This window comes from Amycolatopsis panacis (assembly GCF_003600245.1).
Lineage (GTDB): Bacteria > Actinomycetota > Actinomycetes > Mycobacteriales > Pseudonocardiaceae > Amycolatopsis > Amycolatopsis sulphurea.
This window is the reverse complement of the sequence record NZ_QZFV01000089.1, coordinates 1-56,410: the sequence shown is the minus strand read 5'-3', so window position 1 is coordinate 56,410 and position 56,410 is coordinate 1. Positions and strand designations below refer to the sequence as shown.

General features: G+C 69.5%; 61 protein-coding genes and 1 pseudogene (1 of these 62 cut by a window edge). 18 read left to right on the top strand and 44 right to left on the bottom strand.

Translation table 11 applies throughout. The features are described from left to right. Positions 1-191: the start of a glycosyltransferase family 4 protein gene (locus D5S19_RS18310; RefSeq protein WP_199730554.1), read on the bottom strand. It extends 928 nt beyond the left edge of the window; 191 of the gene's 1,119 nt are visible here — the first part of the coding sequence; its start codon is at positions 189-191; its stop codon lies off the left edge, out of view. 176 nt (positions 192-367) lie between these two features. Here D5S19_RS18310 and D5S19_RS18305 point away from each other — a divergent pair, with 176 nt between their 5' ends. Continuing rightward, positions 368-1,207 (top strand): inositol monophosphatase family protein, encoded by an 840-nt coding sequence (locus D5S19_RS18305; RefSeq protein WP_120024551.1) that lies wholly within the window; start codon positions 368-370, stop codon positions 1,205-1,207. A 17-nt stretch (positions 1,208-1,224) separates the two neighbouring features. Here D5S19_RS18305 and D5S19_RS18300 read toward each other — a convergent pair whose 3' ends face one another. The 3 genes from D5S19_RS18300 to menD form a co-directional block, all read right to left on the bottom strand. Further along, positions 1,225-1,698 carry a DUF3592 domain-containing protein gene (locus tag D5S19_RS18300; protein WP_120024550.1) on the bottom strand — a complete coding sequence of 158 codons (474 nt, stop codon included), beginning with the start codon at positions 1,696-1,698 and terminating at the stop codon, positions 1,225-1,227. A 22-nt stretch (positions 1,699-1,720) separates the two neighbouring features. After that, positions 1,721-3,250: a M1 family metallopeptidase gene (locus D5S19_RS18295; protein ID WP_120024549.1), complete on the bottom strand. Its 1,530-nt coding sequence runs from the start codon at positions 3,248-3,250 to the stop codon at positions 1,721-1,723. Between the two features lie 124 nt (positions 3,251-3,374). Then, a complete protein-coding gene (gene menD, locus D5S19_RS18290) occupies positions 3,375-5,051 on the bottom strand; it encodes a 2-succinyl-5-enolpyruvyl-6-hydroxy-3-cyclohexene-1-carboxylic-acid synthase (protein WP_120024548.1) in 1,677 nt (558 codons plus the stop codon). Between the two features lie 57 nt (positions 5,052-5,108). Between menD and D5S19_RS18285 the strand changes: the two are divergent. The 4 genes and pseudogenes from D5S19_RS18285 to D5S19_RS18270 form a co-directional block, all read left to right on the top strand. Then, positions 5,109-5,304: pseudogene (locus D5S19_RS18285) on the top strand (hypothetical protein); the annotation flags it as partial. 322 nt (positions 5,305-5,626) lie between these two features. After that, complete coding sequence (locus D5S19_RS18280) at positions 5,627-6,550, top strand: 1,4-dihydroxy-2-naphthoyl-CoA synthase (protein WP_120024565.1); 924 nt, start codon at positions 5,627-5,629, stop codon at positions 6,548-6,550. 18 nt (positions 6,551-6,568) lie between these two features. After that, entirely contained in the window at positions 6,569-7,714 is a 1,146-nt protein-coding gene (menE, locus tag D5S19_RS18275; RefSeq protein ID WP_120024547.1) for an o-succinylbenzoate--CoA ligase, read from the top strand. 108 nt (positions 7,715-7,822) lie between these two features. Continuing rightward, a complete protein-coding gene (locus tag D5S19_RS18270) occupies positions 7,823-8,692 on the top strand; it encodes a 1,4-dihydroxy-2-naphthoate polyprenyltransferase (RefSeq protein ID WP_120024546.1) in 870 nt (289 codons plus the stop codon). A gap of 269 nt (positions 8,693-8,961) precedes the next feature. Here the strand turns inward: D5S19_RS18270 and cds1 are convergent, their stop codons facing one another. From cds1 to D5S19_RS18255, 3 genes are read right to left on the bottom strand one after another with little or no spacing between them, the layout of a single operon-like run. Next, a complete protein-coding gene (cds1, locus tag D5S19_RS18265) occupies positions 8,962-10,038 on the bottom strand; it encodes an L-cysteine desulfhydrase Cds1 (RefSeq protein WP_120024545.1) in 1,077 nt (358 codons plus the stop codon). Then, positions 10,035-10,328, bottom strand: coding sequence for a DUF4229 domain-containing protein (locus D5S19_RS18260; RefSeq protein WP_120024544.1), 294 nt, complete (start codon positions 10,326-10,328; stop codon positions 10,035-10,037). Before D5S19_RS18260 ends, cds1 begins: the two co-directional genes overlap by 4 nt. 11 nt (positions 10,329-10,339) lie before the next feature. Further along, positions 10,340-10,813, bottom strand: a complete 474-nt coding sequence (locus D5S19_RS18255; RefSeq protein ID WP_170069730.1) for an Lrp/AsnC family transcriptional regulator — start codon at positions 10,811-10,813, stop codon at positions 10,340-10,342. Positions 10,814-11,170: 357 nt separating this feature from the next. Between D5S19_RS18255 and D5S19_RS18250 the strand changes: the two genes are divergently transcribed. Together D5S19_RS18250 and D5S19_RS18245 are read left to right on the top strand one after the other, a co-directional pair. Further along, positions 11,171-11,383: a BldC family transcriptional regulator gene (locus D5S19_RS18250; protein ID WP_098511771.1), complete on the top strand. Its 213-nt coding sequence runs from the start codon at positions 11,171-11,173 to the stop codon at positions 11,381-11,383. A 149-nt stretch (positions 11,384-11,532) separates the two neighbouring features. Next, positions 11,533-11,715 carry a hypothetical protein gene (locus D5S19_RS18245; RefSeq protein ID WP_098511772.1) on the top strand — a complete coding sequence of 61 codons (183 nt, stop codon included), beginning with the start codon at positions 11,533-11,535 and terminating at the stop codon, positions 11,713-11,715. 13 nt (positions 11,716-11,728) lie between these two features. Here D5S19_RS18245 and D5S19_RS18240 read toward each other — a convergent pair whose 3' ends face one another. From D5S19_RS18240 to hemL, 9 genes are all read right to left on the bottom strand, one after another. Next, positions 11,729-12,364, bottom strand: coding sequence for a DUF3558 domain-containing protein (locus D5S19_RS18240; RefSeq protein ID WP_120024543.1), 636 nt, complete (start codon positions 12,362-12,364; stop codon positions 11,729-11,731). Further along, positions 12,336-12,833 (bottom strand): hypothetical protein, encoded by a 498-nt coding sequence (locus D5S19_RS18235; protein WP_120024542.1) that lies wholly within the window; start codon positions 12,831-12,833, stop codon positions 12,336-12,338. The genes D5S19_RS18240 and D5S19_RS18235 overlap by 29 nt, the downstream gene beginning before the upstream one ends. A 107-nt stretch (positions 12,834-12,940) precedes the next feature. After that, positions 12,941-14,221, bottom strand: a complete 1,281-nt coding sequence (locus D5S19_RS18230) for a MinD/ParA family ATP-binding protein (protein ID WP_120024541.1) — start codon at positions 14,219-14,221, stop codon at positions 12,941-12,943. An 88-nt stretch (positions 14,222-14,309) separates the two neighbouring features. Then, a complete protein-coding gene (gene ccsB / locus D5S19_RS18225) occupies positions 14,310-15,293 on the bottom strand; it encodes a c-type cytochrome biogenesis protein CcsB (protein ID WP_120024540.1) in 984 nt (327 codons plus the stop codon). Continuing rightward, positions 15,293-16,900: a cytochrome c biogenesis protein ResB gene (resB, locus tag D5S19_RS18220; RefSeq protein ID WP_120024539.1), complete on the bottom strand. Its 1,608-nt coding sequence runs from the start codon at positions 16,898-16,900 to the stop codon at positions 15,293-15,295. Before resB ends, ccsB begins: the two co-directional genes overlap by 1 nt. Then, positions 16,897-17,670, bottom strand: coding sequence for a cytochrome c biogenesis CcdA family protein (locus D5S19_RS18215; RefSeq protein WP_098511778.1), 774 nt, complete (start codon positions 17,668-17,670; stop codon positions 16,897-16,899). The genes resB and D5S19_RS18215 overlap by 4 nt, the downstream gene beginning before the upstream one ends. Before the next feature lie 118 nt (positions 17,671-17,788). After that, a complete protein-coding gene (locus tag D5S19_RS18210) occupies positions 17,789-18,370 on the bottom strand; it encodes a TlpA disulfide reductase family protein (protein ID WP_233574018.1) in 582 nt (193 codons plus the stop codon). Continuing rightward, a complete protein-coding gene (locus D5S19_RS33195) occupies positions 18,367-18,993 on the bottom strand; it encodes a histidine phosphatase family protein (protein WP_120024538.1) in 627 nt (208 codons plus the stop codon). Before D5S19_RS33195 ends, D5S19_RS18210 begins: the two co-directional genes overlap by 4 nt. Beyond that, positions 18,990-20,294, bottom strand: coding sequence for a glutamate-1-semialdehyde 2,1-aminomutase (hemL, locus tag D5S19_RS18200; RefSeq protein WP_120024537.1), 1,305 nt, complete (start codon positions 20,292-20,294; stop codon positions 18,990-18,992). The genes D5S19_RS33195 and hemL overlap by 4 nt, the downstream gene beginning before the upstream one ends. A gap of 114 nt (positions 20,295-20,408) precedes the next feature. On the opposite strand from hemL, the gene D5S19_RS18195 reads away from it, so the two are divergent. After that, complete coding sequence (locus tag D5S19_RS18195; RefSeq protein WP_233574017.1) at positions 20,409-20,894, top strand: TspO/MBR family protein; 486 nt, start codon at positions 20,409-20,411, stop codon at positions 20,892-20,894. Positions 20,895-21,049: 155 nt separating this feature from the next. Here the strand turns inward: D5S19_RS18195 and D5S19_RS18190 are convergent, their stop codons facing one another. From D5S19_RS18190 to D5S19_RS18130, 13 genes are all read right to left on the bottom strand, one after another. Beyond that, a complete protein-coding gene (locus D5S19_RS18190) occupies positions 21,050-21,604 on the bottom strand; it encodes a DUF5666 domain-containing protein (protein ID WP_120024536.1) in 555 nt (184 codons plus the stop codon). Positions 21,605-21,616: 12 nt separating this feature from the next. After that, complete coding sequence (locus D5S19_RS18185) at positions 21,617-22,819, bottom strand: ABC transporter permease (protein ID WP_120024535.1); 1,203 nt, start codon at positions 22,817-22,819, stop codon at positions 21,617-21,619. Next, on the bottom strand, positions 22,816-23,520 hold the full coding sequence (locus D5S19_RS18180) for an ABC transporter ATP-binding protein (protein WP_120024534.1): 705 nt from the start codon (positions 23,518-23,520) through the stop codon (positions 22,816-22,818). Before D5S19_RS18180 ends, D5S19_RS18185 begins: the two co-directional genes overlap by 4 nt. Then, positions 23,517-24,770, bottom strand: coding sequence for an efflux RND transporter periplasmic adaptor subunit (locus D5S19_RS18175; protein ID WP_120024533.1), 1,254 nt, complete (start codon positions 24,768-24,770; stop codon positions 23,517-23,519). The genes D5S19_RS18180 and D5S19_RS18175 overlap by 4 nt, the downstream gene beginning before the upstream one ends. An 86-nt stretch (positions 24,771-24,856) precedes the next feature. Then, a complete protein-coding gene (locus D5S19_RS18170; protein WP_199730553.1) occupies positions 24,857-25,195 on the bottom strand; it encodes a hypothetical protein in 339 nt (112 codons plus the stop codon). A gap of 49 nt (positions 25,196-25,244) precedes the next feature. Further along, the gene (locus D5S19_RS18165) at positions 25,245-25,718 is read right to left on the bottom strand and encodes a hypothetical protein (RefSeq protein WP_120024531.1); all 474 of its coding nucleotides are present in this window, start codon (positions 25,716-25,718) and stop codon (positions 25,245-25,247) included. After that, a complete protein-coding gene (locus D5S19_RS18160) occupies positions 25,718-26,290 on the bottom strand; it encodes a hypothetical protein (RefSeq protein ID WP_233574016.1) in 573 nt (190 codons plus the stop codon). Before D5S19_RS18160 ends, D5S19_RS18165 begins: the two co-directional genes overlap by 1 nt. A gap of 20 nt (positions 26,291-26,310) precedes the next feature. Beyond that, positions 26,311-27,282, bottom strand: a complete 972-nt coding sequence (hemB, locus tag D5S19_RS18155) for a porphobilinogen synthase (protein WP_120024561.1) — start codon at positions 27,280-27,282, stop codon at positions 26,311-26,313. 127 nt (positions 27,283-27,409) lie between these two features. Continuing rightward, positions 27,410-27,658, bottom strand: a complete 249-nt coding sequence (locus D5S19_RS18150; protein ID WP_120024530.1) for a type II toxin-antitoxin system CcdA family antitoxin — start codon at positions 27,656-27,658, stop codon at positions 27,410-27,412. A gap of 57 nt (positions 27,659-27,715) precedes the next feature. After that, a complete protein-coding gene (locus tag D5S19_RS18145; protein ID WP_120024529.1) occupies positions 27,716-29,248 on the bottom strand; it encodes a bifunctional uroporphyrinogen-III C-methyltransferase/uroporphyrinogen-III synthase in 1,533 nt (510 codons plus the stop codon). An 82-nt stretch (positions 29,249-29,330) separates the two neighbouring features. Beyond that, a complete protein-coding gene (gene hemC / locus D5S19_RS18140) occupies positions 29,331-30,278 on the bottom strand; it encodes a hydroxymethylbilane synthase (protein WP_170069731.1) in 948 nt (315 codons plus the stop codon). Next, complete coding sequence (locus D5S19_RS18135; protein WP_120024528.1) at positions 30,279-31,610, bottom strand: glutamyl-tRNA reductase; 1,332 nt, start codon at positions 31,608-31,610, stop codon at positions 30,279-30,281. It lies immediately after the preceding gene. Then, a complete protein-coding gene (locus D5S19_RS18130; RefSeq protein ID WP_233574020.1) occupies positions 31,611-32,408 on the bottom strand; it encodes a redox-sensing transcriptional repressor Rex in 798 nt (265 codons plus the stop codon). 1,162 nt (positions 32,409-33,570) lie between these two features. Here D5S19_RS18130 and D5S19_RS31740 point away from each other — a divergent pair. The 5 genes from D5S19_RS31740 (at position 33,571) to D5S19_RS18110 (ending at position 36,458) form a co-directional block, all read left to right on the top strand. Further along, positions 33,571-33,915, top strand: coding sequence for a hypothetical protein (locus tag D5S19_RS31740; protein ID WP_158605559.1), 345 nt, complete (start codon positions 33,571-33,573; stop codon positions 33,913-33,915). Continuing rightward, positions 33,896-34,759 carry a hypothetical protein gene (locus D5S19_RS31735; protein WP_147397439.1) on the top strand — a complete coding sequence of 288 codons (864 nt, stop codon included), beginning with the start codon at positions 33,896-33,898 and terminating at the stop codon, positions 34,757-34,759. The genes D5S19_RS31740 and D5S19_RS31735 overlap by 20 nt, the downstream gene beginning before the upstream one ends. 54 nt (positions 34,760-34,813) lie before the next feature. Next, positions 34,814-35,263 carry a hypothetical protein gene (locus D5S19_RS18120; protein ID WP_120024525.1) on the top strand — a complete coding sequence of 150 codons (450 nt, stop codon included), beginning with the start codon at positions 34,814-34,816 and terminating at the stop codon, positions 35,261-35,263. A gap of 71 nt (positions 35,264-35,334) precedes the next feature. Continuing rightward, positions 35,335-35,778 (top strand): DUF3558 domain-containing protein, encoded by a 444-nt coding sequence (locus D5S19_RS31730; RefSeq protein WP_147397438.1) that lies wholly within the window; start codon positions 35,335-35,337, stop codon positions 35,776-35,778. 35 nt (positions 35,779-35,813) lie between these two features. Then, positions 35,814-36,458: a hypothetical protein gene (locus D5S19_RS18110; RefSeq protein ID WP_120024523.1), complete on the top strand. Its 645-nt coding sequence runs from the start codon at positions 35,814-35,816 to the stop codon at positions 36,456-36,458. A 42-nt stretch (positions 36,459-36,500) separates the two neighbouring features. Here the strand turns inward: D5S19_RS18110 and D5S19_RS18105 are convergent, their stop codons facing one another. The 3 genes from D5S19_RS18105 to D5S19_RS18095 form a co-directional block, all read right to left on the bottom strand. Next, entirely contained in the window at positions 36,501-38,003 is a 1,503-nt protein-coding gene (locus D5S19_RS18105; protein ID WP_456061912.1) for a molybdopterin-dependent oxidoreductase, read from the bottom strand. A 112-nt stretch (positions 38,004-38,115) separates the two neighbouring features. Next, positions 38,116-38,352 carry a glutaredoxin family protein gene (locus D5S19_RS18100; protein WP_120024521.1) on the bottom strand — a complete coding sequence of 79 codons (237 nt, stop codon included), beginning with the start codon at positions 38,350-38,352 and terminating at the stop codon, positions 38,116-38,118. Between the two features lie 13 nt (positions 38,353-38,365). Beyond that, positions 38,366-39,868 (bottom strand): AMP-binding protein, encoded by a 1,503-nt coding sequence (locus D5S19_RS18095; protein ID WP_120024520.1) that lies wholly within the window; start codon positions 39,866-39,868, stop codon positions 38,366-38,368. Between the two features lie 286 nt (positions 39,869-40,154). On the opposite strand from D5S19_RS18095, the gene D5S19_RS18090 reads away from it, so the two are divergent. The 3 genes from D5S19_RS18090 to D5S19_RS18080 all read left to right on the top strand — a co-directional run bounded on the left by D5S19_RS18090 (position 40,155) and on the right by D5S19_RS18080 (position 43,058). Then, positions 40,155-40,850, top strand: coding sequence for a sigma-70 family RNA polymerase sigma factor (locus tag D5S19_RS18090; protein ID WP_120024519.1), 696 nt, complete (start codon positions 40,155-40,157; stop codon positions 40,848-40,850). A 104-nt stretch (positions 40,851-40,954) separates the two neighbouring features. After that, a complete protein-coding gene (locus tag D5S19_RS18085) occupies positions 40,955-42,043 on the top strand; it encodes a DUF5667 domain-containing protein (RefSeq protein ID WP_120024518.1) in 1,089 nt (362 codons plus the stop codon). A gap of 112 nt (positions 42,044-42,155) precedes the next feature. Next, positions 42,156-43,058, top strand: coding sequence for an HAD family hydrolase (locus D5S19_RS18080; RefSeq protein ID WP_199730552.1), 903 nt, complete (start codon positions 42,156-42,158; stop codon positions 43,056-43,058). Positions 43,059-43,156: 98 nt separating this feature from the next. Here D5S19_RS18080 and D5S19_RS18075 read toward each other — a convergent pair whose 3' ends face one another. Then, positions 43,157-43,564, bottom strand: a complete 408-nt coding sequence (locus D5S19_RS18075; RefSeq protein ID WP_120024517.1) for a RidA family protein — start codon at positions 43,562-43,564, stop codon at positions 43,157-43,159. Positions 43,565-43,634: 70 nt separating this feature from the next. Here D5S19_RS18075 and D5S19_RS18070 point away from each other — a divergent pair, with 70 nt between their 5' ends. Then, entirely contained in the window at positions 43,635-44,246 is a 612-nt protein-coding gene (locus D5S19_RS18070; RefSeq protein WP_120024516.1) for a TetR/AcrR family transcriptional regulator, read from the top strand. A gap of 9 nt (positions 44,247-44,255) precedes the next feature. Here D5S19_RS18070 and D5S19_RS18065 read toward each other — a convergent pair whose 3' ends face one another. The 11 genes from D5S19_RS18065 to D5S19_RS18015 form a co-directional block, all read right to left on the bottom strand. Further along, entirely contained in the window at positions 44,256-45,278 is a 1,023-nt protein-coding gene (locus D5S19_RS18065; RefSeq protein ID WP_120024515.1) for a lysophospholipid acyltransferase family protein, read from the bottom strand. Continuing rightward, positions 45,275-46,321, bottom strand: coding sequence for an NAD-dependent epimerase/dehydratase family protein (locus tag D5S19_RS18060; protein ID WP_120024514.1), 1,047 nt, complete (start codon positions 46,319-46,321; stop codon positions 45,275-45,277). Before D5S19_RS18060 ends, D5S19_RS18065 begins: the two co-directional genes overlap by 4 nt. Before the next feature lie 284 nt (positions 46,322-46,605). Then, entirely contained in the window at positions 46,606-46,707 is a 102-nt protein-coding gene (locus tag D5S19_RS18055) for a 30S ribosomal protein bS22 (RefSeq protein ID WP_007030867.1), read from the bottom strand. Between the two features lie 199 nt (positions 46,708-46,906). Continuing rightward, positions 46,907-47,122, bottom strand: a complete 216-nt coding sequence (locus tag D5S19_RS18050; protein WP_098514882.1) for a helix-turn-helix domain-containing protein — start codon at positions 47,120-47,122, stop codon at positions 46,907-46,909. Between the two features lie 187 nt (positions 47,123-47,309). Continuing rightward, positions 47,310-48,122: a pyrroline-5-carboxylate reductase gene (gene proC / locus D5S19_RS18045; RefSeq protein WP_120024513.1), complete on the bottom strand. Its 813-nt coding sequence runs from the start codon at positions 48,120-48,122 to the stop codon at positions 47,310-47,312. Between the two features lie 23 nt (positions 48,123-48,145). Continuing rightward, a complete protein-coding gene (locus tag D5S19_RS18040; protein WP_120024512.1) occupies positions 48,146-48,976 on the bottom strand; it encodes a thioesterase family protein in 831 nt (276 codons plus the stop codon). Between the two features lie 163 nt (positions 48,977-49,139). Then, positions 49,140-49,946, bottom strand: a complete 807-nt coding sequence (locus D5S19_RS18035; protein ID WP_267901130.1) for a sugar phosphate isomerase/epimerase family protein — start codon at positions 49,944-49,946, stop codon at positions 49,140-49,142. Between the two features lie 34 nt (positions 49,947-49,980). Beyond that, complete coding sequence (locus tag D5S19_RS18030) at positions 49,981-51,642, bottom strand: hypothetical protein (RefSeq protein WP_199730551.1); 1,662 nt, start codon at positions 51,640-51,642, stop codon at positions 49,981-49,983. 148 nt (positions 51,643-51,790) lie between these two features. Then, positions 51,791-52,774, bottom strand: coding sequence for a Ppx/GppA phosphatase family protein (locus tag D5S19_RS18025; protein ID WP_120024557.1), 984 nt, complete (start codon positions 52,772-52,774; stop codon positions 51,791-51,793). A gap of 247 nt (positions 52,775-53,021) precedes the next feature. After that, positions 53,022-53,711, bottom strand: coding sequence for a response regulator transcription factor (locus tag D5S19_RS18020; RefSeq protein WP_098511814.1), 690 nt, complete (start codon positions 53,709-53,711; stop codon positions 53,022-53,024). Beyond that, positions 53,708-54,958, bottom strand: a complete 1,251-nt coding sequence (locus D5S19_RS18015; protein WP_120024511.1) for a sensor histidine kinase — start codon at positions 54,956-54,958, stop codon at positions 53,708-53,710. The genes D5S19_RS18020 and D5S19_RS18015 overlap by 4 nt, the downstream gene beginning before the upstream one ends. Before the next feature lie 379 nt (positions 54,959-55,337). Here D5S19_RS18015 and D5S19_RS18010 point away from each other — a divergent pair, with 379 nt between their 5' ends. Beyond that, a complete protein-coding gene (locus tag D5S19_RS18010) occupies positions 55,338-56,249 on the top strand; it encodes a hypothetical protein (RefSeq protein WP_233574015.1) in 912 nt (303 codons plus the stop codon). Positions 56,250-56,410: the final 161 nt, after the last annotated feature.

Here is a 56,410-nt window from a genome sequence, read left to right as displayed (position 1 = left end):
TGCACCCCCGGCACGTCGAACGCGGGGATGCGGACCACCGGTGCGCCGCGGTAGCGCTCCGGGCCCGGCCCGGGTGCCACCACCAGTACCTCGTGCGCGGCCTCCACCAGGTGCTCGACGACCCGCAGCACGGAGTTCGTCACGCCGTTCACCTGGGGCAGGAAACTTTCGGTGACTATGGCGACTCGCACCGGGCCACTGTCGCACCGGTCCGCGCGGGGTGGACCAATCCCGTGTGACCGCCCGGCCAACGGTCGGCCAACACTGCGCAGCGTCCGCCACCGGACACGGAACGTCGAAGAATTCGCCATCACATGTCATCTCAAGGTCGCGTCCCGGACACCAGGGCGGCCCAGACTAAGCAGGCATGACCCTCTTGTCCTCTAGGCCGTCCCGGCCGGTGGAGCCGGGCCTGCTCTCGAGGGCACTCGAGGTGGCGGGCAGGCTGGCGAACGACGCGACCGACGTGATCACCGCGACCGCGGGCCGCGGCGCCCACCCGGCGACGCTCGAATCGCCCTTCGATTGGGTCACCGACACCGACCGGATCCTGGAACGGCACACCCGGCGCGTGCTGACCGCTGAATTCCCCGGCATCCCGGTGGTAGGCCACGAATTCGGTGCGGACCACGGCGCGGACATCGCCGAGTACCGCTGGGTGGTGGACTCCGTGGACGGCACCGCCAACTACGTCGCCGGAGTGCCTTGGTGCGCCTACAGCCTGGCGCTGGTGGACGCGTCCGGTCCGGTGGTCGGCGTGGTGGCCGATCCGTACCGCGCACAGATCTACGCCGCCGCCCGCGGCCGCGGCGCCCGCGCCAACGGCACCCCGATCCGGCTGGTGGACCGCCCCGGCACAGCGGGCGCGATCGTCTGCACGGAGCTGGCCCGCAAGGGTCCGTGGCCCGGCATGGGCGGGTTCATCGAACGCGCCGCCGCGGCGCACGCCGGGGTGCGGGTACTCGGCTCGGCCGCGCTGTCCATCGCGCAGGTCGCGCTGGGCCACGCTGCGGCGGCAGTGCTGCACAGCTACCACGAATGGGACGTCGCCGGTTCCGTCGCGATGGCGATCGAAGCGGGGGCCGTGGTGCTCGACAAACACGGCGAGGACACCGCTCTGCCCACCGACGGCCTGTTGGTCGCCGCCCCCGGCGTGGCCGACGAAGTGCTGCGCTGGTGGCAGGAAACGGCGACGGTAGGCAGCTGAGCAGACCGGGTTTCCCGCTACGACTCGGCGGGGCCACCGCCTGCCGTGGCTCGGGCGGCGACCGCCTGGTCGCGCTTGGCGAGCCGGCGCAGCCACCACAGCACCGGACCGGCGATCAACCAGACCACCAGCACCGTGACCCCGAGCGGCACCAGGGCGTGGGTGGCCGAGCGGCCGGCCACCCTGGCCAGGTCGGGGTTCGTGGTGTCGTACTCGATCAGCACCAGCTGGCCCGCGGCCAGCCCGGACGGGTAGAGCACCCCGGTGGCCGGGCTGTGCAGGACCCCGTCCGGGGTCTGGTATTGGACGATCGCGCGGTCGAAGGACACCGATTCCACGGTCGCGGTCGCGGTACCCGGATGCGAGCCGATCGCGTTGTCGTCGCGGATCGCGCCGAAGAGCAAGGCCACGCACATCACGGTGAGGAGCGAGGCGACACCGAGCACGGCCACCCGGCCGATGCGCCTCGCCCGCTCACTCCTCCTGCTCACGCCGCGAGCGTAGCGGTACCGGTCAGTGCCCGTGCTCCGTGGCGAGCAACCGGTGGTTGGCCTCGATCTGGTCGTAGGACTTCGGCTTGGCCACGGTGAACCTCGACTGGGCCGCGGCCGGTGCCTTCGCGCCCGCCGCACCGTTCGGGCCGTTCGCCGGCTTGCCCGCGGTGTAGAGCCAGGTCTGGAACAGCTCGTGCAGCGGTTTGCCGGAGACCTTCTCCGCCAGCGCGATGAATTCCGGGATCCGGGCGTCCTTTCCGGACTTAGCCGCCTGCCAGTCCTTGAGGATCTTGAAGAACGCCTCGTCGCCGACAGCGGTACGCAACGCCTGCAGAGTCAGCGCGCCGCGGCTGTACACCGCGTCGTCGAACTGGTGGTCCTTGCCCGGGTCAGCGGGTACCGCCTTCCACAGGTCGGCGTCGGCCGCGTGGGAGTCGTACGTGTACTGCGCGAGTTCGGCGACCGTGCCCTCGCCTTCGTGCTCGGACCACAGCCACTCGGCGTACGACGCGAAGCCCTCGTTCAGCCAGATGTCGCTCCAGCGGCCGAGCGATACGTTGTCACCGAACCACTGGTGGGCGTTCTCGTGCGCGATCAGCGTGGTGTTGGCGCCGCCGGCGAAGTTCTTCAGTCCGTAGACCGGCCGGGTCTGGTTTTCCAGCGAGAACCCGATGCCGCTGGTCACCACGCCGCCCTCGGCCTCGAACGGATAAGGCCCGAACCGCGTCGCCAGGAACGCGTTGATCTCCGGGGTGCGCTCGACGCTGGCCTCCGCCGCCGCACGGGAATTGCCGAGGTCGCTGCCGTAGGCGGTGATGAACGGCTTGCCGTCCGGGGTCTTCGACTCGCGCACGTCGTACTTGCCGACGACGAACGGAGTCAGGTAGGTCGCCTGCGGCTGCGTGCTGCGCCAGTTCCAGCGCGTCCAGCCCGCCCGGCTCTTGCGCTTGCTCACCAGCGAGCCGCTGGTGAGCGCGGCGAGCCCGTCCGGCGCCTCGATCGAGACGTCGTAGGTGGCCTTGTCGGTGGGGTGATCGTTGGACGGGAACCACCACTGCGCGCTCTGCGGCTCGTCCACGCCGAGTGCCCCGAACACACCGTGCTTCCAGCCGTTGATCCCGTCGACCTTCGCCTTGGACGGGGTGTCCGCGTACTGCACCACGACTGTCGCGGTCTGCCCCTTGGCCAGCGCCTCGGCCGGGGTGATCACCAGTTCGCCGTCGCCGGTGGAGCTGGTGAACTTCGCGGGCCGGTTGTTCACCAGCACACTCGACGCCTTGAGCGCGAAGTCGAGGTTGAACCGCGACAGGTCCTGGGTGGCGGTGAGCAGCAGGGTCGTGGTGCCCGAGAGCAGGTCGGTGTCCGGCTGGTAACTCAGCCGGATGTTGTAGTGCTGCACGTCGGTGCCGCCGTTGCCGGCGTTCGGGTAGTAGGGGTCGCCTACGCCGGGCGCACCCGGCCCGGGAGCGGCCGACGCCGTGGTGGCGAGCAGCACGGACACGACCCCGGCCGCCAGCGCCCCGGCAGCGGCACGAGTTCTCGATCGCATGGTTGGTTCCTCTCAGAAGATCAACAACGCGCTCGAACGTAGCCACCATCATGAGGACCAGGTACGCCCAAAGGATGGTTCTCAGCGGCTGGGAAGCCGGACACCACGCCGCTTGACACGCCGCTCAGACCCGAGCGACCGCCTCCGCGACCGCGATGCGCAAGCGGCCGTGCAGATCCCGGTGGCGGGTCCGGTCGACCCGGACCTCCACCACCCGCAGCCCGGGCGCGGGACGCAGCGCGGCCCGGAACTCCGGCAACGTCTCGGCCAGCACATACGGCACGCGGTACCCCGCGCACAGCGCACCGAGGTCGGCGCCGTGCGGAGTACCGAACACGCGCTCGAAGCTGTCCGCGTGTTCCGGGGCGCCCTGTTCCAGCAGCGAGAAGATGCCGCCACCATCGTCGTTCAGCACCACGATGGTCAGATCCGGGCGCTGCTCGGCTGGACCGGTCAGCAGCCCGGACGCGTCGTGCAGGAAGGTCAGGTCGCCCAGCAGGGCGTACGAAGGCGCGCGGTGCACGGTGGCGGCCCCGATCGCGGTGGACACCATGCCGTCGATCCCGGCCACGCCCCGGTTGCGATGCACCAGCACGTCCGGCCGCAGCCGCCCGGCCAGCGCCACGTCCCGGGTCGGATTGGACGAACCGACCACCAGCAGCGCCCCCTCGGGCAGGGCGTCCACCAGCTCGGCGGCCATCCGCAGCCCGCTCGGCCACGGCTCGCCGGACAGGGTCTGCGACACCGCCCGCGACGCGGCCGCGTCGGCCCGCTGCCAGCTCGCCAGCCATTCCGGATCGGCCGGTTTCGTCGGCTCGGCGAACCACTGCCCGACCTGCCGCACGTTGTGCGCCGGGGCGGGCCAGTCCGAATCCGGCCGGACCAGCAGGACCTCCACGGCCGGGTCGGAGATGATCTTCTGCACCTGCCGGAACACCGTCGGCCTGCCGAGGCACAGCACCTGTTCCGGACGGTGCCGGGAGATGAACTCCTCGACTCCCAGCAGCCAGGCACCCGAGGAGACGGCGGTCTCCCCGGACAGGCCGAGCCCGCCGGTCTCGGACACCACCGGCCAGCCGTGCTGATCGGCCCATTCGCTGGCCGCCTGCGCCCCGGTGTCACAGGCGATCACCAGGCCATGCCGTGCGGAGGGGACCACGAACGAGGGCAGCGCACCGAAGTCGGGCAGCTCGGTCCAGCGGGCGCCACCCGGGCGCCCTTCCAGCGACTCGAACCACTCGCCGTCCTCGTCGAGATCGGGCACCAGCGGCTCGCGGAACGGGATGTTGAGGTGCACCGGCCCACAGCGCCATTCGCCGTATGCGGCGTTCCAGGCCCGGCAGATCTGGCTGCGCCAGTAGGAGTTCTGGCCCGCACGGCGCTCACCGACGGCCAGCTCGTCGAAGTACCGCACAGCGTCGCCGTAGAGCTGGTACTGGTCGATCACCTGGCTCGCCCCCGCCGCGCGCAGCTCCGGCGGCCGGTCCGCGGTGAGCACGATCAGCGGCACCCCGGCCCGGTCGGCTTCCAGCACAGCCGGGTGGAAGTTCGCCGCCGCCGTGCCAGAGGTGCAGACCACTGCGGCCGGACGGCCGGTGCGCGCAGCGATCCCGAGCGCGAGGAAGGCCGCGCCGCGCTCGTCGATACGCACGTGCAGCTTGACCCGGCCGGCGGCGGCCGCGTCGTACAGCGCGATGGACAGCGGGGCGTTACGGGAACCCGGGCAGAGCACCACGTGCGAAACCGTGTTGCGGACGAGTTCGTCGACGATGACCCTTGCCTGCGCCGTGGAAGGGTTCACCAGCGGATCCCCGGTGCATCGCGATCGACTGAGTCCACAGGTCCTATTCTCCCAAACGTGGCTGACACCCGAGTTTCCGAGTTGTTCGACCCGGCCACGTGGACCGCGATCGAGGACTTCGGCTTCACCTGCCACCGCCACCGCCGCTCCGGCAAGCGAGTCGTGCGCATCCGTCGATGACCAGCGTATTCGCGGACGCTCCGGGGATCAGCACGCGAGCGGGGAGACCTCCGACACGGTGCACCCGGCGCGAGGGTGACCTGCGGTTTCACCGGTGGGCAGCGGCAGCCGTGATGTCCGGCCCGCGGGCGTGGGAATCGTGACATACAGCCGGTCGATCCGCGGACACGACCGGAAGTGAGCCGGGGAACGTGCCCGATGGAATCGGGACCCCCGGCTTTGCGCTATCTGGGGTCCACGGCTTTCACCTCGATGAAGTGGGCTCTGTGTGGAAGTGGAGTGCCTCGGCGGGGTCGAGCTGCAACGCGGTGAGCGCCTTGATGAGCGAAGGCTGTCCGGCGTGGGTGCGGGCACCGGATCGGGGTGGCCGGCGGCGTCCAACTAGGGTCGGTTTGGTGGCTGACACCCGAGTTTCCGAGTTGTTCGACCCGGCCGCGTGGACCGCGATCGAGGGTTTCGACTTCACCGACATCACCTACCACCGCTCTCGCGACAGCCGCTCCGGCAAACGAGTCGTGCGGATCGCCTTCGACCGGCCGGAGGTCCGCAACGCCTTCCGGCCGCACACCGTGGACGAGCTCTACCGCGCGCTCGACCACGCCCGGATGAGCTCGGACGTCGGCTGCGTCCTGCTCACCGGCAACGGTCCTTCGCCGAAGGACGGTGGCTGGGCCTTCTGCTCCGGCGGTGACCAGCGCATTCGCGGGCGCTCCGGGTATCAGTACGCGAGCGGGGAGACCTCCGACACCGTGGACCCGGCGCGAGCGGGCCGGCTGCACATCCTGGAGGTGCAGCGGCTCATCCGGTTCATGCCGAAACCCGTGGTCGCGGTAGTGCCGGGCTGGGCCGCGGGCGGCGGGCACTCCCTGCACGTGGTCTGCGATCTCACCCTCGCCTCCGCCGAGCACGCGCGGTTCAAGCAGACCGACGCCGACGTCGGCTCGTTCGACGCGGGCTACGGCTCGGCCGGGCTGGCCCGCCAGGTCGGGCAGAAGTTCGCCCGGGAGATCTTCTTCCTCGGCCGCGAGTACACCGCCGAGCAGATGCAGCGGATGGGAGCGGTGAACGAGGTCGTCCCGCACGCATCGCTGGAGAAGGTCGCGCTGGACTGGGCGTGGACCATCGTCGGCAAGTCGCCGACCGCGCAGCGGATGCTGAAGTACGCCTTCAACGCGATCGACGACGGGCTCGTCGGGCAGCAGCTCTTCGCCGGCGAGACCACCCGGCTGGCATACATGCAGGACGAGGCCGTGGAGGGCCGGGATTCCTTCCTGGAGAAGCGGGATCCCGACTGGTCCGAATACCCGTACTACTACTGACCGAGGGAGGAGGCCGTCGTGCGGGTGGTGTGGCTGGACGGGAGCGCCGCGGCGATCGCTGCGCTCGCCGAAGCGGTGGCTGCTGCCGTCGAAGGCGGCGAAACGGTGCTGCCGCTGAACGCTGCGGACCCGTCTGCGCAGTCACTGCTCGAAGCGATGTCGCCGGAGCAGCCGGTCGAACCCGACACCGCGGTGATCATCGCCACCTCCGGGTCCACCGGAGCCCCGAAGGGCGTGCTGCTCTCAGCTCGCGCGCTCACCGCGTCGGCCACTTCAACGCACGTACGGCTCGGTGGCCCCGGGAGCTGGCTGCTTGCCACGCCCGCGCACTACATCGGCGGCCTCCAGGTGTTGGTCCGCGCCCGGCTCGCCGGTATGAAGCCGGCGTTCCTGACCGGCGAAGGCTTCCGTACGGACGCCTTCGCCGCGGCTGCCGCACCGGTGCTGGCCGCGGAAGGACCGCGATACACCGCATTGGTGCCGACGCAGCTCGTACGGCTTCTCGACGACGGAGGTGCCGGCCTCGCCGCAGCGAGGGCATTCGACGCGATCGTGCTGGGCGCCGCAGCGACGTCACCGAAGCTGCGTACGCGCGCTGAGGAAGCCGGAGTGCGGATCGTGCCCGCGTACGGCATGAGCGAGACCGCGAGCGGCTGCGTGTACGACGGAGTCCCCCTCGACGGCGTACGCGTAGAGCAGGACGCCGACGAACGGCTGTGCATCTCCGGCGACGTACTCGCCCACGGCTACCGGCTCGCACCGGAACTGAGCGCGGAGTCGTTCCACGGCGGCTGGTTCCGTACGTCCGACCGCGGCCGGCTACTGCCCGACGGCCGGGTGGAGGTGCTCGGCCGTGCGGACGACGTAATCAACACCGGCGGCGTGAAGGTCTCTGCCGCATCTGTAGAGCGGGTACTGGGCAGCTGCCCCGGCGTACGCGAAGCTTGCGTCGTCGGCCTGCCCGACGCTGAATGGGGCGAAGCCGTCGTCGCGCTCGTCGTGGCGGAGCAGACGGTCGACGCGAACGCCCTGCGTGCCGCCGTCCGTACCGAACTCGGCGCCGCGGCCACGCCGAAACGCCTGGAATTCGCCACCGAACTACCACTGCGGGGACCTGGAAAGGTCGACCGGACGGCGGTCCGTGCCCGGTTCGTCGCGCCCTGACCCGGCGTCGACAGACCGCCGCCTTCGATCCTGCCGAAGCCCCGACCAGGGGCGGCAGACCACAGGCTCGCCGATCGGGTGAAGCGCGGATGGCGTTGAATGACGAGTATGGCGACAGTCAGTGAATGGATTGAAGGTGCCCGGCCGCGCACCCTGCCCAACGCGATCGCTCCGGTCGTGGCCGGGGTGGGCGCGGCCATCGCGCTCGACGCGTTCTCCTGGTGGCGTTCAGCCCTCGCCCTGCTCGTCTCACTGTCGCTGATCATCGGCGTGAACTTCGCCAACGACTACTCCGACGGCGTCCGCGGCACCGACGAGCACCGCGTCGGCCCACTGCGCCTGGTCGGCTCGGGCACCGCCGCGCCGAAAGCCGTACTCGCCGCCGCACTCGCCTGCCTCGGCCTCGCCGGAGTACTGGGCCTCCTGCTCGTCGCGGTGAGCGGGTACTGGTGGCTGCTCGCCATGGGCGGCCTGTGCATCCTCGGCGCGTGGTTCTACACCGGCGGCAGCAAACCGTACGGCTATTACGGCTTCGGCGAGCTGGCGGTGTTCGTCTTCTTCGGCCTGGCCGGCGTGTTGGGCACGGTCTACGTGCAAGCCGGCAAGGTGAGCTGGGCCGGGCTGGCCTGCGCCGTGGCCGTCGGCAGCTTCTCGATGGCCGTGCTCACCGCGAACAACCTGCGCGACATCCCGACCGACGTCGAGTCCGGCAAACGCACCCTCGCCACTCGCCTCGGCGACCGCGGCACCCGCCGGATGTACGTGACGCTGGTGTCCGTGCCGTACCTGCTCACCGTGGTCCTCGGGATCTGGCACCCGCTGGTCCTGATCTCCCTGATCACCGCCCCGCTGCTGCTCAAGTCATTGCGCGCGGTCGGCGGCGGGCAGCAGGGCAGGGCGCTGATCCCGGCCCTGCGCGATACCGGCCTGGCCATGCTCGGCTGGGCCCTGCTGAGCGCGGTGGCCCTGGCGTTCTAGATCGCCAGGGCCGGGAGTGAAGGGCACCTTCACGGACTCTGACGCCAGGGTGTCGGCAAAGTTGGTCGAGGACCCGTGATCAGCAGAGAGAGCCGTGGCTGCCCGACCGGTTTCGGGTCCGTGAGGGTGCCCCTGACGGACTCCGAGTCCGTGAAGGGGCCCTTCACAGCCCTCCGCAGCTGCGCAGGGCCCTCCACACCGACTTTGCCGACGCCCTGGACTCTGAGGCTGTGCAGGGACCCTTCACAGATTCCGCCCGTGCGAGGGGGTCAACCCTCGAAGTGGGCGGTCACCAGGAACTCGTCGAACTTCGCGCGGTAGGGCGTGGGATCGATGCCCTGCTCGGCCAGCCACTCGTCGGAGTAGTAGGTGTTCGTATACCGCTCACCGCCGTCGCACAGCAAGGTCACCACCGAGCCTGCCCGGCCCTCGGCGACCATCCGGGAGATCAGCCGGAACGCGCCGTACAGGTTGGTGCCGGTGGAGCCGCCCGCCCAGTGCCCGGTGCGCTCGCGCAGCAGCCGGATCGCCGCGAGCGAGGCCGCGTCCGGCACCTTGATCATCTCGTCGATCACGCCGGGCACGAACGAAGGTTCGCACCGCGGCCTGCCGATCCCCTCGATCCGCGAGGGCATCCCGGTCGCGTAGCCGGGGTCGCCGGCCTCCCAAGCCCCGTAGAACGACGAATTCTCCGGGTCCACCACACAGACCCGGGTGGTGTGCCGCTTGTAGCGGACGTAGCGGCCGAAGGTCGCGCTCGTCCCGCCGGTGCCCGCGCCGACCACGATCCAGCTGGGCACCGGGTGGCGCTCCGCGCGCAGCTGCGCGAACACCGATTCGGCGATGTTGTTGTTGCCACGCCAGTCCGTCGCGCGCTCGGCGTAGGTGAACTGATCGAGGTAGTGCCCACCGGTCTCCTCGGCCAGCCGTTCGGCCTCCGAGTACATCGCCGACGCCTCGTCCACGAAATGGCATTCGCCGCCGTAGAACTCGATGAGCGCGATTTTCTCCTTGCTGGTGCGTCGCGGCACCACCGTGACGAAGCGCAGCCCCAGCATCCGGGCGAAGTAGGCCTCCGACACCGCGGTCGACCCGCTGGAGGCCTCGATCAGCACGGTGTCCGGGCCGATCTGGCCATTGACCAGCCCGTATAGGAAGAGCGAGCGGGCCAGGCGGTGTTTGAGCGAACCGGTGGGGTGCACCGATTCGTCCTTCAGGTACAGGTCGACGCCCCACTCCGCGGGCAGCGGGAATACGTGCAGGTGGGTGTCCGCGCTGCGGTTGGCGTCGGCCTCGATGATCCGGACCGCTTCCCGCACCCAGGCGCGGCTGTGCGTGCGGGTCATGCGGCGCCCTCGTCGTTGCCCGCGAGGTCGCCCCGCAGCTGAGCCCGCAGCTGCGCACGGGCACGGGCACGGTTCTCGTTGCGCTTGGCGAGCCCGGCGGTCACCCGCTGGTTGAGCCGGCGGAAGAGCAGCAGGCCAAGCGGAAGGCCCACGACCAGGCCGATCAGCAGGGCGACCAGCACCGGCACCCCGGCCAGCGACAGCACCCCGGCGACCACCGCCACGAGCGCGAACCGCGCGATCAGGTACAGCGTCAGGTCGCGGGGCAGGTGGTCCGGCGTATCACTCACATCGAAGCAGGCTACGCCCCGCCGGTGAGATCCTCGTGCAGCCCCGCGTTGTTCGGGCGGCTCTCGAACCGGGTGGAAAGCACCACCGTGGTGTTGGTCCGGCCGACTCCCGGGATCCGCCGCAGCCTGCCGAGGCTCAGTTCCAGGTCGTCGACGGTGGCCACCCGCACCTTGACCACGAACGCCTCGTCGCCGGCGACCGCGTAGCAGCTCTCCACCTCCGGCAGCTCGCCGAGCGCGGCGGCCACGTCGTCCTCGGTCGCGGTGTCCGTGGGGTGGATGCCGACCAGCGCGGTGACACCGAGCCCGACCGCGTTGGGATCGACCGTCGCGTGGTAGCCGGTGATCACCCCCGCGGCCTCCAGCTTGCCGACGCGCTCGTGCACGGACGAGGCGGAAAGCCCCACGGACCGGCCGAGGTCGGCGTACGTGGCCCGCCCGTTGACCCGCAGCGCCGCGATGATTTTCCGGTCCAGCTGATCCACCGGATCATTATGCGCACCGCCGCCGGCACCCTTCCGGGGCGGTCCGGATGTCTCCTGCGTCACAGCTTTGCGTAAAGCCCGTGTGGGCTCACACCGGCCTTGGCGACCCCTCATACCCCACCGAACCGGAAGCGACACGGAAAACACCTGGTCAGCCGGGCTGCTGTCCGGACGGCACGAGCCGCCGACCGGGTCGAGGTTATGTCCCTTTTGCACTTTAAGGGCTCTTTACTCAAGGACAACCGTTCGAGTACCCGACGGGTGAAGTGCCACGATTGCCGAGTTGACATCCCGGCGCGACGGGCGAAACCGCCCGCTGCCTCCGGTATAGCAGGTAGGTCGTTAAGGAGGCGGAAAATGACCGCGACCATGAGCGGACGGCTGCTCACCCCGGGCGAGGTGGCCGCACTGTTCCGGGTGGACCCGAAGACAGTCACCCGGTGGGCCACCGCGGGCCGCATCGGCTCGATCCGGACCCCGGGCGGGCACCGCCGGTTCCGCGAGTCCGAGGTGAACGAACTGCTCGCCGAACTCACCACGGACGCGAGCGAACCGGCCCGCAAGATCTGATCCAGGTCCGCGGCGAAGGGTCGTGACTGCCAAGGGGCGCCCCCGGCACCGCTTGCCGGCCACGACCCTTCGCTCGTCTCCGGGCCGTAACGGCACCACCGGGGTTTTGGAGCTAACCTGGGGTGCCGGCACGACGGAAGGACCCGGGCATGATTGCACTCCTCGCAGCCGTGGGCGCGATCACCATCGTCGTTCTGCTGTGGCGGGTGCTGGGCGCCGAGCGCATCCGGGTACCCCAGCGCCGCCCCCCACTGGCCCCGGACGACGACCCGGACTTCCTGCGCAAGCTCTCCGAACAGCAACGCGACCGGGGGCCGGACGAGGAATCCTGACGGCCCGGGTTGTTCAGGCGCCGGCTTTGAGTGTGGTCACCGCGGCTTCGGCGACCTTGGTGACCAGCGCGCAGGGATCGTTGTAGTGCGGCGAACTCTGGCGGAGAAGTGACGAAACCGTGAAGACCTCGTCATTCGTGACACCGACGGCGATCTGACATCCGCCGGTCTTGCGGTCGTCATGGACAGCGGAAAATGCGGCCGGGTAACCGGCAACCTCGGGCGCTGCCTCAAAGTAGCCAGCACCGGCATTGACGCTGTTCTCGTAGGTAGTTGCCAGTCCTCCTTGCCTGGGCAGGAAGCCGACACTAATACCACTGTTATCCCTGTCGTTCCATGTGCACAGGGGTGCGACAGTGCCACCGGCTTCCCTCTTGCGCACGGCTCCGAACACCCCGCCGGCCTGCGCTTCCGTGAGGACGGAGCAGGGATCTTGTTCATACTTGGTGGCATCTAGCGGGTTGGACACCTGCGGAACCTTGGGTCCGGTACTGGAGGGCGACGCCGGTGCACCCCCCGAACTCGCCGGACCAGGCGATCCAGGAGAGACGGAGCATGCCGTTGCGACGAGTAACAAGAGGCCCGTAGTCGCCGTCCGTATGGTGCTTTTGGTCACAGAGTCATCCTTGCCTGCCCAGCCTGCCGACATTCATCTGATCCTGCTGTTCGTATTTGGCAATAGCCTGTTTCAGCCGATCCGCGTAACCCTGCGCATATGCCTGTTGCTGAGTAAGACTGCCAATGTAGGCGTCGGCATGGCGGTCAGCAGCCTGCTTCTGAATCGTACTTCCCGGATCTGCGGCCGGCTGCGAAATATTCCGCATTTGCTGCGCAGTAGGGATCATATCGGCCAGCTTGTCCGCGATCCCCTGCCAGTCCGGCAACAGTGATTTCATCGCGTCGACGTCCATCACGAACCGGCCGCCCGCCGCGGCGGCATTGACCTTCGCGTCCTCGGCAGCGCGCTCTTGATAAATGCGCGCGCCGGTCGAGTTCATCGCCTCGTTGTACTGCTTGTCCTGCCGGTCTCGCTCGGCCTGCTCTTCCGGGCCGAGGTACCCGGCACGTCCGTTGGCCCGCTGATCCCCCGACGAGTGGCCCGACTGATCGTTGCCCACAATAACGCTCCCCTTCGCTTCGTGTTGCCGGCAGCGTTGTCTGCACCTGCCGACGTTCCGAGCGAGGGTAGCCGACCAAGATCCACAACGTGGGCGAATCACGGAACTCAGCGGTACTGCTGCCCGCCGAACCCGTCCGCGACCGTGGCGGCCAGTTCCAGCAGGGCCAGCCGGGTGACCGGGGCCAGCCGTTCCAGTTCGATCTCCGCGCCTTCCTCCAGGTGCGGGTCGAACGGGATGCGGCAGACCGCGCGCACCTTGGCCCCGAAGTGTGCGGACAGCTTGTCCAGGTCGACCGAGCTCCCCTTCGGGCGCACCGAGTTGATCACGACCACGGAGCGCTTCACCAGGTCGCCGTAGCCGTGCGCTTCCAGCCAGTCCAGCGTGGCCGAGGCGCTGCGGGCGCCGTCGACCGAGCCGGAGGAGACGACCACGAGCGAATCGGCGACGTCGAGGACGCCCTTCATCGCCGAGTGCATCAAGCCGGTGCCGCAGTCGGTGAGCACGATGTTGTAGAAGTGCTCCAGCAGGTTCACCGTGCGCCGGTAGTCGGTCTCCGAGAACGCCTCGGACACCGCGGGATCCTGTTCGCTGGCGAGGATTTCCAACCGGCTCGCGCCTTGCGAGGTGTACGAGCGCACGTCGCTGTAGCGCGTGATCTTGTCCGCGTCGCGCAGCAGGTGCCGCACGGTCGCGGTGGTCTCGATGGCGATCTTCTGCGAAAGGGTGCCGCGGTCCGGGTTCGCGTCCACGGCCACCACTCGATCACCACGCAGCGAGGCGAACGTGGAACCGAGCGTGGTCGTGGTGGTGGTCTTGCCCACGCCGCCCTTCAGCGACAGCATCGCGATCTTGTAGCACCCGCGCAAGGGCTGGTTGACCCGCGCGATCAGCTCCCTGCGACGGGTGTCCGCCGGGCTTTCGCCGGGGTTGACCAGCTTGCCCGAGCCCCGGTACACCGCCTTGCGCCAGCCGGACTGCGGTGCGCGCTTCTGCTGCTTGACCAGGTGCGCGGTGGACAGCTCGTCCGGCCCGGACGAGCCCGGCTGCGGCAACCCCTGCAGCGGGTTCGGCGCGGTCCCGGGCGGCGACTGCTGGTAGCCCGGCGGATAGCCCGGCTCCGGCTGCAACGGCGGCAGGTTCTGGTCGTAGCCCTGCGGCGGATACCCGCCCGGCTGGGGATAGCCGTGCGGCTGTGGCAGGGCAGGCTGACCCGGCGGCGCGGCGTACGGATCCGGCTGGACGACCTGTGTCGGCTGCGCGTCGTACGGGCCGGTGCCCGGGTGTGGTGCGGAGTCGGTGCGTTCTTCGGAGAACAGCTCGGCTGCCGGTACCTGGGCCGGTTCGGGCTGCGGTCCCCCGGCAGCCTCTTCACTGGGTCCGGTCACCGTGTCAACCTCCCGTGTCCTTCGCTGTCGAGTACCCCTGCCGACGAAGGTAGTCGCAAATGCCGGGCAGGATCCTGCGGACCCTCCGCTAATTCACTCCGGCATAGGAGTGCAGGCCTGCAGTAACCAGGTTGACGAAGAACAGGTTGAAGATCGTCACCGCGAAACCGACGACGTTGATCACCGCCGCACGGGTGCCACGCCAGCCCGCTGTGGCACGAGAGTGCAGGTAGGCGGCGTAGACCACCCACGCGATGAAGGCCACCGTCTCCTTCGGATCCCAGCCCCAGAACCGGCCCCACGCCGCCTCCGCCCACACCGCGCCGCACAGCACACCGAAGGTGAAGATCGGGAACGCGACGATCGTCGCCCGGTAGGCGATCCGGTCCAGCACCTGGGCGGCCGGTAGCTTCGGGCCGAACTTCGCGAACCGCGCGGTGTCCTTGTCGTGCGCGGTGCGGAACAGGTACAGCACGCTCGCCACGCCCGGGACCAGGAAAACACCGGAACCGATGATCGCCGCGGACACGTGGATGTAGAGCCAGTAGGACTGCAGCGCGGGCACCACCGGCGCGGCCACGGTGTAGAGCATCGTGCCGTTGATGAACATCAGGATGACGACGGGCGTCAGGAAGAAGCCGGTGAGGTGGCGCACCGGGAACTTCTTGATCACGATCAGCCACGCGACCACCGCGATGAAGGTGACCGCCATGCCGTACTCGTACATGTTGCCCCACGGCGCGCGGTGCACCGCGAGACCACGCAGCACGATCGCGGTCAGCTGCAGGATCGCGCCGAGCACGAGCAGCGCCGCGCCCATCCGGCCGATCCGCTCCGGGCGGCCGACCTGCGGCAGCGGCTCGGGCTTCGCCGGGACGTCCGCGTCCTCCAGTTCGGTGTCCGGCCCGCCCGCGCCGACGAGCACCTTCTGCCGGCTGCGCTCGGCGGCCAGCCGGCCCTTCGCCCCGAAGGCCTGCTCGAACAGCGAGAAGAGCAACGCCACCACGTAGATCGCCACCGTGGTGGTGTAGAGCCAATCGCTGTACTGCGAGAAGGTCTCGTTGATCTCCATCAGCTGCCTTTCCGGCCGGTGACCAGCCGTTCACTGATTCGCTGGAACTCTTCTCCATACCCGGCTTGATCCGTGCGCGCCAGCCCGGCGACCTCGATGACGGTACCCGCGTGGCCCTCGTCACCCTGGCGCACCCGCACCCACACCCGGCGCCGCTTGACCAGCAGGGACGCCCCGAGCCCGGCGAACATCACGATCGCGAAGCCCAGCACGTACCCCTGCGTCGGGTCGTGCGAGATCTGCAGGTTGACCCACTTGTTGACGCCGTCGAAGCGGATGCGCGTGCCGTCGTCGAGCTTCAGCTCCTGCCCGACCGCGAGGTTCTGCCGCGCGACCCGCTTGAGCCGGCCGTCCTCGATCCGGGACTTGTCCACCTCGAACACCGACTGCCCACGGCCGGCGTCCAGCCCGAGGTCACCGCGCAGCACATCGACCGCGACCATCGGGTTGTCCAGCTCCGGAGCGGTGGAGGTGAGCACTCCGCCGTGCACGAACGAAGTCGGCGCGAGCAGTCCGGTGATCGCGAGCTGCTGGGTACGCCGCTTGATCTCGTCCGTAACGCCCGGCGGGTCGAACTTGGTCGCACCGTCGGACAGCATGGTGGCCTGGTTGCTGAAGCGCCACTGGGTGTTCTGGGTGCGCTGCTGTCCATTCGGGAAGGTCACCGTGAACTGCGGCGAGTAGCCGTTGCCCAGGAGGTAGACGCGGTCACCGGCGGTACGCAGCGGTTCGTTGACTTCGAGGTTGTACGGCTGCCAGGCACCGGTCTGCAGGTCTCCGCCGGACTGGTACTGGATGTTCGAGTGGTAGTAGTCCGCCTGGCCGCTGGGAGCGTAGCGCGCGGTGAAGTCGTTCACCTTCACGCAGAACGGGTTCAGCTGCGTGCCGTCGACGGTCAGGCCGGCTTCGAACGAGTCGTAGTTGTAGATGCCGGAGTTGCAGAACTGGCCGCCGTTGGCCTGCACGATGACCTGGCCCTCGTAGCTGTAGAGCTTGCCGAGGGCGAAGAAGATGATCAGGCCGAGCATGCCGAAGTGGAACAGCAGGTTGCCGGTTTCGCGGAGGTAGCCGCGCTCGGCGGAGATGCTGAACCCGCCGTCTCCTTCTTCGCGCTCGATCTTCCGCCAGCCGGACAGCTGCTTACGCACGTCTTCGCGTATCGTCTCCGGCGTACGCGACGTACGCGCGATCCGGTGGTGCGGCATCCGTGCGAGGTTGCGCGGAGTCAGCACCGGCCGCGCGCGCATTTGCTGGACGTACTCGAAGCTGCGCGGGGCGAGACAGCCGATGAGCGAGATCATCAGCAGGATGTACGTCGCGGAGAACCAGACGCTGGAGTAGACGTCGTAGAACTCCAGCTTGTCGAGCAGCGTGCCCCACCAGCCGTGCGCGGAGATGTACTCGTCGACCTTGCTGACGTTGAGCCGACGCTGTGGCAGGAGGGCGCCGGGCAGCGCGGCGAGCGCGAGCAGGAACAGCAGCACCAGCGCGGTGCGCATCGAGGTGAGCCCACGCCACGTGTTGCGCAGCAGCGCGAGCGCTTGCGTGAAGCGCGTCTGTCGGTACGGACGCTGAGGGTTCGTTGGGGGCGCTTCGGTGGTGGTCACAGCGGCAGCTCTAGGTCGGAGGCGAAGGAGTTGCGCAGCCAGCCCATGACGTCTCCCCACAATCCGGTGACCAGCAGGACACCGACGATCAGCAACAGCACACCGCCGACCAGCTGTACGCGACGGCCGTTGCGGCGAAGCCAATCCGTGGCGCGTACGGCCCAGCGAGCGCCGAGGGCGAGCAGCAGGAACGGCACGCCGAGGCCGAGGCAGTAGACGAGCACGAGTACGTACCCGCGCACTGCGGCCCCACCGGTCGCACTCGCGAGGCTGGTCACTGCGGACAGCGTCGGCCCGATGCACGGCGTCCAGCCGAGCCCGAACACCGCGCCGAGCACCGGCGCGCCCCAGAGCCCACCGCCGGGTACACGGTGTGAGCGGAACTCGCGCTGCAGTCCGGGAATCCAGCCGAGGAAGACCAGCGCCATCGCGATGGTCAGTACGCCACCGATGCGTTGCAGGAGGTCTTGGTTGACCAGCAAGGTGTCTGCGAGCCAGACGAGCGTGCCCAGCGTCGCCACGAACACCACGGTGAACCCAAGCACGAACAGGCCCGCCGCGCCCAGCACGGCGTAACGGCCCTTCTTGCGGTCCTCGCCGTCCCGTACCGCCGGGGCATCGGCGCCCACGAGCGCGGCGAGGTAGGCCAGGTAGCCCGGCACCAGCGGCACCACACAGGGCGAGGCGAACGAGATCGCCCCGGCCACCAGCGCCACACCCGCAGCGAGCAGCAGCGGTCCGGAGACCGCTAGCTCGGAGACGGAGTTCACGCACCTGAGAGTAGGCAGTGAGCTGGGCGTAAGACCGGCGGGGCCGCTTCACAGGACGTACGCCACTCCCACGTCGGGACCTTCGTCCCGGCTGGGTGTTCACGGCTGGGACGCCGCGCTACTTCTCCGCCACCAGCTTCTGCACGAGCGGAATCAGGTCCGAGGAGGCCACCGTGCGCAGGAACACCGCGGCCACCCGGTGCTGGTTGTCCAGCACGATGGTGGACGGGATGATGTTGCGCGGGTACCCGGTCAGCTGCAGCAGCACGCGGCCGGACGGATCCCAGATCGACGGGTAGGTCAGCCCGCGGTCCCGCACGAAGTCCTGTGCCACGTCGCGGGCCGGGTCGCGGACGTCCAGCCCGATCAGCTTCGCCCCGATCGGCTGGATCTCGTTGCTGGTCTTCTCCAGCTCCGGGGACTCCGAACGGCACGGCCCGCACCACTGGCCCCACAGGTTGAGCACGATCGGCTTACCGGGGAAATCGGCCAGCGACAGCTGCTTGCCGTTGTTCATCAGGTCGTCCCCGGACATCACGGGCGCCTTCTGCCGCTTGTCCACGGGGTAGCTGATGTCGAGCTGCCCACCCGGCGAAACGAAGGTGAAGGTACCGCCCGAGACCACGGCGTCCTTGCCGGTGGAGCAGCCGGCGACGGCCAGCGTGGCCGCCAGCAGCACCCCGAGCACCCGCCGCTTCACGCGCCGGTCACTTTCGGATCGGTCGTGCCTGCGGGCTCGCTGTAGACGATCTCCACCAGGGCTTCGCCGTCGAACACCAGGCTGGTGAGCGAAGCGAGCGAGCACTGGCGGCGGCGCGGGTCGTGCCATAGACGCTCGCCCTCCAGGAAGCGCCGCAGCGTCCAGATCGGCAGCTGATGGGACACGCACAGCGCTTCGCGGCCTTCGGCCTTCTCCCGCGCACGGTGGACCGCGCCGACCATGCGGTGCGCGATCTCCAGGTACGGCTCGCCCCAGGACGGCCGGAACGGGTTGACCAGGTGCGGCCATGCCTTCGGCTGTCGGAGAGCGCCGTCACCGACAGCCACGCGCTGGCCCTCGAAGACGTTCGCCGCTTCGATCAGCCCGTCGTCGGTGGCGATGTCGAGACGGTGTCCCGCAGCGATCGGCGTCGCGGTCTCCTGCGCCCGCTGAAGCGGCGACGCGACCACGTACGCGAGGTCATGCCCCGCGACGGCCTCTGCCACCGTCAGCGCCTGCCGCTGCCCCCGCTCGGACAGCCGGAAGTTCGGCAACCGGCCGTACAGGATCTTGTCGGGGTTGTGCACTTCGCCGTGACGCAGCATGTGAACGACCGTGGTCACGACTGCACCGCCTGAGCCGCAGCGCGCGCAGCAGCCGGGAGCGCCGCATCGATGACGCCGAAGGCCTCGTCGTCCATTGCCGCGTTCACGAACCACGCCTCGTACGCGCTCGGTGGGCCGTACACGCCCGCGTCGAGTAGCGCGTGGAAGAACGGCGCGAACCGCCAGGTCTCCGTGGCCTGCGCTTCGGCGTAGTTGCGTACGGGAGTCTCGCTGAAGAAGACGCTCAGGAGGTTGCCCGCGTACTGCACGGTGTGCGCGACGCCCGCTTCGGTGAGCGACGCGGCGAAGAGATCGCCGAGACGCTTCGCGTTGGCGTCGAGCTTCGCATACACAGCGTCGTCGGCTATACGCAGCGTGGTGAGGCCTGCGGCCACCGCGACAGGGTTTCCGGACAGCGTGCCCGCCTGGTACACCGGGCCGCCAGGCGCCAGCTTGGCCATCACGTCGGCGCGGCCACCAAACGCCGCGGCGGGCAGGCCGCCGGACATCACCTTGCCGAAGGTGTACAGGTCACCGGCCACCTCTTCGAGGCCGAACCAGCCCGCGCGCGAGACGCGGAACCCGGTCATCACCTCGTCCACGATGAACAGCGCGCCGTGCTCGTGCGCGAGGTCGCGCAGCCCGGCGTTGAACCCGGGCTCCGGCGCGATCGCGCCCATGTTGCCCGCCGCCGCCTCGGTGATCACCGCGGCGATCTGACCTTCGTTCTCCACAAAGGACTGCCGGACCGCGGCGAGGTCGTTGTACGGCAGCACGATCGTGTCCGCCGCCTGTGCCCCGGTGACCCCGGGCGAGGTGGGCAGCCCGAGCGTGGCGACGCCGGAGCCCGCCTGGGCGAGCAGCGCGTCCACGTGCCCGTGGTAGCAGCCGGCGAACTTCACGATCTTCGGCCGCTCGGTGAAGCCTCGGGCCAGCCGGATCGCGCTCATCGTGGCCTCGGTGCCCGAGTTGACCAGCCGGACCTGCTCGACCGGGGCGACCCGGCCGATGATCTCCTCGGCCAGCTCGACCTCGCCGATCGTCGGGGTGCCGAAGGAGAGCCCGCCGGTCGCGGCCTCCCGGGCGGCGGCGACCACCTGCGGATGCGCGTGCCCGAGGATCATCGGCCCCCAGGAGGAGACCAGGTCGACGTAGCGGTTGCCGTCCGCGTCCCACAGGTGCGGGCCGTCGCCGCGGACCATGAACCGGGGCGTGCCGCCGACCGAGTTGAATGCCCGCACCGGCGAGTTCACCCCGCCGGGGACGGCTGCCTTCGCCCGTTCGAACCAACGCTTGGACTGCTCGGTGCCAGTGCTCACCTGCCCAGTCTTGCAAATCCGCCGGAGCCGCCCCGCCCGGCCGCGTGCAGTCACGGCGAACCACCGGGCCAGGCGGTATTTTGACAGGTAACGCCGAGCGGAACAGGAGGAGATGTGACGGCGCCCACTCAGCAGCGCAACCCGTGGGTCATGCTCGCATTGTTCCTCGGCCTGGTCTCCGTGGTCGCGCTGGTCGGCTCGCTCTCGACGATGGCCACGCCGGATGTCTACAGCCAGTTCGAGGCCCCGTCCTGGGCGCTGCGGGGCGCCTGGTTCGGTCCGCTGTGGACAGTGTCGTACGTGGTCCTCGCGCTGGCCGGCTGGGCGTACTGGCGTACCGACGGGGAGACCCAGGGCTTCGCGCTCTACGGCATCGGCCTGCTGTTCAACTTGCTCTGGGCGCCGCTGTTCTTCGCCGGCGGTTCGGTCCGGCTCGCCTGCGTGGACATCGTGCTTCTCGACTTCTTCGTGATCATGACGGTCGGCCTGTTCTGCCGCCGATCCCGCACCGCCGCACTGTTGCTGCTGCTCTACTTCGGCTGGCTCTGCTACACGACCGCCCTCAACATCGCGATCATCGCCCTCAACGACATCACCTGACGCCACGAACGTCGCGGCTCCCCCCCCCCAAGCCGAGTCTGTGAACGGACCCTTCACAGACTCAGAGTCCGTGAAGGGTCCCTTCACGGACCTCTACACCGACTTTGCCGGAACCCTGGCCCCAGAGGCTGTGAAGGTGGCCTTCACAGCCCGCCTCAGCGCGCAGGCTGCTGCACGATCGACTGGGCGGTCACCGACCCGTCGGTTCCGGTCCGGCCCTGCACCGTGACCGTCGCGCCGGGCTTGAGGTCGGCGAGTTTGCCCGGCTGGGTCAGGCCGACCGTCGTGGAGTCCGAAGTGGACACCTTGACTTCCTCGCCCTGCACGGTCTTCAGCGTGACCGTGCTGCCGTCGACCTTTTCCACCGTGCCCGCGGTGCCCCGGCCACCGGCACCGCGGAAGCCGCCTGCCTGCCCGCCGGCCGGCTGGCCCGAGGACTGTGCCGCGCGTCCGGTGCCGGAGCCCGAACCGGTGCCGCTCGACGAGCCGAATGCCGAGTGCGTCCAGGCGCCGGCGCCGAACGCCACCGCGAGCACGAGTACCGCGGCGAGCACGAGCGTCGGCTTGCCGAACGGGCGAGCGACGCGTCGCAGCTCCGTACCGAGGTCGGCGTCGACCGCGGGGGTGGCCACCAGATCCTCGGGCACCGGCGGGAGTTCCGTAGTGGGATCGTCCGGAGTGGACGGTTCCGGTGGAGCGGATGTGGACATTGGCGGGAACTCCTATTCGTGCCGGAGAGCGTCGATCGGCCGCAGCCGCGAAGCCCGGTTCGCCGGGAAACTGCCGAAGAAAAGCCCGATCAGCGCGGACACCGCGAAGGCGAGCACGATCGAGGAGGGCACCACCACCGGCTGGATGCCGGCGAAGCCGAACCTGCTGCCCAGCAGTCCGATCAGGACACCCAGCAGGCCACCGAAGAGACTCAGGATGGTCGCCTCGGCGAGGAACTGGCCGAGGATCGCCGAGCGGGGCGCGCCGATCGCCTTGCGGATCCCGATCTCGCGAATCCGCTCGGTGACCGTGACCAGCATGATGTTCGTGACCCCGATCCCGCCGACCAGCAACGAGATCGCGGCCACCGCGCCGAGCAGCACGGTGAACGTGCTCACCGCCGAAGTGCGCGTCGCGAGCAGCTGCGCGGAGTTCTGGACCTGGTAGTCCGGGGTGGCCCCGGCCCGGATGCCGTGCCGCGCGTTCAGGATCGCGGTCACCTCGGCCTGTGCCAGGGAAACCGAGTCCGCCGAATTCGCCTGCACCGCGATCTGGCTCAGCGCGCCGTACCCGGCGAGCGAGTTCTGCACCGAGCTGATCGGCGCGATCGCCACGTCGTCCGCGTTCTGCAAGCCGGTACTGCCCTTCGTCTGCAGCACCCCGATCACGGTGAACTGGATGCTGTCGAGCAGTACGTTCTTCCCCACCGGTTCACTCGCACCGAAGATCGACTGCGCGGTGGTCGGGCCGAGCACCACGACCTTGCGCGCCTGCGTGACGTCTTCGGCGGTGAACAGCGCACCGTCGGCGACCTGCCGGTTCGTGGTGGTGAAGTAGCCCGGTTCGGTGCCGATCACGCTCGACACGTCGTAGGACGTCTGCCCGTAGGCCGCGGTGGCGGTGGTGCTGACGACCGGGGAGGACGCCCGCACGTCCGGCGCGCCGACCGGATCGGCCAGCGCGTGCGCGTCCTGCACGGTCAGCGGCCGCGTAGTGGCGCCCTGCGCGCCGCCCCGCACCGGGGACACGTTCACCACGTCCGTGCCGAGGCCCTGGATGCTCGCGGTGATCGCGGCCGAGGCCCCGTTCCCCACGGCTACCAGCAGGATCACCGAGGCGACGCCGATTGTGATGCCGAGCGTGGTCAGCACCGAACGCAGCTTGTTCGCGGTGAGCCCACGCACCGCGAACCGGAGGATCTCCGCCAGGTTCACGCGACCACGCCCCTCGTCCGGGTGACCTCGTCCGCCACGATCAGGCCGTCGCTGACCCGCACCACCCGGTGCGCGTGTGCGGCGACCTCGTCCTCGTGCGTGATCACCACGACCGTGCGGCCGAGCGCGTTGAGCCGGTCGAACACGCCGAGCACGTCCTCGGTACTGGCCCGGTCCAGGTTCCCGGTCGGCTCGTCGGCCAGCAGCAGGGCCGGCCCGGTGACCAGCGCGCGGGCCACCGCGACCCGCTGCTGCTGCCCGCCGGACAGCTCGCTCGGCAGGTGCTTCGCGCGATCGGACAGGCCGACCATCTCCAGCGCGGCCACTGCCCGGCGCCGCCGGTCCGCTCTGCGCAGTCCACTGTAGATCAATGGAAGCTCTACATTGGACAGAGCACTGGTCCGCGGCACCAGGTTGAAGGACTGGAAGATGAACCCGATCTTGCGGTTGCGCAGCAAGGAGAGCTGGCGTTCGTTGAGTTCACCGACCGGCATCCCGTCGAGCAGATACCGGCCCGAACTCGGCACGTCGAGGCAACCGAGCAGATTGAGCAATGTGGACTTGCCGGACCCGGAAGCACCCATGATGGCCACGTACTCCCCCGGCTGTACCACCAGCTCCACCCCGCGCAGAGCGTGCACCGCGGTTTCTCCGCTGCCATAAGTCTTGCGTAGCCCGGAAACCGCGATCACCGGCTTCATCCGCGTCCCCTGCCGCCGCCGAGTCCGCCCTGCTGAGCACCGGTGAAGCCGCCCTGGCCGCCGCCGAAACCACCGAGGCCACCGCTACGCTGACCGCTGGTGCCGCTCGTCGCCGACGGGGAGGCCGCAGTCATCACCACACTGTCCCCTTCGGACAGACCGGACTTGATCTCCACCGTCGCCTCACCGCGAACGCCGATCTCGACCTGACGCGGGACGGTATTTCCGTTCTGTTGCACCGTGACCGTGCTGGTCGTCCCGGTCGTCTGCACTGCCGCGGCGGGCACGCTCAGCACGTTGTCGGCCTCGGCGACGGTGACCACCACACTCGCCGACTGCCCGGGCCGCAACCCGGACGGCGGGTTCGTCAAGGTCAGCTGCGCACCGTAGGAGACGACGCTGCCGCTCGTGGTCGGGGTCAGGTCGACCTTCGAAACACTCGCCTGAATCGGCTTGTCCGGCAACGCGTTGAGGGTCACCGTGGACTGCTGCCCCGCCTTCACCTTGCTCACGTCGATTTCCGCGATCGAAGTGTTCACGAGCAGGCTGTTCATATCGGTGATCTCGATGAACCCGCTGCTGCCCGAAGAAGACGACGACTGTTGCTGCCCACTACCGGATTGCGCACCCGATCCGGACGATGTGGACGATTGCGTGCTGCTGCTCGAACCGGAACCACCACTCGACCCGCTGCTCGACTGCTGGCCGACAGAACCGTTCACCGCGGTCACCGTGCCCGCGCCCGGCGCGGTGAGCACCGTCGCGTCGAGTGCCGCCTGCGCGTTGTCCACGTCCAGCTGGGCTTGGTCCACTTTGGCCTGAAGCGAGGCCGTGGTGTCCTGCGCCTGGGCTCCGGTCTGCCCGGAAGTACTGGAAGTACCGCTGGTGTCCAGATTGTCTTCGGCGACCGTGAGATTCGCTTTGGCCACTTGAAGTTGCTTCGCCGCCTGGGTGGAATCGATGGTGGCGAGTTTCTGCCCGGCACTCACCACATCGCCGACTTTCACGTCGATCGCGGTGACCTTGCCGGCGCTGGTGAAGTTCGCCGCGCCGGTGTACCCGCTGGCCACGGTACCGGCCGCGGAAACGGTCTCGGTCACGGTGGCGCGCCGGACCGGAGTGGTCCGGGTCTGCGCTTGCGCCGTATCGGCGGAGGGTGAAAATGCTTGGTAAATCCCGAAAGCCGCGCCGCCTAGCAGCACGACGAGCACTCCGTTGAGGACCCAGGTCCGGGTGCGCAGCCGCGTCATGCGGGCAACACTGCTGGCCCTGCTTAGCAGTCAGCTGTCGGTTGCCTGTGCGACAGCTGTGTATCCGCCATGGTGCCTGGCGGGCTTCAGCTTTCCTTCTTACGGTGGCGCGCACGCACCGCGAGCAGCAACTGACGGATCGCGTCCACCACGAGCACCGCGGCGAGCGTGCCGAGCCCGAGCGCCCCGGCGAGGTACCCGCCGAAGTACCGCTGCGAATCGAGCGTCACCCCGTCCGGCGCCGTGATCCACACGTCGATGTGGCCGGCCGCCCACAGCAGGAACGCCAGCCACACGACGATCCCGGCCACCACGATCTCGCCGAGCGCGACGAAGGCCCGCCACGGCTGGTTGAGCCGCGAGGGCGGCTCGGCTTCCTCCGGCGGCCACAGTCCGGCGCCGGTCGGCTGGGGAAGGTCGATCACGGGGTCCACCTTTTCAGGTTCGCCGTCGCCCCGCTTCCCTCTCCCGGGTTCAGTTGTCATCTTCGTTTCCCTCGAACCGGTCCGACCGGCGGTTGTCCGCGACGAGCTCAGCCAGCGCCGCGCGCAGCGACTCGACATCCCGAGCCCACGCGAGCACCACCGTGCCGTCGTCGAGCTTCACCGGCAGCTCATCGTATTTGCGTGGTACCGCCCAGCCACCGCCGAGCACTTTCGCCCCCACCGGGGCGCCGACGTCGGCCACCTCCGCGATCCGCGCCACGGGCAGATGTTCCCGGCCTTGACGCAGCCCCTGCGTGGTGACCGCCAGCGACAGGAACCGGCGGCGGGCAAACACCCAGGGCAGCGTGAGCGCGGCCAGCGCGAAGCCGATCAGCACCCAGCCGATCACGTGTACCCGCCCGCCGGTGGCCAGTTCGGCGACCGCACCCAGCAGCGCGAACAGCGGCCCCCAGACGAGCGCCGTCCAGCGGACGCCTGGTTCGGCGTAGAGGGTGCGCCCCATTACAGCTTCTTGCCGGCCTTCGGGAAGTACTCCGCCACCTTCGGCAGGTACAACAGGATCAGCGCGATCACCAATGCCAGCGACGAGACCACCGAGAACACACTGCGCACCAGCCCGAGCTGGAACACCAGCCCGCCTGCGATGAGCAGGGCGACCACGGTGCGCGCGGACCGGGTGCCTTCTCTGGCCTTCCACGCGAACAACGACATCAGCGCACCGAAGCACAGTGCCCCGACGAACAACGCCCAGATGAGGGTGTCCGCGTTGGCCGCCACGTCCTCGGGGTCGAACTTCAGCCCGGACTCGGTGCCGTGCCGGATCGCGTCGTCGATCAGCTGCTGTTTGAACAGGATGGTGACGATCTGCCCGGCCAGCAGCACCACAGCGCCCACCAGGATGAGCACGAACGCGATCTGCACCTGGCTCGGCGGCTGCGCCTTCGCCACGGACTGCCCGGGTGACACCGGATCCGGCGCCCGGCCCCGCTTGCGCCGTTCGTCGTCGGTCAGCCCGCGGTCCCGGGGAGAAGGGGCACCGGTCACTCCGCCATCCGGCTCGTCGTTGTCGGCCACCGGAGAACCCTAGCCCCGGCTCAATCCAGCCAGGCCGCGGCCTCCGCGGCCCAGTAGCTCAGGATCAGGTCCGCACCGGCCCGGCGGATGGAGGTGAGCACCTCCAGGACGGTGCGCTCGCGATCCAGCCAGCCGTTCGCCGCGGCCGCCTCGACCATCGCGTATTCCCCGGAGATGTTGTACGCGGCCACCGGCACCGGCGAAAGGTCCGCCGCCGCCTTGATGATGTCCAAATAGGACAGTGCGGGCTTGACCATCACCATGTCCGCGCCCTCGGCCAGATCCAGCTCGATCTCACGCAACGCTTCCCGCCCGTTGCCCGGATCCTGCTGGTAGGTCTTGCGGTCGCCCTTGAGCTGCGAATCGACCGCTTCCCGGAACGGGCCGTAGAACGCGCTGGCGTACTTGGCCGAATACGCCAGAATCGCCTTGTCCAGATGCCCGACCTCGTCGAGCGCGCGGCGGATGACGCCGACCTGGCCGTCCATCATGCCGCTCGGCCCGAGCACGTGCGCGCCCGCTTCCGCCTGCGCGACCGCCATTTCCGCGTACAGGCGCAGGGTCGCGTCGTTGTCCACTTCGCCGTCCGCGTCGAGCACGCCGCAATGCCCGTGGTCGGTGAACTCGTCCAGGCAGGTGTCAGCCATCAACACCGTCGCGTCGCCGAGTTCACTGCGCAGATCGCGCAGGGCGACGTTGAGGATGCCGTTCTCGTCCACCGCGCCGGACCCCTCGGTGTCCCGGTGCGCCGGCACGCCGAACAGCATCAGCCCGCCGACCCCGGCGTTGACCGCCTCCACCGCCGCTTTCCGCAGCGTGTCCCGGGTGTGCTGAACCACCCCCGGCATACTGCTGATCGGCCGCGGCGCGGCCGTCCCTTCGGCCACGAACATGGGCAGAATCAGCTGACGCGGGCGCAGAGTCGTCTCGCCGACCAGCCTGCGCATCGCCGGCGTGGTACGGAGCCTGCGGGGTCGTTGCTCGGGGAACACGCCGACCACGGTACTCCGGCGCTCAGGCGATCTCCTCGGCGAGTGAGGTGGCCCGGGCCAAAGCTGTGAAGGGCACCTTCACGGACTCAGCGGCTGTGAAGGTGCCCTTCACAGGCTTCATCGTGGTTCAGGCTGGCTGGCCCAGAGCGGCACGCCTCGGCTCACCCAGTTCTGCACGTGCGGCATCCATGGCGTCCATGACCGCCTCGTGCGAAATCTTGCGTCGCGGCGCCGGAAGCGCATCGAGCCACGCATCCGTGGCCTGCCGCTGCAGCGCCTCGAACAGCGCGTGCTGCACAATCGCACTGACGTCGAGACCGGCGACCCTTACCCGTTCAGCCAGCTCGTTCGGCAGGTATACCTCGATCCTCGACATAGCCACACACTATGCACCAAGGCCCCTCTCCGAAATTCGGAGAGGGGCCTCGAAGACTCAGCTGCGCCGGGTCCGCTTCGCCTTGCGCGGCGGCGGCAGCGCGCCCTCGGCCCGCAGCCGGGCGGCGTGCTCGGCCAGCGCGTCGACCAGGTGCGGGACGTCGGCCTTCTCCGGCTGCACGTCCACCCGCAGGCCGAATTCCACGGCGGTCTCCGCGGTCTTCGGGCCGATGCACGCGACCAGGGTGCGGGCGTGCGGCTTGCCGGCGATGCCGACCAGGTTGCGGACGGTCGAGGACGAGGTGAAGCAGACCGCGTCGAACCCGCCGGTCTTGATCATCTCGCGGGTTTCCGCGGGCGGCGGCGCGGCCCGGACGGTGCGGTAGGCGGTCACGTCGTCGACCTCCCAGCCCCGGTCGACCAGCCCGGCCGAGAGCGTCTCGGTGGCGATGTCGGCCCGCGGCAGCAGCACCCGGTTGACCGGGTCCAGCACGTCGTCGTAGGGCGGGAACTCGGCCAGCAGGCCCTCGGACGACTGCTCGCCGTGGGGGACCAGCTCCGGGATGATGCCGAACGAGCGCACCTTCGCCGCGGTCGATTCGCCGACGCAGGCGATCTTCACGCCGGAGAACGCCCGCGCGTCGAGGCCGAACTCCTCGAACTTCTCCCACACCGCGCGGACCGCGTTGGTGGAGGTGAACACGATCCACTGGTAGCGGCCGTCGACCAGGCCCTTCACCGAGCGCTCCATCTGCGCCGGGCTGCGCGGCGGCTCGACCGAGATGGTCGGCACCTCGTGCGAGGTCGCGCCGTGCCCGCGCAGCCGGTCGGCCATCTCGCCGGCCTGCTCCTTGGTGCGCGGCACGAGCACCTTCCAGCCATACAGCGCGCGCGACTCCCACCAGGACAGCTTCGAACGCTGCCCGGCCGCCTGGCCGACGGTCACCACGAGCGGGCCGACCAGCTCGCCGGCGTCGTTGGCCACCGCGGCGAGCGTGGTGTCCAGCGTGCGCTGGGTGTTGATGGTGCCGTTGGCGGTCACCGCGACCGCGGTGGAGGGCGGCAGGCCCTTCTCGGTGAGCTGGCTGGCCGCCTCGGCCAGGTGCGCCGAGGTGGCGTGCAGCACGATCGGGCCGGGGGCCGCGGCCAGCGCGCCCCATTCGACCTCGCCGCGCACGTCCACCTCGGTGTGCGTGCCGCCCAGCGCGACACCCGCGTAGGCGGGCACCGCGGCACCCGGCGAAACGCCCGGGATCACGTCGAACACGGCGGAGGTGCGGGCGACCGCCTGCACCTCGGCCACCACGGCGGGGCTGGTCAGCGGGTCGCCGGAGACCAGGCGCAGCGCGAGCCGGCCTGCCTTGGCCTCGGCGGTCAGGTCCTTCGCGACGTCGGCGGGCTCGCCGACGGCGGGCCGGACCTCGGCGTCGGCCGCGGCGTAGGCGAGCACGCCGGCGGGCACGTCCGGGTCGGTCACCACGACCTCGGCCTTGGCCAGCAGCTCCTGGGCGCGGACGGTGAGCAGACCGGCGTCACCGGGGCCCGAGCCCACGAAAGCGACGCGCCCTGCGGTCTTGCGAGCGGGGGTCATCGTTGGTGTTCTTCTCCTCTGGGGCGGCCGGTACTCCGGCCGCGGATGTCGGGCAGGTCGTGCGGATCGATGACGCGGGGCGTCAGTGTGCGGGGCCGGACAGCGCGCCGGCCCCGAGGTCGAGCAGTTCGGCGGCCAGTGTCCGGCCGAGCTGCTCGGCTTCGCCGAGGTCGGCGATACCGGACGCGCGCACCATGTCGACCGCGCCGTTCTCGCCTTCCACGGCAGCGGTGCCGCGCAGCGAGATGCGTTCGAGCACCGCGCCCTCGGCGTCGAGGTCCTCGACGATCTCGGCGAGCGCCCCCACCGGGGCGCTGCACCCCGCCTCGAGCGCGGCCAGCAGGGCACGCTCGGCCGTCACCGCGACCCGCGTGCTTTCATCGTCCACAGTGGACGCGAGCAGGTGCTCGGTGTCCACGTCGGCGGCCCGGCACTCCAGCGCCAGCGCCCCCTGCGCGGGGGAAGGCAGCATCTGGATCGGGTCGAGGGTCTCGGTGATCACCCCGACCTGGCCGGTCCGGGCCAGTCCGGCACGCGCGAGCACCACGGCATCGAGCTCACCGTCGGTCACCTTGCGCATGCGGGTATCGATATTGCCCCGGATCGGCACGATTTCCAAACCGAGCCCCAGCGCACGCAGCTGCGCCATCCGCCGGGCCGCCCCAGTGCCGACCTTGGAACCGGGCGGCAGCTCACCGAGCGTGAGCCCGTCCCGGGCGATCAGCGCGTCCCGCGGGTCCTCGCGCGGGGGAACCGCGGCCAGCACGAGACCGGGTTCCGGCGCCGTGGGCAGATCCTTGTACGAATGCACTGCCACGTCGATCTCGTTGCGCAGCAAGGCTTCTCGCAACGCGGAGGTGAACACGCCGACGCCGATCTCGGAGATCGGGGCGCTGGAAAGATCGCCCGGTGTGGTCACGGTGACGATCTCGACCTCGGCGCCGGTGGCGCGCAGGGCGTCGGCGACGGTGCCGGTCTGGGCGAGGGCCAGCTTGCTGCCTCGCGTGCCGATGCGAATGACTCTGGTCACTTACGACTTCTTCTCGATTTCCGGGGATGGGGTCACCGCGGGTGCGGTGGGGCTCGCCACGGCCGCGGGGGCCTGCGGGTCGAGGCAGAACAACTCGCGCAGGGCGTTGGCGTAATCGGTGTCGGCCGTCTCCACGGCCAGCTGCTTGACGCGCACGGTCGGCGCGTGCAGCAGCTTGTCGACCACCCGGCGCACCGTGCGGCCGACCTCTTCCCGCACCTGGCTGTCCAGTTCCGGCAGCCGGTGGTCCAGGCGCAGCAGTTCACCGTCGACCACCTCGGCCGCGCGGCGGCGCAGCGCGGTGACGGTGGGCGTGACCTCGGCGCTGCGCTGCCCGGCGAGGTATTCGCGCACCTCGTCGAGCACGATGCCGTTGGCCTTGGCCGTCTGCCGCTCGGTGGTCGGCGCGCCGGCTTCGCGCATGCGGCGCTGGATCGTCTCCAGGTCGACCACGGTCACGCCGGCCAGCTCGCCGACCGCCACATCGACGTCCTTGGGCAGTCCCAGGTCGCACACGACCAGCGGACGCCCGCCGCGCGGCGGCACATGCTCGGCCAGGAACACCGCGTCCCGCGCACCGGTGCACGCCACCACCACGTCCGCTTCGGCCACCGCGCCGGCCAGCTCGGCCAGCGGCACGGACCGCGCGGGCACCCCCTGCTCGGTGACCTTCTCCGCGAGCCGGACCGCGTTCGCGCCGGTGCGGTTGGCCACGGTGATCCGGCCGATCCCGGCCTTGGCCAGCTGCGACGCGCCGAGCGCGCCCATCGACCCGGCCCCGACGATCAGCGCGTGCTTGCCGGCGAGCTCACCCGCCGCGTTCAGTGCTTCGGACACCACGGACGCGCCGAGCTGGTCGAGCCCGGTCTCGGAGTGCACGCGCTTGCCGACGCGCAGCGTGGTCTGGATCAGCTCGTGCAACGTGCGGCCGACCGTGCCGGCCTCGCGCGCGGTCGCGTACGCGGCCCGGACCTGGCCGAGGATCTGCGTCTCGCCGACCACCATCGAGTCGAGCCCGGAAGCGACCGCGAACAGATGCTCCACAGCGGCGCCCGCGTAGTGCACGTACAGGTTGTCGTACAGCTCGGCGGGCTCCATCCCGGCCTGATGGGCGAGCACCTCCGAGACGTCGTTGACCCCACCGTGGAAGGTCTCCACCACGGCGTAGACCTCGATACGGTTGCAGGTCGAGACGAGCATGGCCTCGCTGACGTGCTCCGCCTGCTGGAGTCCGTACAGCACTTTGAGCACGGCACCGGCGGGGACCGCGACCCGCTCCAGCGTCCCGAGGTCCGCACTGCGATGGGAGAGCCCGACCGCCAACACGCTCATTCAGCGCACCACCATTCCGAGACCGCCGTCCGTTCCGGCGCCGTTTCGTCCGTCACCCGTACCGCCATTGTCGGTCGGCAGGCCGGCGCCCGGTAACCCGGGATTACCCCGGTTCCGCGCGACCGCCTCGGCGTGATCGGCGCGACGAGCCACGTGAAAGGACAGGATCTGCAGCTCGACGGCCAAGTCGACCTTGCGGACCTCGACGTGCGCCGGTACCCGCAGCACCACCGGCGCGAAGTTCAGGACGCACTGGACGCCGCCTGTCACCAGCCTGTCGCACACCGACTGCGCAGCGGTAGGAGGTGTGGCGATGATCCCGACGGAAATCTGCCGTTCGGCACAAATGCGTGGAATTTCCTCAAGATGCGAGACGGGGATCCCACCGACCGGGATACCGATCAGATCGGGGTCGGTGTCGAAGAGCGCTTCGACCGGAAACCCGCGCCCCGGGAACCCGCCGTAGTTGGCCAGCGCGTGCCCGAGATTACCGATCCCGACCACGGCGACGCGATGCTGCCGGGTGAGCCCGAGGATACGTTCGATCTGGCTGACCAGAACCCGCACCTCGTAGCCGACCCCACGGGTGCCGTACGAGCCGAGGTAGGACAGGTCTTTGCGCAGCTTCGCCGAGTTGACCCCGGCGGAGGCGGAGAGTTCCTCGCTGGAGACGGTGGTCGCGCCCTGCTCCGCGAGCCCCGACAGCACCCGCAGATAGACGGCCAGGCGAGCAACCGCGGCCTCGGGAATCTGCTTCGCCCGGACCGCGGTGTCCTCGACCTCTGAGACGGCGGGGATCTCGGCGGTGGGCGCGTTGTCGGCGTCCGGGGTGACTCGGGCGGCTCTTTCGGGAGTGGCGGCCCGGGCGGTTCTGCGCCGGGGACTGTTCCCGGCAGCCCTTGGCGCGGCCGCACGACCGTCACCGGTCACCGCGGCGCCACCGTTCTCCTGCGCCGCAGCTCGCCGGTTACCCGTCTGCTCCGCGGGCGCTTGACGGGTACCCGCCCCTTCCGCACCGGCTCCGCGGCCACCCGCCGCTACCCCGCGGCCGTTGCCACCAGCCGCGCCACGACCGTTACCGGCCACTCGACCACCGGGACGACGGCGGACAGCCCGGGCTTCGTCACCGTCCGTGGCCCCAGGCTCGCCTGGGGGTGGAGTGACCGGCGGTTCGGCACCGCCGCGCCCACCCCGCTGTGTCCCCACGCTGGTCTCTCCTCGTCCGGCTGGCTCAGGTCCGCTCCCAGGCCACCCGGGTGGCGGGAAACCGACTCTTGACCCCACGGCTTGCGTCCGGTTTGATGCCGGGCTTCGCGGGGCCGACGGACCTACGGTAGTCCACTTGTGAACGCGGGCACAAAGTCACTGGTCACCGCCATGACCGGGGGCGCTTCAGCGGAGTGGCCGAGTCCGGCGTCCGGCGGCGCTGGTGGTCATGGGCGAGTGCTCACCACCGGCATGACTGCCAGCACATCAGGGGTCGCCGCAGGATGCGCGGCTCGACGCTGACACGCCTGGCCGAATGCGAGCCGGAACTGCCCGGCCGCTGTCGCTGCGGCTTGCTTGAAGGTTTCGGCCGCCATCGCCGCGTCTTGCACGCGTCCCGCGAACCTCACAGCCGGTTGCGACGAACCGGCGTTCGACCACCGCGAGGGGCACGGCCACAAGCCACCGTCGCCAAGACTCTCGCCAGCTGGGTCTCTGCGGAGTTGCTGCCCCAGCTCACACGTCCCTCGCGTCAGCCGGATGCTGATCAGCACATCGCCCCCGCGCGAAGGGCCATTCCAACCGCCTGCAGCAAGGCGCGAGCGGGGACCGCGAAGGGTCAACCGGCCCGACGGAGGCTCGCGCACTCGAAAGCCGCTTACGTCAATCTATCACCCGATCAGCCTAACTTAGGTGATCTTGTACCCTCGGATCGCTCCCGTCCTATAAGAGTGCATGTCTCACATTGTCGACCATGGCGGGGATAAGTATGGGAAAGACTCAAGTCGATCCGAAAGAAGTGTACAACTGTGGCAATTACTATTCGACTACCGTCAGCCAGAACTTCTACACCATCCGCATGACGGCTGAATTTGAGGGATGCAATCCCAGCGGGTTTGAAGCGCTCCTACTCGAGCCACTCGCGTTATTCCTCGACCAGGTAGCAAAGCCCGCAGTGGGAGAGGCATTCGAACTCGCACAGAAAAAGATGGTGAGCCTCGGCGATGGGTTGATTTCTGCTGCGAAAGCATACGGCTTGACCGATAAAGAAGCAGCCGACTCGGTGCAGCAGACCGGAGGTGGCCACATTGCCATATAGCAACACTCAAGAAATTGTGGGCGGAAAGATTGAAGTCGACAATACTCCGTTAGTAGAAAAACTAAAAGGAAACCATTGGGAGACGGCCGCGATCGATTGGGCGTGGCGGAACTTCTTCAGCGACAAAGGCGAAGGACTGTACGCCGCACTCGTCAACCCGGTTGCCGGCGATTTCAATCGAATAGCCGCAAATGCAAAGGCATGGAAGTACACCGCGGAATCATTCGACAAGATTCGCACGAATATAACCGACAACAAGGACAAGCTGCTATCATCCGGATGGGCCTCAGGAGCGGGAGCGAAAGCCTTCGACGAGCAGATTTCCCTGATCTGGTCGCCAGCGTTGAGCATCGCCTCAAAGAGCGCCGACTATCTGGCAAAAGGCTTCGACAAGCTATCCGAAGCCTCGGTTAAAGCTGCGGAAAAAGTTGTCGATCTCCTCGACAAGATCGTTTCCCTTATCGCAAAGCTATTCACAAAGTTCTGCCCGGGGGTTGGTCAGATTGCCGGGCTTATCGACTGGATCGCTAGCGGATTTCATGACTTTCCATACTGGTCTGACATCCAGAATATCGGACGACTAATCGACGCAATTTTTACGTTGCACAAGAAAATATCTGCCCTGGTGAACGCGGCGAAAGGATACGTCGCGGGAGCCAATCAGATTGTTGATGCCATTAAAGCGATACCCGAAGCCGGATCATTTGGCGATGCGACCAAGATTGCCTTTGAAACCAAGAAGGGAGTCACCCAGATGCAGTCAAAGAAGAAGGATATGGACAAAAAGGCCGGGGAAGTACACTCTCAACGAGAGAGGTTCAGTGCAATTCTTGATGGCGGCTAACCTGGCTCCAATTAGCCTAGACTGCCGCCAAAGAAATCAATTGAAATGGGACCGATGATCTATCCTTTACATCCCGACGACTGGATGACGCCCGAGATGACCCGAGCGGAGAACGATCTCATTGAGGCATCGTGGGAAGCTCAGCGCGAAGTCGAGCGCACTGACGACCTGATCGATGACATCAATAGTCAACTCGCCGATGTGACCGGCGAAGACATAGAAAACTTCAAGAAGGCAGTCCTCACTCCGCCATCGCCGCCAGAGTGGAACTCAGTTCGCACACATATCGATAACGGAGAATTCAGTTGGCGGGATCTGATCGAGGGCAAAGTCTCCACCCATCCCGACGTCATAGCAGCATATGAAGCCACTGCGGCCACACGGTTCGTCATCGGCGCGAACCATGGGTTAGAGTCACCCTCACCCAAGGAAGCCGCAGAACTCAAGGAGCAGCCCGTCACAGACGACGACTACTTCGAAGAACAGAACTTCTTCGACACCTGAAGAGCCCTATTACTTAAAGGAGAAGTTCAATGTTGAATTCCCGCAAAACTCTGCCAATTACGCTTGCCCTCATGGCACTTCCACTGACAGGCGTCTCCGCATGCGGCTCGGCCACAAGCGCACCAGCGAAGCAGTTGGGCTCGAAAACAGCATGTGACCTCATTACTGAACAGGATTTGAGCATCATCGTCGGCGGGACCGTCCCCAAACCCGAAGTATCCGGTCCACAATGTGTCTATCAGTCCGCGAATCAAGTGACCGCCACGCTCGGGCGTGGAATCGAGTCCGCGAAGGGCGGTTCGGATGTGACTGTCGCCGGCCAGAAGGCCACCGAGACCACTACCGCCGAGGGGCAGGCCTGCGTACTCAACGTACGACTTTCCGAAGAAGACGCGCAACAGCTCTTCTCGATCGCCCTGGTCTTCGGGCCGGACGCCGTCGCGAAATTTGGCAGCACCGCCTGCCCCATGACCGAAAAGTTGGCAGAAAAGATCGTTCAATCCCTGCCCGGTTAATAGCGATTCCCAGCTGGAGTTCCGAGGAGAAACCCGTGAAAGAGTGGCTACTGAGTGCACTTTCCGTCCTCTTGATAGGCGGCTACGGCTACTGGCACTTCCGCAATTACCGCAAACGCCGGGACAGTTACGTCGCTGAAGCGACGGCGCATGGCTGGACCTACCGCGAGCGAGACCGCAACCTCCTCGGCCGCTGTCATGGCGACCCTTTCCGCAATGGACGGCGGGCTCGGGCCTGGCACGTGATCACCGGAACCGACAAAGGCCGGGAGTTCACTTCATTCGAGTACAGCGCGGTCCACGGCTACACGGACAACGACTCCAACGAGCGCCCGGAACGATGGTTCACCCAGATCTTCGCGCTGCGCATGCCCGGCAGGATGCACAGCCTGGCCGTGCAGCCCAAGGGCGTGCTCGGAAAGCTCGCCGGCGGCCTCGGCTTCAGCCGTAACCCCGTCGGCGATGCCGCATTCGATCAGCGGTGGTCACTCGACGGGGCGCCCGACGACCTCACCCCGCAAGTGCGGAGCTGGCTCGCCGCGCGGCAACGCCCGTTCCGGCTCACCGCGGGTGAGTTGTGGATCTGGAGCGAAGGCCGGATGGATGTGGCACGCATCGACCCGGCCCTGAAGGAGTTGCACGAACTCGCCGACGCGCTGGCCAAGCGTCAACCCCGCTGACCGCCACAACCCGGCGAGACCCAGAACCAGAAGCCGAGAACCTCACCCCGCGGTGAAAGACACCGAATGCCAGCCCGTCGCCCCATCGGGCACCGGGTCGGCGACGTGGTCGGTCTGGGTGTAGCCGGACTGGTCGGTGGCGCGGACGGTGACGGTGTGGCCCCCGGCGGCGGCAGTCAGTTCCGCCCACCACATCCGCCAGGTGTCCTTGTTCACCTCCGCCGACAGGTGCGCTTGCTGCCACGGTCCCTGGTCCAGCCGGACCTCCACCTTCTCGATTCCGACGTGCTGTGCCCACGCCGTCCCGGCCACCCGCACCGCACCCGCAGGTACCGAAGCGCCGGAGGCGGGGCGGTCGATCCGCGACTCGGTCTTGATCGGGGCCTGTTCCGCCCAGCCGCGTTGCAGCCAGTACGACTGGCGCGCATCCCAGGTGGTGAATTCCAGGTCGGTGACCCACTTCGTGGCCGAGACATAGCCGTACAGGCCGGGGATCACGATGCGCGCCGGGAAACCGTGCTCGATCGGCAGTGGTTCGCCGTTCATGCCGATCGCCAGCATCGCGCCGCGATTCGGGTCGAGTGCGACGGTGGCGGGGGTACCGCACGTGAAACCGTCCACACTGGTCGCGAACATCTGCTGGGCGCCGGGCCGCACGCCCGCCTCGGTGAGCAGGTCGATCAGGTCCACGCCGATGAAGTCCGCAGTGGACACCAGATCCCCGCCGACCTCATTGGACACACAGGTGAGCGTCACCGTCCGCTCGACCAGCGGGCGGTTCCGAATGTCCGAATAGGACAGTGTGATCTCCCGGTCGACCATGCCGTGGATCTTCAGCTGCCACTCGTCGGTCCGCACCTGCGGCACCACGAACGCGGTGTCGATCCGGTAGAAATCCGCGTTCGGTGTGATGAACGGCGGGGAACCGAGGTTCACGAAGTCCGCGTCCGGCGGCAGGGGCGGGGCTTTGCGCGCGGGGATCAGCGGCCCGATCGACGCACGCGAGCTTGCCGCACTGCCGGTATCGGCGATGATCTCACCGGCGATCGCGGCGGCACCCGCGCCCACGGCCACGGTCGCCCCGCGCTGCAGGACCTGCCGCCGGGTCAGCCCGGTACGAGGTTCGGCATCGGCGGGCAGCGCACGCCGGTGCAGCCAGCCGAAAACCAGCATCGCCGCGACCATCGCGAGCACCGGCGCCAGCAACGCCAGCTCCCCGACGTCGGTGCGCTGGTAGACCGCGACGATCCCGAAGACCCCCAGCAACCCGATGAGCACCTGCCCCGGCCCCGCACTACGGCGGGACAGCTGCCCGGTGAGCACCGCGAACCCGGCCAGCACCACGGCCAGCCCGATCTTCAGCACGGTCTTGTCGGCCGTCCCGAGGGTCCGCTCCGCCCACACCACGACCGGATGCGGGCTGTGCGCGATGACGAAATCGGCCACCGCGACGAACGGCGACGCCTGATACCCGACGAACGCCGCCACGAAGTGCCCCACGCCGAGCGCGGTGACCAGCGCGACCAACCCCAGGAACGTGGCCATGGCAAGCGAAAGCCGGGGCGCAGCGATGGACGGGGCCTGCTTCAAGGCACTCACCTCACCATCTTCGGCGGTGCACTGTGGACGATCACGGCTTGCTCACCGGCCGGCCGGATCAGGCGAGCGCACGCCGGAACCGCTCCTCTTCCACCCGCCAGTAGCCGTGCTCGGCGCCGTCGATGAGGATCACCGGCACCTGATCGCCGTACTCGGCACGCCATTCCGGGTCGCTGTCCACATCCGCGGTCTCCCAGGGCACGCCCAGTTCACCGCAGATCCGCGCGACGTCCGCCTCGGCCACCTCGCACAGGTGGCATCCGGCGCGGCTCATCACCGTGACCTTGTGCACCAGGCCAGCATAGGCCTCACCGCAGCTTGAGCCGCCGCAGCTTCCCGGTGGCCGAATGCGGCAACCGCTCGGCGAACTCCACGGTGTGCGGCACCTTGTACCCGGCCAGCTGCTCCGCGCACTGATCCACCACCTGCTGCTGCGACAGCGCGGCGCCGTCGGCAGGCACGACGACCGCCTTCACCGCCTCGCCGCTGCGTTCGTCGACCACCCCGACGACGGCGGCTTCGGCCACCTCGGGCAGCTGCGAGATCACTTCTTCGACCTCGTGCGGGAAGACGTTGAAGCCGTTCACGATGATCAGGTCGTTGGCCCGGTCGACCAGGTGCAGATCCCCGTCGGAGTCGAGGTAGCCGACATCGCCGGTACGGAACCAGCCCTGCTCGTCCGGGCCGTACGCACCGTCCGGCCAGTAGCCGGAGAACAGGTTGGCGCCGCGGATCGACACCAGCCCAGTGCCGCCGCTGGTCTCGAACACGTCGGCCATCTCGTCCGGGTCGAGACCGGCCTCGTCGCTGGAGCCGTCGCTGTCCACCAGCCGAAGCTCCACACCGGGCAGCGGACGGCCGACCGAGCCCGGCTTGGGGTACCCGGTGACCATGGTCGTGGTGACCACCGGCGCGCATTCAGTGAGGCCGTAGCCCTCGTACACGTCGTAACCGGTGGCTTCGCGGATAGCAGCGAGCACCTTCGGATGCAGGGGCGCGGCGCCGGACGTCATCACCCGGATCGTGGCGAGACCGCGTCGCAGCTCGTCCGGACCGAGCGCGGCGAATTCGTTGTACATGGTGGGTACGCCGGCAATCGCCGTGACGCCGTGACGCACGCAGTCGTCCAACGTGCGCCGCGCCTCGAAACGCTCGGACAGCACCAGCGAAGCAGCCTTCGCGGTCGCGAGGAGCAAACCGGGGCCGAGCCCGTAGACGTGGAACAGCGGGATCGAGACGAGCAACTTGTCGTCGGCTTCGAGCTGGCCGTCAACTCGGGTCAGCTGGTCGAGGTTGGCCAGCAGCGCGCGGTGCGACAGCTGTACGCCGCGCGGTGGGCCAGTCGTACCTGACGTGTACGAGATGACAGCGATGTCTTCGCCCACACGACCGAAGTCCACGGGCGCGCCGCCGCTCGCGGCACGCGGCGGCAGGGCCGTGATTCCCTCCGGAAGCTCCGCACCGGGCTCTCGCTCCAACACGAACCGCGCGCCACTGTGCACGAGCAGCTGGTGCAGCTCGGGAGACGGCGCCTGTGACGACACGGGGACCGCGATACCGCCCGCGCGCAACACCGCGAAGAACGCCACCGCGAAGTCGGCCGAGGTTGGCAGACGCACCACGACTCGATCACCCGGTTCAAGACCGGCGGTGACGAGCTGCCGGGCCTCGGCGTGCGCAGCCAGGTCGAGTTCTCGCCAGGTCAGCGTGATTTCGGTACCGGTCTCGATGATCGCCACGTGGTCCGGCCGCTGGCCGGCCGCCTCGGCAAGCAGCCCGGCGACGCCGTGCGCAGTACTGATCCGATCCACCCCGGCCCCTCTCGTCCGTTCGCCGATTCGCACCCATTTCACCCGTCATGGGGATGCCGCGAGATCGTCGCACCTCCGCTATCCCGGGACACTACCTACTTCGCGGTAACAACACGTATGCTGCACTGCGTCGCCGGGTGGCGTTGATCACTATCCGGCGCCGCGACGAGGGGGTCACCATGCCGAAACTGCCGGTCCACGAGGTTGTAGGGCATGCGGTGCGACTCGCCCCTGCCCGCCCGTCCAGCCGCCGCGCCGCACCCGGGACCGTCGGAGGTGCCGCCTGATGACCCGCCCGATCACGCTCTCCGGCCGGCGCGGCCCGGTCGCGATGTTCGCCGAACGTGTGTTCGGTTCGCCGGCGGTCCCGCTGACCCGCCCGGCGGGCACGCCGGACGCGGCCGAGACCGCCAAGGCCGAAGCCTGGGCGCTGGTCGACGCTGCGCAGAAAGGTGACGCATCGGCGTTCGGCCGGCTCTACGACCGGTACGTGGACGTGGTGTATCGCTACGCGCTGTTCCGTCTCGGCGACCGCGACCTGGCCGAGGACGTCACGAGCGAGACTTTCCTGCGGGCACTGCGCCGGATCACTTCGGTTAGCTACCAGGGCCGCGACGTCGGCGCGTGGTTCGTCACCATCACCCGCAACCTGATCCTCGACCACGTCAAGTCGAGCCGGTTCCGCCTGGAGGTGGTGACCGACGAGGTGACCGAGCCGGGCGGCCCCGCGGCCACGGTCGGCCCCGCCGCGCAGGCCGGCCCGGAACAGCAGGCGATCGCCGGCGCCACCCGCGCCGAGCTGCTGCGTTGCGTTGCCGAACTCGGCGAGGACCAGCGCGAATGCATTGTGCTGAGGTTTCTGCAGGGCCTGTCGGTGGCCGAGACGGCGCAGGTGATGCACCGCAACGAGGGCGCGATCAAGGCACTCCAGCACCGTGCCGTGCGCAGGCTGGCCCAGCTGCTGCCCACCGGCCTGCGGTGATACCGCCGTCCGGATCGTCGGAAGGCGTAACTTTCGCGTCTTCTTAATCGTTTTCCACACAGACCGGCGGTCAGGGCCGGCGCAGGTGGAGACGGAGCAGCACCGTGGGCGTGCCCGGGCGGTTTTCGCGCGAACGGGCCGAGAGCGAGCGGTTCGACCGCGCACTCGGCACCGCGGCGCGCCGACCCGGCGACGAGTTCGCCGACGAGCTGGCCGTGGTCGGCGAACTTCGTGAACTGGGCGCCGCGGGTGCTCCGGATCCGCCGACCCGCGCCCGAATCCGTGCGGAGATCGAAGGACGGCTCGGCAGCCCGCTGTCCCGGCGGCGGCGCAGGCCACGCCTGACCGAGCTGGTGGCGGCTGGGATCGTGGTCCTGCTCGGCCTGGCCGGGCTGACCCTGCTGCTGTCCCGCAACGCGCTCCCTGGTGACACGCTGTACCAGCTGAAACGCGCGGGCGAGGCGACCGCCCTCGGGCTGACCTTCGATCAGGCCGGCAAAGCCGGGAAGCATCTGGAATTCGCCGCCGACCGGCTGGCCGAGCTGGCCCGCCTCAGCGACGCCTCCCCCACCGTCTACCAGAGCGTGCTCACCGACTTCGGCAGCCATGTGCAGGCCGGAACCCGCGAAGTCACCGCGCTCGCCACACAGCACAGCGACGAGCCCCGGCTGGCCGAACTCGCGTCGTGGGCGCAAGCGGAATCCCGGCAGCTGGCCATCGAGCAGGCACGTGCTCCCGCCGCTACACAGAAGGACTTCGCCGGCGCGCACGGCCTGCTGACGCGGGTCCACGAGCGCACCACCGCGCTCGGCTCGCGGCTCGCCTGCTACCTGATCACCACCGGCCGAACCGACGAGCTGGGCCTGCTTCCGGCGACGGGCCCGTGCGCCCCGCAACCCGAGCCGTCCGGTGGTCCCACCCTCGGCAGCCTGGCGCCGGTTCCCACCGCACCGCGGACGTCCGCCGCGCCTTCCCCGACCGCCACGACCACTCCGGCCAAGCCGGATCTCGCGGTCACGAGCGCGCCGACGCCGTCGGCCGGCAGTGTGCCGAGCCGCCCGCCACACTCGGCCGTACCGCCGCCGATCACCGCGCCGACCTCGCCGCGGATACCGGCTCCGGCGACGACGCGGCCACCGGTCGTCTCGATCCCGCCGCTGCTGCCCGGGCTGCCCCCGATCGTGATCGGCTGAGCCCGCCTGGACCGGAGGGAGGCTCCGGCCACATCTCCAACGGGTGACTCGCGCGATCGCTACCCTGTGCTGCAGGACCCGGCCCTCCCGGCGCGCCGGGGCTTGGTCGAACGTGGAGGCGGTGTGCGTGTCAGCTTGGCGTGGCAAGGATAAGAGTCAGGAACTGGAGCGGCTCGCCACGCTCGCGGGCGAGGCGTCGGCGCAGGCCGCGACCACGGTCGCCGAGCCGCCCGCGCCGCCTGCCCCGCCCGACCTCACCGCGGCCGCGTTCTTCGACGTGGACAACACCATGATGATGGGCGCGTCGATCTTCTACTTCGCCCGCGGGCTGGCCGCGCGCAAGTTCTTCACCTCCGCCGACCTCGCCGGTTTCGTCTGGCAGCAGGTGAAGTTCCGGATCGGCGGCCGGGAGAACAAGGCCGACATCAAGTCCCACCGCGAGCGCGCACTGTCCTTTGTGGCCGGTCGCACGGTGGAGGAGCTCACCACGATCAGCGAGGAGATCTACGACGAGCTGATGGCGGACAAGATCTGGTCCGGCACCCGCGCGCTGGCCCAGATGCACCTCGACGCCGGGCAGCGGGTGTGGCTGGTCACCGCCACCCCGATCGAACTGGCCTCGATCATCTCCCGCAGGCTCGGCCTCACCGGCGCACTCGGCACGGTCGCGGAGACCAAGGACGGCGTGTACACCGGACGGCTCGTCGGCGACATGCTGCACGGCCGGGCCAAAGCACACGCGGTCCGCGCGCTCGCCGCGCGCGAAGGGCTGAACCTCAAACGCTGCGCGGCTTACTCGGACTCACAGAACGACGTGCCGATGCTGTCGGTGGTGGGCACCGCGGTGGCAGTCAACCCGGACAGCGGCCTGCGCGACGTCGCGCGCGCCCGTGGCTGGGAGATCCGCGACTTCCGCACCGGCCGCAAGGCCGCCCGCATCGGCGTGCCCTCGGTGCTCGGCGCCGGCGCGCTGGCCGGCGCCGTGGCGGCGGGAATCGCCTACCGCCGCCGCTGACCCGGGTCACGCCGAGCTGTGAAGGGTCCCTTCACGGACCAGAATGCCGTGAAGGGACCCTTCACAGCCCCAGCGTCCGTGAAGGGTCCCTGCACGGCTCAGTCCAGGATCGCGGTGGCCTCGAGTTCCACCAGCAGACCCGGCTCGGCCAGCGCCGCCACCCCGATCCCGGTGAACGGCGCCTGCGGCAGGTACCCCAGCTTCGCCGCGGCGCGCTCCAGCCCTTTCTGGAACCCGCTCATCTTGTCCGGCGTCCAGTCGACGAGATAGCAGGTCAACCGCACCACATCGGAGAACTTCGCGCCGGCCTCCGCCAGTGCGGTGGCGACATTGAGGTAGCACTGCTCGACCTGCGCGGCGAAATCGCCTTCGCCGACCAGCTTGCCGTCCGCATCGCAGGCCACCTGACCGGCCACGAACACGAACCGCGAACCGGTGCCGACGGACACCTGCCGGTAGAGATCGACCTTCGGCAACCCGCCCGGGCTGACCAGGGTGACGGCCATTGCTGAACTCCTTCCGCGAAACACCTGACCCGGCCATTCTATAGCATAAATATGCTATAGAATTCGCCCCATGGCGAGAACGAGCGATCCGGCGGTGCGCACCCGGCTGATCGAACGGGCGGCACAGCTGCTGCGCACCCGCGCACCGCTCACCCTGCGGTCGCTCGTGGCCGGCACGAACGTGTCCACAATGGCTGTCTACACCCACTTCGGCGGCATGGACGGGCTGTGGAAAGCCTTGCGCCAGGAGGGTTTCACCCGGCTGGCCGGTCGGCTGGCCGAAGTCCGGCCGACCGCCGATCCGGTACGCGATCTCACCGCGCTGGTGTCGGCCTACCTCGGCAACGCACTCGATCACCCCGACCTGTACCGGGTCATGTTCGACGCGAACTTCGCCCTCGAGGACGCCCAGGCCGCCGACGACACGCTGGAATACCTGGTGCAGGCCGCCGCCCGCGGACGGCAGGCGGGCCGGTACCGCGAGAACGTGGACGCGCTGGAGTTGGCCACGCAGACCTGGGCCATCGCACACGGGCTGGTGTCACTGGTCGCGAACGGCCCATTGCCCCGCACCGCGCTCGAGCACGGCGTCCCCCTGCTCACCGCGCTGTTCGTCAGCGTCGGGGACGAGCCGCAGCGGTGCCGCCGCTCGGTGCGGCGGGGCTGGCGCGTGCCGGGCTGACCCGCCCGCTCAGCCGCGGAACACGTCGCGGCGCCGGGAAAGCCTGCGGTAGAGCGTGTGCTGGATCGACTCCCGGACCTGATCGGTCAGGGTGAACACGAGCATCGGGTCGTCCGCCGCGTCCGGGCCGTATTCGTCGGTGCGGATCGGCTCGCCGAACTCGATGGTCCACTTCGTCGGCAGCGGTATCGCGCCGAATGGACCGAACAGCGGGAAAAACGGGGTGATCGGGAAGTAGGGCAGGCCGAGCACCCGGGCCAGCAGCCGGACATCCCCGATCTTGGGGTAGGTCTCCTCGGCCCCGACCACCGATACCGGGACGATCGGCACCCCCGCGCGCATCGCCGCGGACACGAACCCGCCACGGCCGAACCGCTGCAGCTTGTACCGCGCGGAGAACGGCTTGCCGATGCCCTTGAAGCCCTCCGGCCACACGCCGACCAGCTCGCCGCCGGACAGCAGCCGCTCGGCATCGGCGTTGCAGGCCAGCGTCTGCCCGGACTTGCGGGCGAGCGAGGCGACCAGCGGAAGCTTGAACACCAGATCGGCGCCCAGCCCGCGCAGGTGCCTGCCACGGGTCTCGTCGTGCACGGCGATCATGGTCATCAGCGCGTCCAGCGGCAGCGTGCCGGAGTGGTTGGACACCAGCAGCGCGCCGCCCGCGGTGGGCAGGTGCTCGACGCCGAAGGTGTCCACGCGGAACCACTTCTCGTACAGCGCGCGCAACGGCGGCAGCAACAGCGTCTCGGTCAGCTCCGCGTCGAAGCCGAACTCGTCCACCGGGTAGTCGCCGGTGAGCCGGTGACGCAGGAAGGCGAGCGCCTCGCGCACCGCGGCCGGCAACGGGTCGGGCTCCGGCGACGGCGCGGTGGCCGCGGGGAACGCGACGACCGGCGCCGCGGCGGGCGGCGCCGCGGCAGGCGGCTCGGGAGCTGCCGTCTTCTCGCGGCCGGGCGCGTGCAGCGGGATGACCTGTGCCTCGGCACCGTTCACGGGATACGCCTCACTTCCGGGCCTGGTCGCGCGATTCATCGGCCGGCCTGCCCGGTGACGGCGGCCACCAGCACCTTGCCGGCCAGACCGGCGAGCCGTCCGCCGTCGACCACCGGGCGCAGGCCGCGGCCGGCCACGTAGTCGTCGAACGCCTCGCGGGTGCTCCAGCGGGGGGTGTAGCCGAATTCCTTCTTGAGCTTGGTGATGTCCACGACGCGGCCGAAGTTGAGCAGCCGCAGCTGATCGGCGGAGAAGTCGACCACGTGGGCGCCACGCAGCAGACGGCCGACCGAGGGCACCACCGAACCCGGCATCGGCAGCCCGATCCGCCCGGCGCGGCGGATCGCCTGCGAGACCGTGAGCACGCCATCGGCGGCCACGTTGAACACGCCCGGCTTCTCCTCCAGCGTCGCCTGCTCCATCACCGACAGCGCGTCGGAGCCGTGCAGCAGCTGCAGCCGCGCGTCGTAGCCGAAGACCGTGGGCACGACCGGCAGCGCGAAGTAACGCGCCAGCACCGTGTCGACCTCAGGGCCGATGATGTTCGCGAAGCGGGCGAGCGTGACGCTGATGTCCGGCCGACGCCGCATCAGCCCGCGTACGTAGCCCTCCATCTCCACCGCGTCCTTCGCGTACCCGCTGGACGACGCTGGGATCAACTCCGAATCCTCGGTGAACACGGCCTGCGAACGCGCCCCCGCTCCGTACACCGCCGCAGTGGACTTCACCACCAGCTTGCGCACCTTCGGCGCCCGCTGGCAGGCCGCGAGCAGCCGCATGGTGCCGATCACGTTCACTTCCTTGACCGCCGAACGACGGCTCGGCCCGGCCGGGTGCGCGGTGCACGAGGTGTGCACGACGGTGTCCACGCCGGCGCTGCTGATCACCTTCGCGATGAGCGGGTTGCGGATGTCGGCACGCACGAACTCGGCCCGGCCCATCCGCCGCAGCACTTCCTTGGCCGGCGGCGCGGTGTCCACCCCGATCACCCGCTCGAACTCCGGGGCGGTGCCGAGCCGGGCGAGCAGCCTGCCGCCGAGGTCGTCGGAGACCCCGGTGACGAGCACGACGTTCGAGGCCATGGGACTCCCTGATCGACAGCGGTGCGCTGGGACAACGGGGCCGGTACAGAAGGGGACCGCGCTCACCCGCAGCGCGCGCGAACCTGCACTCACTGGAAGCATCGCGCGGAGGCACCGGCCATGTTACCGGCCGTTCCCGGCCCGCTGACCAGGTCTTACCCGGTTTTTACAGGGGATGTCCGAAGTGCGGCGCACACCTCACCCGAACGGGCGAGGTTGCCCGTAACACGGACGTGGCCCGTCCAGAGACTGGACGGGCCACGGACCTCAAGCGGCGAACCGGCTCACTTGCCGGCCTTGCGCCGCTGCACTCGCGTGCGGCGCAGCAGCTTGCGGTGCTTCTTCTTGGACATGCGCTTGCGGCGCTTCTTGATCACCGAACCCATGGGCGCTCCTCAGTTGTCGTCGGTCACGCTGCCCGGCGCAGCGTCCAACGGGTGGAGCGCACAGGCACGAGCGGTTTTCCAGGTTACCCGCGCCCCGGCACGGGCCGGTCGGCGGGCATGGTTTGCCACCTGCCCGGCGACCGGCGGGCGCGAGCGCACCCCACCGCCCGCGAGCGGGCGGAGGCGGCCTGCCCCGACGTCAGCCGACGTCGTAATAGGCACCCTGCAGGTACTCGTGCACCGCCTTCTCCGGCACCCGGAACGACTTTCCCACCCGAACCGCGGGCAGCTCGCCGGAATGCACCAGCCGGTACACGGTCATCTTGGAGACCCGCATCAGCGTGGCCACTTCGGCTACGGTCAAAAACTGGACCTGCCCCACCGAGGGCAGCTCCTCCTTCTTGCCAGGCGACATGATCACCGCGTCCTTCGACACGTGTCGCGCCACAAGGCTTCCCCACCTGTGGTATCGACACGCACGTGCTCTGTCGAGAGTAGCGGGACAGGTGGGACTCGTGCGACGCCTGTCACCAGGATGGGCCTGCACCTGCGGGTTCGCGCTACCCGGACGGACCAGACGCCGTCCGGTTCGCCCGATTTCCTCAGTGCTCGTGTTCGCGGCCGAGCTCGACGGAACGGTCGCGCGCGGCCTCGATCGCGTCCAGCAGCGCGGCCCGCACGCCGTGCTTCTCCAGCTCCCGGATGCCGTTGATGGTGGTGCCCGCGGGCGAGGTGACCGCCTCACGCAGCAGCACGGGGTGGTCCTCACCCTCGGCGAGCATTTTCGCCGCACCGACCGCGGACTGGATGATCAGCTGCCCGGCCAGCGCGCGCGGCAGGCCCAGCAGGATCCCGGCGTCGATCATGGCCTCGACCAGGTAGAAGAAGTACGCCGGGCCGGAGCCGGACAGCGCGGTCACCGCGTCCTGCTGCTTCTCCGGCACCTCCACGACCTGCCCGACGTGCGAGAGCAGCTCCTTCACCACGGCCACGTGCGCCGCGGTCGCGTACCGTCCCGGGGAGATCGCGCTCATCGCCTCGCCGACCAGCATCGGCGTGTTCGGCATCACCCGCACCACCGGCACGCCCTCGGCGAGACTGCGTTCGTAGAGCACCGTCGGCAGGCCCGCGCACAGCGAGACCACCAGCGACGACGGCCCGAGCAGCGGCACGAGCTCGGCCAGCACCGGCTCGATGTCCTGCGGCTTGACCGCGACCACGAGCACGTCCGCCCGCTTCGCCGCGTCCTCGACGGTGACCGCGCGCATGCCCGGGTACCGGGTCTCCAGCTCCCGCGCCCGGTCCTCGTACCGCTCGGTGAAGAGCAGGTCACCCGGCGCGTGCCCGCCCTTCAGCAGGCCCGACAGCAGGGCTTCCCCGATCTTTCCGGCTCCCAGCAGCGCGATGACAGTCATGCTGCCAGCGTGCCAAACGGCGTTCAGCCGCGCGGGGCCGGGGCGAGCGCGAGCTGGCGGACCTGGGCGACGAGCCTGCCCTGCGCGTCCACGACCGTGGCGTCGGAGTCGAACCACGGTTCGTGCACCGACCGCGATTCGACGAAGATGCGCAGCCAGCCCGGAGCGGGCCGGGTCCGCAGCAACGCGCTCAGCTGCACGGCGGGCGCCCAGCCGCGGTGCCCGAGGTTGGCCACCACCGGCGGGTTGAGATCGCCGGCCAGCAGCGCGAAGTGGACGTCCACCTCGCCGGCGCGCGGCCGGGCCCACAGCCCCAGCCGAGGCGGATCGCCGGTGCGCCCGGTGAGGAAGCCCGCCATACCCGGATCGATCCGCACGTCGCAGCTCTTGGCCAGGTGGAACGGGCTTTCGGAGAGCTCCCCGCCGAGTGCGGGCGCGCCCGGCGGCGGTTCCACGGGCAGGTGCGGCGACTCCGTCCACTCCGGACGGCGCATCGGCAACCGGCCGGTCGTCACCCGCGCCTCCACACAGCTGCGGCCCCGCTGTTCCAGGGACACCGCCACCACCGTCGCGTGGCGGCCCACCTTGCGCACGTCGGTGCGCAGCAGCACCGGGCCGAGCGCGGGCGCGTGCAGGAACTCGGCGCTCACGGCGAGCGGATCGACCGTGGCCTCGCCCCGTTCCCGCAGCACGGCGGCGGCGGCGCGGGCGAGCACCACGACCAGGAATCCGCCGTGCGGATGGGAGCCGATCGCCCATTCCGCGCGCAGGGTCGCGGTGAAGGTGCCATCTCCCAGCGACCGGACCGCGGTGGCCGCGTCGAACGCGGTCTCGGTGTCGTCGGCCGCGGTCACGGACGCCCGGCCACGGCGGGACGGCGCGCGGGGCGGAATCCGGGGAGGCCGGAAGTCGACGAACGCAACGGTTTCACGTCCGGCACCCTATCTTTCCGGTCCGGGGCAGAGCAGACGAAAAGACCGGTTACCGCCCGGAAAGCCGATCAAGATCACAGTGCGGTCACTGCCCCAGGTGCAACCGGGCGAACAGCAGTGCCTCGGCCAACGCCTTCGCCCGGGTGGCCGCACCGCTGGCGTGCCGGGTGTTCACTTCGAGCACGACCTGCCCGGCGAACCCGTCGCGGACCAGCTTTTCCAGCAGTTCCGCGCACGGCTGCCCGCCGTGTCCGGGAATCAGGTGCTCGTCCTTGGGCACCCCCGTACCGTCCGCGAGGTGCACGTGGCTGAGCCCGCCGGCCATCCGGTCGGCCAGCGCGAGCGCGTCCATCCGGGCCGCCGCGGTGTGCGACAGGTCCAGGGTGTAGTGCCGGAACCCCACGTCGGTCGGGTCGATCGACGGCCGGAACGCGGACACCCGGGCCTCGCGCGAGCCGCCGGGCGGTCGCACCTTGAACATGTTCTCGACCGCGACCTCGACCCCGCTGCTCTCCTCCAGTTCGGCCACCAGATCGGGGAACGCGTCGCCGTAGCGGCGCTGCCAGCGGAACGGCGGGTGCACCACCACGGTGCGCGCACCCAGCTCCACAGCCGCGTCCACGGACCTGCGCAGCCGCACCTCCGGATCCGGCGACCAGACCCGCTGGGTGATCAGCAGCGACGGCGAATGCACCGACAGCACCGGCATCCCGGTGCGCTGCGCCTGCTCGCGGACCGCGGCGACGTCCTGGCTGACCGGGTCCGCCCAGACCATCACCTCGACCCCGTCGTAGCCGAGGTCGGCGGCCAGCTCGAACGCGGTACCGGCCCGCAACGGCCAGACCGAGGCAGTGCTCAGCCCGACCGGTACCGGCTTCTCCGCGGCGCTCACGGGCCCATCCTGCCCTGTCCGCGCCGGCAGGCGGTTACTTGGCCACCAACAGCAGGGCCGCCGGGGACACCGTGACCACCAGCCCGACGAGGATCGCCAGCAGCGTGGTCTGCAGATCCTCCGCCCGGCGGATCTTCCGCACGATCCACACCAGCGCGACGATCACCAGGAGCGAGGCGACCAGCGCGGCGGGCGCGAGGTTGACCCACAGCCAGTTGAAGCCGAGCCAGACTCCGGCACCGCCGATGACGCCCAGCGCGAGCTGCCCGGCGAGAGTCAGCCACTGCTTGCCGGGAGACGCCGTCGAGACGGCTTCCGCCTCGGCTGCGGGCTCCTCGGCGGCGGCTTCCCCGCGGGCTTCTTCGTCCTCGTACTCCTCGTCGTAGGCGTAGCCGTCGTCGCTCTCGAAGTCGGGGCCGCCCTCGGCGTACGCGGAATCGGCGAACTCGGCCTCGTACTCGGAGAGGTCGTCGAGCTGTTCGTCCTTGCCGCCCGGGGCGAACGGCATGGGAGCCGGATAGCCCGCGGTGGGCGGACCGGCGTCGTAGTCGTCCGCCTCGGCCGGGTAGCCGCCTTCGGCGTACCCGTCTTCGGCGGCGTACGCCTCGTCGCCCTCGACCGGGTAGCCCTCGTCGTCGACGTAGTCCTCGTCGGCGTAGCCCTCCTCGGGCGCCGCAGGGGGCACCACCGGCATCACGCCGACCTCGGTGTCCTCCAGCTGCTCCTGCTGACGGCGCTTACGCCAGCCGGCCAGCCCGGACGGACGCGCGTCTTCGGCCGGGGCGGCTTCGGCCTCCGGCGGAGGGCCGGTCACCGCGTCGAACTGCTCGGTATGCGGCTCCGACTTGGGCGCGGGACGGCGCGCCGGGGCACGCCTCGGCCGTTGCGGGGCCGGGGTGGGGAACGCACCGCTGGCCATCGGCTGCTCGGGAGCTTCGGCCTCCGGCGCACCGTCCAATCTGGACGACAGCGCGCCGTTCGGCGGTGCCGGAGGGCGCACCGGCGACAGCTGGTTCTGGGTCTCCTCCGCCGAGGTGGCGGGCGGTTGCGGGCGGCGTGGAGGCACCGGCATCTGCCCCGACTCCTGCGGCACGGGCGGGAACTGCCCGGTCTCCGGTGGACGCACGTAGCCGGATTCCTGCGGCGCGGGCGGACGCGGATAGACGCCCGATTCCTGCGGACCGGCGGGCGGGCGCGGGTACTGCCCGGATTCCTGCGGCGCAGGCGGACGCGGATAGACGCCGGACTCCTGCGGACCGGCCGGCGGACGCGGGTACTGCCCGGACTCCATCGGCGGATGGGGCGGGCGCCCGGCCTCCGGCTGCGGCGCCGGACGGGACCGCGGCTCGCCCTGCGGCACCGGGGGCCGCGGATACGCGCCGGACTCCTGCTGGCCGTTCACCGGGCGCGGGTGCACGCCGGACTCCTGCGGGACAGGCCGGGACCCTTCCGGACGGCGCCGGCCACCGCGGGAGGGCGGTGGCGGGGTGCCGCCGTCCGCGGTCACCCGGTCGATGATCGCCTGGGGCGCGGTGTCGGTCATCCGCGACCGGCGCGGGCCGGTTTCCGGCGCTTCCTCTTCGTCCTCGGCGGCCCTGCGCCTGCGTCGCCGTCCGCCGTCGACCTGCTGCCCGTGCTGGGCGAGCAGTTCGGCCACGGTCTTCTGGGGCTGGTCGCCGCCGGTCTGATCGGTCATACCGTGCTGTCCAAAGCGCGCTCGGGGTTGGTTGTGTGCACTCGGCCACGCACGCATACGGCGCCGCGCGCACTGAACACCGTGCTGTACATGTCCGTCACCTCTCCACCGTGCCTGGTCTTCGCGAGCCAAGTCCAGTCAGCTGCTGTCACCGGTCCTCCCCGTTCGCCGAAACGCCGGCGAGGGCGGCCCCAGTGTCGTCGGTCCCGTTCGCCAGGTCCAGCCGCCGCAGAATGACGCCCTCTCGCAGCGCCCAGGGGCAGATCTCCAGTTCCCCGACCGAGAGTGCCCGCATCGCGGCCTGCGCCACCAGCGCGCCGGCCACCAGCTGGTGCGACCGGCTGGGGCTGACCCCTTCCAGTTCCGCCAGATCCGCCGCGGGCATCCGCGAGACGAAGGAAATGAGCTGGCGCAGCGCGGTGTCGGTGAGCGTACGGCGCACCCTGGGCCCGGCCGCCGAGGGGGCGGAGCCGGTGAGCCGGGCCAGCGACCGGAACGTCTTCGAGGTGGCCACCACCCGGTCCGGGCGGCCGGCCCGGGCGATCTTCCCGGCCAGCGGGCCGAGCTGGTCCTCCAGCCAGGCCGAGGTGGCCACGACCTCGGAGCGGGTGGGCGGATCGCGGTGGAACCGGGTCCGGGTGATGCGGCCCGCGCCGAGCGGCAGCGATTCGGCCAGCACTGGCTCCTCGTCGCGGCCCATCGCCACTTCGAGCGATCCGCCGCCGATGTCGAGCACCAGCAGCTGCCCGGCCGACCAGCCGAACCAGCGCCGGACCGCGAGGAAGGTCAGCCGGGCTTCGTCCACCCCGGACAGCACCCGCAGGTCCACGCCGGTCTCGGCGGCGACTCTGGCCAGCACCTTCGCCGAGTTCTTCGCCTCCCGCACCGCCGAGGTCGCGAACGCCAGCACGTCCTCGCAGCCAAGACGCACCGCGGAGGTGCGGGCCGCGTCGACCGCGTGGATCAGCTCTTCTTCACCGGAACGGCTGAGATCCCCGGCCCGGGTGATCTGCTCCGCCAGCCGCAGCACGGACTTCTCCGAGTGCATCGGGGTCGGATGCGCACCACGATGCGCGTCGACCACCAGCAGGTGGACGGTGTTCGAACCGACGTCGAGGACCCCTAGGCGCACGAGGAACCAGCGTACCGGTCCCACTGCCAGGTCTCGAAACTGTAACCAACACCACTCGGATCGAAATAGTCACCGGAACGGCCCACAATCGACCGCTCCGGCCGCCCCACCGGCGGCTTTGCCCGGACCGTCACGCTCACGATCCACGTGGACACGCCGGGCAACAATGCTGTGAAGGGTCCCTTCACGGACTCTGCGTCCGTGAAGGGACCCTTCACAGCTTTTCGGACCTCGGGAGAGACGAGGCTCAGGTCTCGAACTTGTAGCCGAGGCCGCGCACGGTGACCAGGTGCCGCGGGGACCCCGGATCCGGCTCGATCTTCGAGCGCAGCCGCTTGACGTGCACGTCGAGGGTCTTGGTGTCGCCGACGTAGTCCGCGCCCCACACCCGGTCGATCAGCTGGCCGCGCGTGAGCACCCGGCCGACATTGCGCAGCAGGTACTCCAGCAGGTCGAACTCCTTGAGCGGCAAGGAGACCTCGGCGCCGTCCACGGTCACCACGTGCCGTTCGACGTCCATCCGCACCGGGCCGGCGGACAGCACCAGCGGGGCCAGCTCGCCGTCCGTGCCGGGCTCGCCGCCGCGGCGCAGCACCGCACGCACGCGGGCGATCAGCTCCCGCGCCGAGTACGGCTTGGTCACGTAGTCGTCCGCGCCGAGTTCGAGCCCGACCACCTTGTCGATCTCGCTGTCCCGCGCGGTCACCATGATCACCGGGACGGCGGACCGCTGCCGCAGCTGTTTGCACACGTCGGTGCCGCTCATCCCGGGCAGCATCAGGTCGAGCAGCACGATGTCCGCGCCGTTGCGATCGAACTCTTCCAGCGCCTGCTGGCCGGTGCCGGCCACTGCCGCGGTGAAGCCTTCCTTGCGCAGCAAGAAGGCGAGCGGGTCGGCGAAGGACTCTTCATCCTCGACTATGAGAACCCTCGTCACAGGTTTCCTCCACGGTCTGGGCCGGAGATCTCCTGCCCGGTTGCCACGAGCCGGGTTGTCCGCTCGGGGGTCTTGTCCGGCTGTTTCGCCGTGGCGGGCTGCTTCACGCCACGGCCGGATTCGGCCGGTTCCGGCCGCACGTGCGCCGGAATACGCAGGGTGAACGTCGACCCGGTGCCCGATCGGCTCCACAGGCCGACCGAACCACCGTGGTTGGCCGCGACGTGTTTCACGATCGCCAGCCCGAGCCCGGTCCCGCCGGTGGCCCGCGAACGCGCCTTGTCCGCGCGGTAGAACCGCTCGAACACGCGTTGCTGCTCGTCCTCGGCGATGCCGATGCCGCGGTCGGTGACCGCGATCTCCACCATCCCGTCGCCGAGGCGCCGGGAGATGGACACCGGGCTGCCGGGCTGCGAGTACGCCACGGCGTTCTCCAGCAGGTTCGACAGTGCGGTCACCAGCAGTGTGCGGTCGCCCTCGACGAGCAGGCCGCTGGCCGCGTCGGTGGTGATGGTGATCTCCGCCGATTCCGCCGACAGCGTGGTGCGGCCGAGTGCCTCGCGCACGACCGCGTCGACCTCGACCACGTTGAGGTCCGGCAGGCGTTCGGCGCCCTGCAGGCGCGACAGCGCGATCAGCTCGGTGACCAGCTGGCCGAGCCGGGTGGACTCGCGCAGGATCTTGCCGCCGAACCGGCGGACCTCGGTCACGTCCTCGGCCGCGTCCAGCACCGCCTCGGTGAGCAGGGCGATCGCGCCGACCGGCGTCTTGAGTTCGTGGCTGACGTTCGCGACGAAATCGCGCCGCACCGCCTCCAGCCGGATGGCCTCGGAGTGATCCACCGCCTCCACCACGGTGAATCCGTCGCCGAGCGGGCGGACCTCGCCGAGCACCGCCTCCGGCTGGCGACGGCCGCGGCTCTCCAGCGGGGAGAGATCCACCTCCATCGGCTCGTCGGTCTCCACCACCTGCTCGGCCGCCTTGCGGGCGCGCGGATCGGCCTGGCTGACCCGGACCAGGCCCAGTTCGAAGGCCCGCGGGTTGTGCAGCACCAGATCACCGAACCGGTTGAGCACCACGACGCCGTTGTTCGAGGAACGGATCAGCCGCATCAGGAGTTCGGCGACGGTCGGCCCGGCAGGCCGGGCCGCCTCCCGCCGCGCGCGCCTCCGGGCCACCAGATAGCCGGCGACCGCGCCGACGACAAGGGCGCCGATGGCCGTCAGCAGGGCAACAGGCGTGGTCACACAAGAATCGTAAGCATCCCGGTCGCCTTTTGGCCTAGTCCGGGAAGCCTGGTCGTGAGGCGGGTGACACCTGCGAGGGACATGTTCGTCCCGGTGTCAGGCCCCGTTCACCCGGCCGAGACCTTCCCGGCGGATCTTCACCGGCCCTCCAGCGTGCCCTCTCCCGGACGTCCGAGCGGGACCGACCTGCTGTGAAGGGACCCTTCACGGACGCTGAGGCTGTGAAGGGTCCCTTCACAGCCTCTCTGCGAGCTGCCGGCCCGGGTGGTGGCAGGGCCTCTGTGGGAGCTTGGACACTGGGAGCCGTGACCCAAGTCCAAGACGCCTTCACGCTCGTGAGCTGTTCGACCGCGCCGGGCGCCAGGGAAGCAGGTCTGCTGTGAGGCGCACAACAGCAGGCCTCGCCGCCGTTCTGCTCACGGCCGGCTGCAGCAGCGGGAACATCGGCGCACCGGCGGACGCGCCGAAGGTGACCAATCTGGCGTTCGTGAACGCCGGGGAGAGCACCGCCGCGGTGAACGGCGTCAAGCAGGCGGTGGAGAAGGCGTTCAGCTACGACTCGGCCAAGCCGGACGAGGTGGCCAAGACCGAGCAGGAGTACCTCACCGGCGCCGCCCGCACCCAGTTCGACCAGACCTTCGCCGAGGTCCGCACCAGTCCGGTGACCACGAAGACGCAGGTGCTCGAAACCGGGCTCGCCGAGCTGCACCCCGGGCAGGCCAAGGTGCTCGCAGTGGTCGCGCAGCACAGCACCACTCCGGACGGAAAGCAGAATTCGGCGACCGCGGTCATGGTGCTGACCGCCGTACCGGGCAACGGCCATTGGGTCCTGCAGGATCTGGACCTGGACCCGCGCGGCCCGCTGGTCCAGCCGGACGGCCCCGGGCTGGGCCCGGCCACCACGCGCGACCAGGTGGTCGCCGCCGCGCAGCGAGACGGCCAGGTACTGCTGACCGTGGACGCGAAGAACGCCGACGCCGTCTACGACCGCTACGAGACCGTGGCCGCGGAACCCCTGCTGACCCAGTTTCGCCGCAGCCGCGACGAAACCCTGTCCCACATCCGCGCGAGCGGCACGACGACCACGGTGAACCCGCTGTCCGTCGCCGCCGTATCCAAGGTGAGCCCGGACGGTACGAAGGCAAGCGCGCTGTTCGGCGCGCTCGTCTCCAACCAGGCCCCTGATGCGAACGGCACGCAGGACCGTCGCCTGCCGGTCAAGCTGGACCTGGTCCGCCAGGGCGCGGACTGGAAAGTCTCCGCGATGCAAGTGGTCAACGCAACGCTGTGAAGGGATGCCTTCACGGACGCTGAGGCCAGGGTGTCGGCAAAGTTGGTCGGGGACCCGGCAGTGGGCGATGCGGAGGTGTGTGCGACCACCTCGTGGCGTGCGCCGGACCGGTTTCGGGTCTGTGAAGGGACCCTTCACAGACTCAGAGTCCGTGAAGGGTC

Bases quoted from the DNA above. Each gene is read 5' to 3' on its own strand.
- D5S19_RS31740 (WP_158605559.1), top strand. From the start codon at position 33,571: ATGGCGGGGATAAGTATGGGAAAGACTCAAGTCGATCCGAAAGAAGTG.
- D5S19_RS18060 (WP_120024514.1), bottom strand. From the start codon at position 46,321: ATGGCCTCGAACGTCGTGCTCGTCACCGGGGTCTCCGACGACCTCGGC.
- D5S19_RS18295 (WP_120024549.1), bottom strand. From the start codon at position 3,250: ATGCGATCGAGAACTCGTGCCGCTGCCGGGGCGCTGGCGGCCGGGGTC.
- D5S19_RS18090 (WP_120024519.1), top strand. From the start codon at position 40,155: ATGACCCGCCCGATCACGCTCTCCGGCCGGCGCGGCCCGGTCGCGATG.
- D5S19_RS18165 (WP_120024531.1), bottom strand. From the start codon at position 25,718: ATGGGGCGCACCCTCTACGCCGAACCAGGCGTCCGCTGGACGGCGCTC.
- D5S19_RS18180 (WP_120024534.1), bottom strand. From the start codon at position 23,520: ATGAAGCCGGTGATCGCGGTTTCCGGGCTACGCAAGACTTATGGCAGC.
- D5S19_RS31730 (WP_147397438.1), top strand. From the start codon at position 35,335: ATGGCACTTCCACTGACAGGCGTCTCCGCATGCGGCTCGGCCACAAGC.
- D5S19_RS18305 (WP_120024551.1), top strand. From the start codon at position 368: ATGACCCTCTTGTCCTCTAGGCCGTCCCGGCCGGTGGAGCCGGGCCTG.
- D5S19_RS18050 (WP_098514882.1), bottom strand. From the start codon at position 47,122: ATGTCGCCTGGCAAGAAGGAGGAGCTGCCCTCGGTGGGGCAGGTCCAG.
- D5S19_RS18145 (WP_120024529.1), bottom strand. From the start codon at position 29,248: ATGACCCCCGCTCGCAAGACCGCAGGGCGCGTCGCTTTCGTGGGCTCG.
- D5S19_RS18175 (WP_120024533.1), bottom strand. From the start codon at position 24,770: ATGACGCGGCTGCGCACCCGGACCTGGGTCCTCAACGGAGTGCTCGTC.
- D5S19_RS18270 (WP_120024546.1), top strand. From the start codon at position 7,823: ATGGCGACAGTCAGTGAATGGATTGAAGGTGCCCGGCCGCGCACCCTG.
- D5S19_RS18240 (WP_120024543.1), bottom strand. From the start codon at position 12,364: ATGTCGGCAGGCTGGGCAGGCAAGGATGACTCTGTGACCAAAAGCACC.
- D5S19_RS18190 (WP_120024536.1), bottom strand. From the start codon at position 21,604: ATGTCCACATCCGCTCCACCGGAACCGTCCACTCCGGACGATCCCACT.
- D5S19_RS18120 (WP_120024525.1), top strand. From the start codon at position 34,814: ATGATCTATCCTTTACATCCCGACGACTGGATGACGCCCGAGATGACC.
- D5S19_RS18065 (WP_120024515.1), bottom strand. From the start codon at position 45,278: ATGAATCGCGCGACCAGGCCCGGAAGTGAGGCGTATCCCGTGAACGGT.
- proC (WP_120024513.1), bottom strand. From the start codon at position 48,122: ATGACTGTCATCGCGCTGCTGGGAGCCGGAAAGATCGGGGAAGCCCTG.
- D5S19_RS18075 (WP_120024517.1), bottom strand. From the start codon at position 43,564: ATGGCCGTCACCCTGGTCAGCCCGGGCGGGTTGCCGAAGGTCGATCTC.
- D5S19_RS18030 (WP_199730551.1), bottom strand. From the start codon at position 51,642: ATGACCGATCAGACCGGCGGCGACCAGCCCCAGAAGACCGTGGCCGAA.
- D5S19_RS18250 (WP_098511771.1), top strand. From the start codon at position 11,171: ATGACCGCGACCATGAGCGGACGGCTGCTCACCCCGGGCGAGGTGGCC.
- D5S19_RS18150 (WP_120024530.1), bottom strand. From the start codon at position 27,658: ATGTCGAGGATCGAGGTATACCTGCCGAACGAGCTGGCTGAACGGGTA.
- D5S19_RS18105 (WP_456061912.1), bottom strand. From the start codon at position 38,003: ATGGCCACGTTCCTGGGGTTGGTCGCGCTGGTCACCGCGCTCGGCGTG.
- ccsB (WP_120024540.1), bottom strand. From the start codon at position 15,293: ATGGAGATCAACGAGACCTTCTCGCAGTACAGCGATTGGCTCTACACC.
- D5S19_RS18070 (WP_120024516.1), top strand. From the start codon at position 43,635: ATGGCGAGAACGAGCGATCCGGCGGTGCGCACCCGGCTGATCGAACGG.
- D5S19_RS18055 (WP_007030867.1), bottom strand. From the start codon at position 46,707: ATGGGTTCGGTGATCAAGAAGCGCCGCAAGCGCATGTCCAAGAAGAAG.
- D5S19_RS18245 (WP_098511772.1), top strand. From the start codon at position 11,533: ATGATTGCACTCCTCGCAGCCGTGGGCGCGATCACCATCGTCGTTCTG.
- cds1 (WP_120024545.1), bottom strand. From the start codon at position 10,038: ATGACCCGCACGCACAGCCGCGCCTGGGTGCGGGAAGCGGTCCGGATC.
- D5S19_RS18135 (WP_120024528.1), bottom strand. From the start codon at position 31,610: ATGAGCGTGTTGGCGGTCGGGCTCTCCCATCGCAGTGCGGACCTCGGG.